The 55836-nt window shown below is 72.2% G+C and carries 55 protein-coding genes and 1 pseudogene (1 of these 56 only partly in view); 27 read left to right on the top strand and 29 right to left on the bottom strand.

What is annotated here, in order from left to right; genetic code table 11:
- From AB0M11_RS24520 to AB0M11_RS24510, 3 genes are all read right to left on the bottom strand, one after another.
- Nucleotides 1–76 carry the start of an MFS transporter gene (locus AB0M11_RS24520; RefSeq protein WP_365708894.1) on the bottom strand. It extends 1127 nt beyond the left edge of the window, so 76 of the gene's 1203 nt are visible here — the first part of the coding sequence; its start codon is at nt 74–76; the stop codon falls past the left edge of the window.
- Between the two features lie 170 nt (nt 77–246).
- Nucleotides 247–1428, bottom strand: a complete 1182-nt coding sequence (locus tag AB0M11_RS24515) for a low temperature requirement protein A (RefSeq protein ID WP_365708892.1) — start codon at nt 1426–1428, stop codon at nt 247–249.
- 131 nt (nt 1429–1559) lie between these two features.
- Nucleotides 1560–2420: a hypothetical protein gene (locus tag AB0M11_RS24510; RefSeq protein ID WP_365708890.1), complete on the bottom strand. Its 861-nt coding sequence runs from the start codon at nt 2418–2420 to the stop codon at nt 1560–1562.
- Between the two features lie 242 nt (nt 2421–2662).
- Between AB0M11_RS24510 and AB0M11_RS24505 the strand changes: the two genes are divergently transcribed.
- The 3 genes from AB0M11_RS24505 (at nt 2663) to AB0M11_RS24495 (ending at nt 6313) form a co-directional block, all read left to right on the top strand.
- Nucleotides 2663–3583 (top strand): LAETG motif-containing sortase-dependent surface protein, encoded by a 921-nt coding sequence (locus AB0M11_RS24505; protein ID WP_365708888.1) that lies wholly within the window; start codon nt 2663–2665, stop codon nt 3581–3583.
- Nucleotides 3584–3739: 156 nt separating this feature from the next.
- Nucleotides 3740–4525, top strand: a complete 786-nt coding sequence (locus tag AB0M11_RS24500) for an SDR family oxidoreductase (protein ID WP_365708886.1) — start codon at nt 3740–3742, stop codon at nt 4523–4525.
- A gap of 219 nt (nt 4526–4744) precedes the next feature.
- Nucleotides 4745–6313 carry a sodium:solute symporter family protein gene (locus AB0M11_RS24495; RefSeq protein ID WP_365708884.1) on the top strand — a complete coding sequence of 523 codons (1569 nt, stop codon included), beginning with the start codon at nt 4745–4747 and terminating at the stop codon, nt 6311–6313.
- Between the two features lie 195 nt (nt 6314–6508).
- On the opposite strand, the gene AB0M11_RS24490 is transcribed toward AB0M11_RS24495, so the two are convergent.
- From AB0M11_RS24490 to AB0M11_RS24480, 3 genes are all read right to left on the bottom strand, one after another.
- Nucleotides 6509–7621, bottom strand: a complete 1113-nt coding sequence (locus tag AB0M11_RS24490; RefSeq protein WP_365708882.1) for an ADP-ribosylglycohydrolase family protein — start codon at nt 7619–7621, stop codon at nt 6509–6511.
- 157 nt (nt 7622–7778) lie between these two features.
- Nucleotides 7779–8183 carry a hypothetical protein gene (locus AB0M11_RS24485; RefSeq protein WP_365708880.1) on the bottom strand — a complete coding sequence of 135 codons (405 nt, stop codon included), beginning with the start codon at nt 8181–8183 and terminating at the stop codon, nt 7779–7781.
- A 43-nt stretch (nt 8184–8226) separates the two neighbouring features.
- Nucleotides 8227–8667, bottom strand: coding sequence for an ATP-binding protein (locus AB0M11_RS24480; RefSeq protein WP_365708878.1), 441 nt, complete (start codon nt 8665–8667; stop codon nt 8227–8229).
- A 113-nt stretch (nt 8668–8780) separates the two neighbouring features.
- Here AB0M11_RS24480 and AB0M11_RS24475 point away from each other — a divergent pair, with 113 nt between their 5' ends.
- The 3 genes and pseudogenes from AB0M11_RS24475 to AB0M11_RS24465 all read left to right on the top strand — a co-directional run bounded on the left by AB0M11_RS24475 (nt 8781) and on the right by AB0M11_RS24465 (nt 10081).
- Nucleotides 8781–9593, top strand: coding sequence for a helix-turn-helix transcriptional regulator (locus tag AB0M11_RS24475; RefSeq protein ID WP_365708876.1), 813 nt, complete (start codon nt 8781–8783; stop codon nt 9591–9593).
- Nucleotides 9590–9778 carry a DUF397 domain-containing protein gene (locus AB0M11_RS24470; protein WP_365708875.1) on the top strand — a complete coding sequence of 63 codons (189 nt, stop codon included), beginning with the start codon at nt 9590–9592 and terminating at the stop codon, nt 9776–9778. The genes AB0M11_RS24475 and AB0M11_RS24470 overlap by 4 nt, the downstream gene beginning before the upstream one ends.
- A 34-nt stretch (nt 9779–9812) precedes the next feature.
- Nucleotides 9813–10081, top strand: a pseudogene (locus AB0M11_RS24465) (nuclear transport factor 2 family protein).
- Nucleotides 10082–10107: 26 nt separating this feature from the next.
- Here AB0M11_RS24465 and AB0M11_RS24460 read toward each other — a convergent pair.
- The gene (locus AB0M11_RS24460; RefSeq protein WP_365708910.1) at nt 10108–10776 is read right to left on the bottom strand and encodes a class I SAM-dependent methyltransferase; all 669 of its coding nucleotides are present in this window, start codon (nt 10774–10776) and stop codon (nt 10108–10110) included.
- 111 nt (nt 10777–10887) lie between these two features.
- Complete coding sequence (locus AB0M11_RS24455; protein ID WP_365708873.1) at nt 10888–11424, bottom strand: TetR/AcrR family transcriptional regulator; 537 nt, start codon at nt 11422–11424, stop codon at nt 10888–10890.
- Nucleotides 11425–11500: 76 nt separating this feature from the next.
- Between AB0M11_RS24455 and AB0M11_RS24450 the strand changes: the two genes are divergently transcribed.
- Both AB0M11_RS24450 and AB0M11_RS24445 read left to right on the top strand, forming a co-directional pair.
- The gene (locus AB0M11_RS24450) at nt 11501–12550 is read left to right on the top strand and encodes an aldo/keto reductase (protein ID WP_365708871.1); all 1050 of its coding nucleotides are present in this window, start codon (nt 11501–11503) and stop codon (nt 12548–12550) included.
- 108 nt (nt 12551–12658) lie between these two features.
- A complete protein-coding gene (locus tag AB0M11_RS24445; protein ID WP_365708868.1) occupies nt 12659–13681 on the top strand; it encodes an aldehyde reductase in 1023 nt (340 codons plus the stop codon).
- 95 nt (nt 13682–13776) lie between these two features.
- On the opposite strand, the gene AB0M11_RS24440 is transcribed toward AB0M11_RS24445, so the two are convergent.
- Nucleotides 13777–16161, bottom strand: coding sequence for a tetratricopeptide repeat protein (locus AB0M11_RS24440; protein WP_365708866.1), 2385 nt, complete (start codon nt 16159–16161; stop codon nt 13777–13779).
- Nucleotides 16162–16291: 130 nt separating this feature from the next.
- Between AB0M11_RS24440 and AB0M11_RS24435 the strand changes: the two genes are divergently transcribed.
- Nucleotides 16292–16792 (top strand): DUF2165 domain-containing protein, encoded by a 501-nt coding sequence (locus tag AB0M11_RS24435; RefSeq protein ID WP_365708864.1) that lies wholly within the window; start codon nt 16292–16294, stop codon nt 16790–16792.
- A 36-nt stretch (nt 16793–16828) separates the two neighbouring features.
- On the opposite strand, the gene AB0M11_RS24430 is transcribed toward AB0M11_RS24435, so the two are convergent.
- Both AB0M11_RS24430 and AB0M11_RS24425 read right to left on the bottom strand, forming a co-directional pair.
- Nucleotides 16829–17395, bottom strand: a complete 567-nt coding sequence (locus AB0M11_RS24430; RefSeq protein ID WP_365708862.1) for a hypothetical protein — start codon at nt 17393–17395, stop codon at nt 16829–16831.
- Nucleotides 17396–17493: 98 nt separating this feature from the next.
- Nucleotides 17494–20106: a bifunctional FO biosynthesis protein CofGH gene (locus tag AB0M11_RS24425; protein WP_365708860.1), complete on the bottom strand. Its 2613-nt coding sequence runs from the start codon at nt 20104–20106 to the stop codon at nt 17494–17496.
- 420 nt (nt 20107–20526) lie between these two features.
- Between AB0M11_RS24425 and AB0M11_RS24420 the strand changes: the two genes are divergently transcribed.
- Nucleotides 20527–22209: a peptidoglycan-binding protein gene (locus AB0M11_RS24420; protein ID WP_365708858.1), complete on the top strand. Its 1683-nt coding sequence runs from the start codon at nt 20527–20529 to the stop codon at nt 22207–22209.
- 292 nt (nt 22210–22501) lie between these two features.
- On the opposite strand, the gene AB0M11_RS24415 is transcribed toward AB0M11_RS24420, so the two are convergent.
- Nucleotides 22502–23347, bottom strand: coding sequence for an LLM class F420-dependent oxidoreductase (locus AB0M11_RS24415; RefSeq protein WP_365708856.1), 846 nt, complete (start codon nt 23345–23347; stop codon nt 22502–22504).
- A 153-nt stretch (nt 23348–23500) separates the two neighbouring features.
- Between AB0M11_RS24415 and AB0M11_RS24410 the strand changes: the two genes are divergently transcribed.
- The gene (locus tag AB0M11_RS24410; RefSeq protein WP_365708854.1) at nt 23501–25003 is read left to right on the top strand and encodes a CehA/McbA family metallohydrolase; all 1503 of its coding nucleotides are present in this window, start codon (nt 23501–23503) and stop codon (nt 25001–25003) included.
- A 3-nt stretch (nt 25004–25006) separates the two neighbouring features.
- Here AB0M11_RS24410 and AB0M11_RS24405 read toward each other — a convergent pair whose 3' ends face one another.
- Together AB0M11_RS24405 and AB0M11_RS24400 are read right to left on the bottom strand one after the other, a co-directional pair.
- Nucleotides 25007–25858 (bottom strand): helix-turn-helix transcriptional regulator, encoded by an 852-nt coding sequence (locus tag AB0M11_RS24405; RefSeq protein WP_365708852.1) that lies wholly within the window; start codon nt 25856–25858, stop codon nt 25007–25009.
- Between the two features lie 15 nt (nt 25859–25873).
- Entirely contained in the window at nt 25874–26629 is a 756-nt protein-coding gene (locus AB0M11_RS24400; protein ID WP_365708850.1) for a DUF6879 family protein, read from the bottom strand.
- 178 nt (nt 26630–26807) lie between these two features.
- On the opposite strand from AB0M11_RS24400, the gene AB0M11_RS24395 reads away from it, so the two are divergent.
- The 3 genes from AB0M11_RS24395 (at nt 26808) to AB0M11_RS24385 (ending at nt 28403) form a co-directional block, all read left to right on the top strand.
- On the top strand, nt 26808–27110 hold the full coding sequence (locus tag AB0M11_RS24395; RefSeq protein WP_365708912.1) for a hypothetical protein: 303 nt from the start codon (nt 26808–26810) through the stop codon (nt 27108–27110).
- Between the two features lie 62 nt (nt 27111–27172).
- Nucleotides 27173–27673, top strand: a complete 501-nt coding sequence (locus AB0M11_RS24390) for a hypothetical protein (RefSeq protein ID WP_365708848.1) — start codon at nt 27173–27175, stop codon at nt 27671–27673.
- Between the two features lie 73 nt (nt 27674–27746).
- Nucleotides 27747–28403: a class I SAM-dependent methyltransferase gene (locus AB0M11_RS24385; protein WP_365708846.1), complete on the top strand. Its 657-nt coding sequence runs from the start codon at nt 27747–27749 to the stop codon at nt 28401–28403.
- Between the two features lie 65 nt (nt 28404–28468).
- On the opposite strand, the gene AB0M11_RS24380 is transcribed toward AB0M11_RS24385, so the two are convergent.
- On the bottom strand, nt 28469–29095 hold the full coding sequence (locus AB0M11_RS24380; protein ID WP_365708844.1) for a hypothetical protein: 627 nt from the start codon (nt 29093–29095) through the stop codon (nt 28469–28471).
- Between the two features lie 68 nt (nt 29096–29163).
- Between AB0M11_RS24380 and AB0M11_RS24375 the strand changes: the two genes are divergently transcribed.
- Nucleotides 29164–29748, top strand: a complete 585-nt coding sequence (locus tag AB0M11_RS24375; protein WP_365708842.1) for a 3'-5' exonuclease — start codon at nt 29164–29166, stop codon at nt 29746–29748.
- Nucleotides 29749–29807: 59 nt separating this feature from the next.
- Here the strand turns inward: AB0M11_RS24375 and AB0M11_RS24370 are convergent, their stop codons facing one another.
- The 3 genes from AB0M11_RS24370 to AB0M11_RS24360 are packed head-to-tail and all read right to left on the bottom strand — an operon-like array spanning nt 29808 to nt 30852.
- Nucleotides 29808–30074, bottom strand: coding sequence for a hypothetical protein (locus tag AB0M11_RS24370; RefSeq protein WP_365708840.1), 267 nt, complete (start codon nt 30072–30074; stop codon nt 29808–29810).
- An 11-nt stretch (nt 30075–30085) separates the two neighbouring features.
- Nucleotides 30086–30361, bottom strand: a complete 276-nt coding sequence (locus tag AB0M11_RS24365; RefSeq protein ID WP_365708838.1) for a hypothetical protein — start codon at nt 30359–30361, stop codon at nt 30086–30088.
- Between the two features lie 50 nt (nt 30362–30411).
- Nucleotides 30412–30852, bottom strand: coding sequence for an ATP-binding protein (locus AB0M11_RS24360; RefSeq protein ID WP_365708836.1), 441 nt, complete (start codon nt 30850–30852; stop codon nt 30412–30414).
- 202 nt (nt 30853–31054) lie between these two features.
- On the opposite strand from AB0M11_RS24360, the gene AB0M11_RS24355 reads away from it, so the two are divergent.
- From AB0M11_RS24355 to AB0M11_RS24330, 6 genes are all read left to right on the top strand, one after another.
- Nucleotides 31055–31906 carry a helix-turn-helix transcriptional regulator gene (locus AB0M11_RS24355; RefSeq protein ID WP_365708834.1) on the top strand — a complete coding sequence of 284 codons (852 nt, stop codon included), beginning with the start codon at nt 31055–31057 and terminating at the stop codon, nt 31904–31906.
- 10 nt (nt 31907–31916) lie between these two features.
- Nucleotides 31917–32162 (top strand): DUF397 domain-containing protein, encoded by a 246-nt coding sequence (locus AB0M11_RS24350; RefSeq protein ID WP_365708832.1) that lies wholly within the window; start codon nt 31917–31919, stop codon nt 32160–32162.
- Nucleotides 32163–32367: 205 nt separating this feature from the next.
- Nucleotides 32368–33141: a hypothetical protein gene (locus AB0M11_RS24345; RefSeq protein ID WP_365708830.1), complete on the top strand. Its 774-nt coding sequence runs from the start codon at nt 32368–32370 to the stop codon at nt 33139–33141.
- A 5-nt stretch (nt 33142–33146) separates the two neighbouring features.
- Complete coding sequence (locus tag AB0M11_RS24340; RefSeq protein ID WP_365708828.1) at nt 33147–33701, top strand: hypothetical protein; 555 nt, start codon at nt 33147–33149, stop codon at nt 33699–33701.
- A gap of 53 nt (nt 33702–33754) precedes the next feature.
- Complete coding sequence (locus AB0M11_RS24335) at nt 33755–34141, top strand: nitroreductase/quinone reductase family protein (RefSeq protein WP_365708826.1); 387 nt, start codon at nt 33755–33757, stop codon at nt 34139–34141.
- 81 nt (nt 34142–34222) lie between these two features.
- Nucleotides 34223–34600: a nuclear transport factor 2 family protein gene (locus AB0M11_RS24330; protein WP_365708824.1), complete on the top strand. Its 378-nt coding sequence runs from the start codon at nt 34223–34225 to the stop codon at nt 34598–34600.
- A gap of 96 nt (nt 34601–34696) precedes the next feature.
- Here AB0M11_RS24330 and AB0M11_RS24325 read toward each other — a convergent pair whose 3' ends face one another.
- The 10 genes from AB0M11_RS24325 to AB0M11_RS24280 form a co-directional block, all read right to left on the bottom strand.
- Nucleotides 34697–35251: a DUF3455 domain-containing protein gene (locus AB0M11_RS24325; protein WP_365708822.1), complete on the bottom strand. Its 555-nt coding sequence runs from the start codon at nt 35249–35251 to the stop codon at nt 34697–34699.
- Nucleotides 35252–35449: 198 nt separating this feature from the next.
- The gene (locus AB0M11_RS24320) at nt 35450–36919 is read right to left on the bottom strand and encodes an aldehyde dehydrogenase family protein (RefSeq protein WP_365708820.1); all 1470 of its coding nucleotides are present in this window, start codon (nt 36917–36919) and stop codon (nt 35450–35452) included.
- Nucleotides 36916–38646 carry a D-aminoacylase gene (locus tag AB0M11_RS24315; RefSeq protein ID WP_365708817.1) on the bottom strand — a complete coding sequence of 577 codons (1731 nt, stop codon included), beginning with the start codon at nt 38644–38646 and terminating at the stop codon, nt 36916–36918. Before AB0M11_RS24315 ends, AB0M11_RS24320 begins: the two co-directional genes overlap by 4 nt.
- A 119-nt stretch (nt 38647–38765) precedes the next feature.
- Nucleotides 38766–39884, bottom strand: a complete 1119-nt coding sequence (locus AB0M11_RS24310; RefSeq protein WP_365708815.1) for an LLM class flavin-dependent oxidoreductase — start codon at nt 39882–39884, stop codon at nt 38766–38768.
- 88 nt (nt 39885–39972) lie between these two features.
- Entirely contained in the window at nt 39973–40743 is a 771-nt protein-coding gene (locus tag AB0M11_RS24305) for a glucose 1-dehydrogenase (RefSeq protein WP_365708813.1), read from the bottom strand.
- 9 nt (nt 40744–40752) lie between these two features.
- Nucleotides 40753–41718, bottom strand: coding sequence for an LLM class F420-dependent oxidoreductase (locus AB0M11_RS24300; RefSeq protein WP_365708811.1), 966 nt, complete (start codon nt 41716–41718; stop codon nt 40753–40755).
- Nucleotides 41719–41866: 148 nt separating this feature from the next.
- Nucleotides 41867–43336, bottom strand: coding sequence for an FG-GAP and VCBS repeat-containing protein (locus AB0M11_RS24295; protein ID WP_365708809.1), 1470 nt, complete (start codon nt 43334–43336; stop codon nt 41867–41869).
- 132 nt (nt 43337–43468) lie between these two features.
- The gene (locus AB0M11_RS24290; RefSeq protein ID WP_365708807.1) at nt 43469–44707 is read right to left on the bottom strand and encodes an amidohydrolase family protein; all 1239 of its coding nucleotides are present in this window, start codon (nt 44705–44707) and stop codon (nt 43469–43471) included.
- A 55-nt stretch (nt 44708–44762) separates the two neighbouring features.
- Entirely contained in the window at nt 44763–45260 is a 498-nt protein-coding gene (locus AB0M11_RS24285) for a thioesterase family protein (RefSeq protein WP_365708805.1), read from the bottom strand.
- Nucleotides 45257–46636, bottom strand: coding sequence for a macrolide family glycosyltransferase (locus AB0M11_RS24280; protein WP_365708803.1), 1380 nt, complete (start codon nt 46634–46636; stop codon nt 45257–45259). The genes AB0M11_RS24285 and AB0M11_RS24280 overlap by 4 nt, the downstream gene beginning before the upstream one ends.
- Nucleotides 46637–46882: 246 nt before the next feature.
- On the opposite strand from AB0M11_RS24280, the gene AB0M11_RS24275 reads away from it, so the two are divergent.
- The 3 genes from AB0M11_RS24275 to AB0M11_RS24265 all read left to right on the top strand — a co-directional run bounded on the left by AB0M11_RS24275 (nt 46883) and on the right by AB0M11_RS24265 (nt 51639).
- On the top strand, nt 46883–48133 hold the full coding sequence (locus AB0M11_RS24275) for a wax ester/triacylglycerol synthase domain-containing protein (protein WP_365708801.1): 1251 nt from the start codon (nt 46883–46885) through the stop codon (nt 48131–48133).
- Nucleotides 48134–48246: 113 nt separating this feature from the next.
- On the top strand, nt 48247–51198 hold the full coding sequence (locus AB0M11_RS24270; protein WP_365708799.1) for a BTAD domain-containing putative transcriptional regulator: 2952 nt from the start codon (nt 48247–48249) through the stop codon (nt 51196–51198).
- A 243-nt stretch (nt 51199–51441) separates the two neighbouring features.
- On the top strand, nt 51442–51639 hold the full coding sequence (locus AB0M11_RS24265; protein WP_365708797.1) for a hypothetical protein: 198 nt from the start codon (nt 51442–51444) through the stop codon (nt 51637–51639).
- Between the two features lie 106 nt (nt 51640–51745).
- On the opposite strand, the gene AB0M11_RS24260 is transcribed toward AB0M11_RS24265, so the two are convergent.
- Nucleotides 51746–53314, bottom strand: a complete 1569-nt coding sequence (locus tag AB0M11_RS24260) for a FadD3 family acyl-CoA ligase (RefSeq protein ID WP_365708795.1) — start codon at nt 53312–53314, stop codon at nt 51746–51748.
- Between the two features lie 96 nt (nt 53315–53410).
- Between AB0M11_RS24260 and AB0M11_RS24255 the strand changes: the two genes are divergently transcribed.
- Genes AB0M11_RS24255 through AB0M11_RS24245 form a run of 3 tightly spaced genes read left to right on the top strand, consistent with a single transcriptional unit; the run spans nt 53411 to nt 55759 of the window.
- Entirely contained in the window at nt 53411–54574 is a 1164-nt protein-coding gene (locus AB0M11_RS24255) for a lipid-transfer protein (RefSeq protein WP_365708793.1), read from the top strand.
- Nucleotide 54575: 1 nt separating this feature from the next.
- Complete coding sequence (locus AB0M11_RS24250) at nt 54576–54989, top strand: OB-fold domain-containing protein (protein ID WP_365708791.1); 414 nt, start codon at nt 54576–54578, stop codon at nt 54987–54989.
- Entirely contained in the window at nt 54986–55759 is a 774-nt protein-coding gene (locus AB0M11_RS24245; RefSeq protein WP_365708789.1) for an enoyl-CoA hydratase/isomerase family protein, read from the top strand. Before AB0M11_RS24250 ends, AB0M11_RS24245 begins: the two co-directional genes overlap by 4 nt.
- The last annotated feature ends 77 nt before the right edge of the window (nt 55760–55836 follow it).

Below are 55836 nucleotides of genomic sequence, written 5' to 3'. Positions count from 1 at the left end.
CCAGGGAGATCGTCCCCAGGCTGAAGTAGCCCAGTGACAGGGAGAGCAGGGCTGGTAGGGCGCTGCGGGACGGCATCACGCCACCTCCTGTTCCTCTTCGTCGTCGGTGCCGGAAAGGCGGGAGCCGGAAAGTTCCATACAGCGAACCTAGGAACGCTCCGCCTCCCGCCGTGGCCGCCTCAGGGGGGCGTCGGACACTGCCCCAGGTCCGTCGGCCTACTACGTCAGGTCGCTGTCAGGTAGCTGTCACGTCGCCGTCAGGCCGCCCGCGAAGGACCGGTTGCGCAGGATCAGCGGCACCTGGCGCCCGGAGCTGATCAGCCAGTGCTCCACGGCGTTGACCAGCAGGAGCAGCACGGTGGTGACGGCGAGGGTGGCCACGCCCGGCAGCCGCCAGACCGGCAGCGCGAGGACGACCAGGGCGAGGCCGCAGTAGAACCGGGTCGCGGACGCGGCGCCGAACATCCGGCGCCGGGTGTAGCAGAACGCCAGCATGAAGAGGGCGGCGCCGGACGGCAGCAGGGCGGCGCTCAGCCCGTCCGGGATGTGCAGGGGGGAACGGACGGTGCGGGTGGCGCCGACCGAGACCAGCAACAGGCCGACGACCAGCACCAGATGGCCGTAGCTGAGCACGTCGCGGACGACGACGGACGGGGTCGGGTGGGTGCGCAGGGCGTGCGCGACGGCGGAGGCCACCAGGTGGAAGTAGAGCCACCACAGGGCGCAGCCGACCAGGAAGGCGAGGACCAGGGCGGTCAGTTCGGACGGGGTGAGCGAGCCGTGGGCGGCGCCTGCGCCCACCGCGAAGACGTTCTCCCCGAGGGCGATCATGACGAACAGGCCGAAGCGTTCGGGCAGATGGTTGACGCCGAAGGCCAACTGGCGCAGGTGGCCACTGAGGACGACGGGCGCGGCGATCTCGGCGACGACGGCGAAGGCCCAGCAGATCTCGCGCCACGGCGCCGGCAGGGTGGCGGAGGCGAACAGGACCAGGGCGAAGGCGAGTCCGGCCCGGTAGGGGTGGATCGTGTAGAGGGCGCACTCCCTGCGGATCGCCTCCCCGATCAGCAGGCGCAGGGCGAGGTAGCTTCCGGAGTACAGCAGCGCCGCCTCCCGGTCCGCCAGGGCGAGCGGGGCGGCCACCGCCATGCCGTAGACGGTGAGCGCGGTCAGCAGCAGGAACACCCGCTGCAGGGTCGTCTCGTGCACGGCGTTCATCGCCATGACCACGTCCACCCAGGCCCACCAGAGCGGGGCCAGTACGAGCAGGCATTCGCCCAGTACCGGCCAGCTCGGGTGCACGGCCACCGGGTGGGCGACCTGGCCCACGCCGAACGCGAGGACCAGGTCGAAGAAGAGTTCCGCCCAGGTGGCGCGGTCGCGCGCCGTAACGGCGGGAACGGTCGTCGCTGCGGTTGCGTCGGTCATTTCTGTATGGGGACACGGCCCCCGCCCGCCGCCCGCGCGCGGTGGAATTCCGGCGCGTACTGCGGGAAGTACCGCCCCCGGATGTCCGAACTCGACCCCCCGAAGCGACCGGTTCAGGCCACCCGGCGGGCTCAGCGCAGCTCCGCCACGTACCGGTCGGTGCCCGGCACCGTCGGGATGAACGGCGCCACCAGCTCCACCCGGCCCAGCCCGGACCCGGCGACGTCCTCGTCCAGGCCGGTGAAGCGCGCGTCCCAGCAGTCCCTCGGGTCGGCCTCCAGGAACCACAGCAGGGTCAGCCGGGTGTCGACCCCCTCCACCTGCTTCACGTACGTCATCCGGTCGCCGGGGAGCGGGGTCGGCCGGAAGACGGTCACCATGGCGGCCGGCGAACCCGCCAGCCGCTTCGGCAGGTGCCGCCCGCGCAGCCACTCCACCAGCTCGGCCCGCTGCCCGGCCGAGTCGCTGTCGACGACCTCGACCACCAGCCCCGCGTAGGGGTGGTCGAGGGCGTGGAAGTCGCGCGGCCCGGCGGCACCGTCCCGGTACACGGTCGCCTCGTGGTCCTGGAACGCCGTGAAGACATGGGTCCGGTCCTGGTAGACCCGGGCGTCCCGGTTCAGCCGCCGGTTGATGGCGACCGTCCACCTCATGTGGTCGGCGTACCGGCCGTCGGTGATCCAGTACGTGGAGATGTAGCAGCCCGCCGTCACCGGCTGGGCGACGGCGGACTTCTCGGGATAGCGCAGGAGCTGGAGGTCGCGGGTGGCGACCCAGCGGCGTCCCGCGAACATCCAGGGCATGGCCATCGCGCCCGCGTAGTAGTGGTCGTCCTCGTACCAGCGGTTGTACGCGTACTCGTGCCCGGGGTGCGGTTCGACCATGGTGATGAGGGCGTGGCCCGGCCGGACGCCGTACGGCCCCACCGCGGCGAGTTCCGCGTACACCTGACTGCGCGTGTCGTTCTCCGTGTGCGTCGAGTCGCCTGTCATGGCTCCGGTTTAGCTGACAGCACGTCAGATTACGAGCCCATGGCGAGGTCCGTTGACGGTGTGAAGACATTGTTTAACTGGCAAGAAATTGACGGGCCTCACCAGAGCTGGCGAGAATGCGGTTCGCCTCGCCGTGACGCAAGCGAGTGCAGTGACGCGGGTGGGGGCACGTCGTCTTCCGCCGGCCTGCGCAACACCGCTCACGCACAACCACCTCCACCTAGTTTCCGCAAGGGCACATCTTGACGCGCTTCTCACGCTCCAGAACGTCGGCCACCGTCGCCGTGACGGCCTTCCTCGCCGCCGCGCCCCTCGTCGGGGCCACCACCGCGAGCGCCACCACCGCGAGCGACTGCCGGACGGCCACCGTGCAGTACCGCATCGTCGACGCCGACGGAAACCCGGTCGGCGCCGACTGGACCTCCCAGGGCGGTTTCCACCAGTGGGACTCCGCTCCCGGCACGGTCGAGGTGCGCCTGGCCCCCGGGCAGGACGTCGGCGCCGGCTGCACGTACCCGGTCTCGCTGGCCGAGTACACCACCGAGGGCTCCAACTGGTACACCTCCGGCCACCAGACGCTCGTCGACCACGCCACGGTGTACCTCACCGCCGACGACGTCGCGAGCGGTGACGACGCGAAGCGGACCTGGCAGAAGCTGGCCGTGAAGAGCCCCGACTGCTACGGGCAGATCGACCTGTACGGCGACGACGTCGTCTACGACGGCGGGACGGGAGAGGGGCACGGCCCCGCGCCCTACCAGCCCGGCAACGTCGTCACCCCGTACCACCTCATAGCCGCCTGGAACGGCGGCGACAAGCCGTGCACCCCGGACCAGCCGGAGTCCCCCACGCCGTCCGCGTCGACGCCGGCCAGCCAGCCGCCCGCCCCGGAGACCTCCGCGCCGGCCACCCCGACGCCCTCCACCCCCGCGTCCTCCACCCCGCCGCCCACCTCCTCCACGCCGCCCACCACGTCCCACGTCCCGCCGATGAAGACGCCGCCGCCCACCACCCCGGCGCCCTCCCCCAGCACCAGCACCCCGCCGCTGGCCGAGACCGGCGCCAGTTCCTCGACGCCGCTGATCGCCGGCGGCGCCGCCCTGGTGATCGCGCTCGGCGCCGGCACGCTCTTCGCCACCCGCCGGGCCCGCAAGTCCTCCTGAACCTCCCCGTGAGGCCGTGACCATCCGCAGGCTCCGCCCACCCCAGGGCGGAGCCTGCGCCGTTCGCCGGTCCGCCGCCCCGGCCCCTTCCACCCTCCGGCGCCCGCCCCTACCCTGACGGTCCGTCAGACACAGTGGGCGAACCGGAGGTCATCGATGTCGCTGCTCACGGGCAAGACCGTCGTCGTCTCGGGAGTCGGCGCCGGGCTCGGACACCAGGTCGCCGCGGCCGTCGTACGGGACGGCGGGAACGCGGTCCTCGGTGCGCGGACCGAGGCGAACCTCGCGAAGAGCGCGGCCGGGATCGATCCGGAGGGCACCCGGACCGCGTACCGGCCCACCGACATCACCGACGAGAGCCAGTGCGAGGCGCTGGCCGCGCTGGCCCGGGAGCGGTTCGGCGGGATCGACGCGGTGATCCATGTCGCCGCCTGGGACTCCTACTTCGGCGGGGTCGAGGACGCGGACTTCGCGAGCTGGGCGTCGGTGATCGACGTGAACCTGCTGGGGACGCTGCGGATGACCCGGGCCTGCCTGCCGGGGCTCAAGGAGGGGGGCGGCGCGGTCGTCTTCATCGGCACCCAGTCCGCCGTCGCCGCGCCCACGCAGGTGAAGCAGGCCGCGTACGCCGCCTCCAAGGGTGCGCTGACCAGCGCGATGTACTCGCTGGCGCGGGAGCTGGGGCCGTACCGGATCCGGGTCAACACCGTGCTGCCGGGCTGGATGTGGGGGCCGCCGGTGCAGGCGTACGTCCAGTTCACCGCGCACACCGAAGGGGTGCCGGAGGACGAGGTGCTGGGCCGGCTGACCGGGCGGATGGCGCTGCCGGACCTGGCGTCGGACGGGGACGTGGCGGACGCGGCGGTGTTCCTGGCCTCGGACCGGGCGCGCGCCATCACGGGCCAGTCGCTGCTGGTCAACGCGGGGGAGCTGATGCGCTGAGGGGCCGGTTCCAGCCACTTCTCGCGGTTCATATTCATGAACTAAGGTCAGCAAGGCGAACGATTTTACTGCCCCTTGACCTTACGCCCGCTTGTCGTGCCCTCGTAAAGGAACCCACGATGAGCGGGCACTTCGCGGCCTTCCCCGTTCCCACTCCGCTTATGCGAAGTGCCAGCCAGCTGAGCGGAGTTCAGTAGGCGGACCCTGGAAGGGGGGCGCATGAACGGGCTCGACTGGGCCGTGCTCATCGGCTACTTCGGCGTCATGGTGGCGATCGGCGTCTGGTCGCACAAACGCGTGGACAACGTCAGCGACTTCTTCACCGCGGGCGGCCGGATGCCCTGGTGGCTGTCCGGCATCTCGCACCACATGTCGGGCTACAGCGCGGTGATGTTCACCGGGTACGCGGGCATCGCCTACACCTACGGCGTGACCTCGTTCGTCACCTGGTCCTTCCCGATCGCCCTGGGCATCGCGATCGGCTCGAAACTCTTCGCCCCGCGCATCAACCGCCTCCGCTCCCGCCTGCACGTGGCGTCCCCGCTCGAATACCTGAAGAACCGCTACAACCTCTCCACCCAGCAGGCGCTGGCCTGGTCCGGCATGCTGCTGAAGATCGTGGACGTGGCCGCGAAGTGGGCCGCGATCGCCACCCTGCTCTCGGTGTTCACCGGGGTCACCCTCAACCAGGGCATCCTCATCACCGGCGCGATCACCGCCGTCTACTGCACGATCGGCGGCCTGTGGGCGGACGCGCTCACCGAGCTGGGCCAGTTCGCCATCCAGCTGCTGGCCGGTGTCTCGATGTTCGTCGCCGTCGTCCTGAAACTGAACGACAAGAACATCGGGATCTTCGACGCGTTCGACCAGCCGGCCCTGCACGGCCACGGCAAGCCGCTGGTCGGCCCCTACGGCACGGTCTTCCTGCTCGCCTTCCTCTTCATCAAGCTCTTCGAGTACAACGGCGGCATGCTCAACCAGGCCCAGCGCTACATGGCGACGGGCAGCCCGAGGGAGGCCGAGCGCAGCGCCCGCCTGTCCGCCGCCCTCTGGCTGGTCTGGCCGGTGGTGCTCTTCTTCCCCATGTGGATGTCCCCCCTGCTGGTCCACGCCCAGAAGCCGGACGGCTCCGACTCCTACGGCCTGATGACCGAACAGCTCCTGCCGCACGGGCTGCTGGGCCTGGTCATCGTCGGCTTCTTCTCGCACACCATGGCGATGTGCTCCTCCGACGCCAACGCGATCGCGGCCGTCTTCACCCGTGACGTGGCGCCGGTCCTCTCCCGGCGGGCGCGGGCGTGGAACGAGCGCTCCGGCCTGATCGCCGCCCGCATCACCACGGTCGTCTTCCTCGGCCTGTCCATGACGGTGGCCACCCAGGTCAACTCGCCCACGTTCAAGGACATCATCACCATCGTCATCAAGTGGGTGGCCGGCCTGATGGGCCCGATCGCGATCCCCATGATGCTGGGCCTGCTGCGCCCCTTCCGCCGCTCCGGCCCGACGGCCGCGCTCACCAGCTGGGCGGCCGGTCTGTTCGCCTTCTGGCTGGTCAACTACCCGATCAACTGGAACGTCGACGGCGGCGTCCCGCTTCAGTACCAGGTGTCCGTCCCGCTGGCCGTCTCCCTCCTCCTCTACGTCCTCATCGGCTACCTGAAGCCGGAGGACACCCCGGAGCGGCTGGCCGTCATCGAGACCGTGAACACGGACGGGGACGGTGCGACGGCGACGGTGCCGGTACCGGCGCAGGCTCCGGCGGGCGGCGGCGAGGTGCTGCGCGACTGACCTCTCCGCACGGCTCAGGGGCCGCATCCGCAGACCGTGCGGGTGCGGCCTCCGTCGTGTCCCGCCCCGCGTCTTCGCCGGAGACCGTCCGTGCGCTCCCCTGCCGGGATCGACAACATCGTCCACGACTTCGAACCCGGCCTGGTCAGAGCCCGTCGCGCCCTCTGAGCGGGCCGGTCCGGACGGTGCCCGGGGCTACCGCGGGTACCGCGCCAGCCATCCCGGCGCCGCGCCCGCCGGGTTGTGCAGGGCCGGCCCCTGGGTCATCTCCATCGCGAAGTCGTCGGCCAGCTCCAGGATCGTGGGACGGCCCTCCAGTTCGGCCACCCAGGCCGGCGGGAGGGCCGTCTCGCCGTGCAGGGCGCCGAGGAGGCCGCCGGTGAGCGCGCCGGCCACGGCGGAGGGGCCGGCCTGGTTGACGGCGAGACAGAGCCCGTGCCGTACGTCCGCGCCGACGAGCGCGCAGTACACCGCGGCGGCGAGCATGCCGTCCGCCGCCCCGTCCCCGGTCAGCTCCTCGACCCGCGCCGGGGAGGGCATCCCCTGCCGTACGGCCCCGAGCGCGTGCTGCAGCGCGTCCGAGACGGGCTGGTGCCCCGGCCGGGCGGCGAGCAGGGCCAGGGCCTGCTGCACCGATCCGTCCAGGGACTGACCGCGAGCCAGCCCGTGCACGATCACGGCGTACGCGCCCGCCGACAGGCAGGCGGTGGGATGCCCGTGCGTCTGCGCCGAGCACTCCACGGCGAGCTGCACGACGAGCTGCGGCTCCCAGCCCACCAGCAGCCCGAACGGCGCGGACCGGGCGACCGCCTCGGGGCCCATGTCCTCCGGGTTCTTGGGCGACTCCAGCGTCCCCATCTTCTCGTCCCCGAGCCCGAGCAGCAGCGACCGGGTCGGCTCCCGCCGCGCGTACAGCCACTCCTCACGGGCCAGCCACCCGTCCTCCTCCCGCCGCACGTCCGGCCCCCAGTCCCGCTGGGTGGCGGCCCACCGCAGATAGGCCCGGTGCAGGTCGGTGGGTGGATGCCAGGCCCCGGTGTCCCTCCTCACCTGCGCTCTTATCAGCCCGTCCACGGTGAAGAGGGTCAGCTGGGTGTGATGGGTCACCGCCCCGCGCCGCCCGTGCCCGAACCCGAGATCGACCAGCCCCTCCGGGCCGTAGGCCGCCCGGATCTCCTCCAGCGTCAGCCCGTCCACCGGGCCGCCCAGCGCGTCCCCCACGGCGGCGCCGAGGAGCGTCCCGCGCACCCGGCTCCGGAAGTCCTGCTGCTCCGCACGCCCCCAGACGGCACCCGACGTCACACTCACCACCACGACCTCCTCACGGGCACCGTCCGTAGATACGAGCGCACTGCACTGTAATCGACCAGGAGAAGCCCGTTCAGGGGACAGTTAGGTATGCGAAGTGTGGGTTGTGTGATCCCGAGTGGTCGGCTTTCGGCCAGGCCGGACGGGGAGAAGGGGGTCAGCCGTACCAGGTGACGTTGCGGACGTGGACGCACGCGTGGCGCTCCACCTCAGCCAGCACTCCGGCCTCCGCCTCAGCCGTCTCCCGGATGGCCTGGATCTCCGCGATGGCGGCCGCAGGGTCCTGCTCGCCCGCGTCCACGATCCGCTCCAGCTCCCGCAGGCGGGCGGCACGTTCCGGATGGCGTTGGATCGCCACGAACACCGCCCATGAGGGCACGAAGGCTCGCAGCGGCGCAAGGCTCTGCGTCTGCTGCGCGTTCGTCGTGGCCTCGAAGAGGTGCTGGGTGAGGGCCGGGATCCGGCTCGGGGCGATCCGCGCGACGGCGGCCCGCAGAGCATCCGGGGTGAGTTCGGGCATGGAGATCAGCGGTTCGATCGGGCCGTCGGTCTGGGCACTCACGGTGGCCTCCGATGCCCCGTCTTTGCCGTCGGGAACGCCCGGGTCACGGGCCGCCACGACCCGGTGCCCCCAGCTCCGCCCACACCACCTTGCAACCGGCCGGCGCCTCGTCCACGCCCCAACGGTCGGCGTACGCCCCGACGATCAGCAGACCTCGCCCCGACTCCGCGTCGCCGGACACCGGATCGTGGAGGCGCGGGACGCGGTCGCCCCGGGCGTCGGTCACCTCGATACGGAGCGTGCGGTCGGCGTACAGCCGCAGCCCCAGCCGGAAGTCCCGTCCCGCCACACGCCCGTGCAGCACCGCGTTGGACGCCAGCTCGGCCACGACCTGCGTCGCCGCCTCCGCGAACGATGACCTCCAGTCGTCGAGTTGGCGTTCGGTGAGCAGCCGCGCCAGTCGGGCACCTCTTCGAGTGGCGGACAGCTGAACCGTGAAGTGGCGTGTCGGGGCGATGACTTGTGGGAGGGATTTCTGGTTCATGTCACCCAGCGTGGTCGCCCGTTCCTACTCTGAACAGCAACGACCCCGGCACAGAGCGTGACTGTACGGGTGCCGGTCGGGGTCGTACGGGTCGTACGCCGGAAGGGGCGGGTGTGCAGGACGAGGAGGCCGAGGCCGTACTCAGGGCGGTCGGGCGGCAGATCAAGGTGTGGCGGGAGGCCGCGGGGCTTCGGCAGGGCGAACTCGGCTCCGCCATCGGCTACAGCGAGGAGATGGTGTCGGCGGTGGAGCGGGGGCGGCGCATCCCCAAGCCGGACTTCCTGGAGAAGGCCGACGAGGTGCTGGGGGCGGGCGGGAAGCTCGCGTTCATGAAGGAGGACGTGGAGCGGGCGCGGTATCCGAAGAAGGTCCGGGATCTGGCGCGGCTGGAGTCGGAAGCGGTCGAGTTGGGCGCGTACGCGAGTCTTCAGATCCACGGCCTGTTGCAAACACCGGAGTACACACAGGCCTTGTACGCCATGCGACGGCCGGCCTACACGGACGAGGAGGTGGAGCGCCTCGTCGCCGCGCGCATGGCACGAAAGGCGGTGTTCGAGCGAGTGCCTCGACCGGCGATCACATTCGTGCTGGAAGAGCTGACTCTGCGACGACCGCTCGGAGGGAGAACGGTCCTGCGGCAACAGCTCCAACAACTTTTGGACCTTGGCCAGTTGCGACATGTGGAGATCCAGGTAATGCCGACGGACCGCGAGGACCACGCGGGCGTGATGGGCTCGTTTCGCGTGCTGAAACTTCCGGATGGCAAGACGCTGGGGCACTCCGAGGGCCAGCTGCACGACCGGGTGATCAGCGATCCCCGAGAGGCTCAGATCTTGGAAATGCGCTATGGAATGATCCGGGCGCAGGCTCTCCCGCCACGGGAGTCCCTGGCGTTCATCGAGAAGGTTCTGGGAGAAGAGAAATGACCTCCGCACTGAACTGGTTCAAGAGCAGCTACAGCGGCAACGACGGCCCCGACTGCGTCGAGGTCGCCATATCCCCCGCGACCGCCACCACCGTCCACGTCCGCGACTCCAAGGACAAGGACGGGGCGCGGCTCACCTTCACCGACGCCTCGTGGGTCGACTTCCTGGCGTTCGCCCGGCGTTGAGCGCCGTCCGCGGAGCGGCCGGCATGACTGGTGCATGCAGGAAGAGACCGCACAGTCCGCGATCGACACGTTCATCTCCGCCTTCGACGTCTCGGACGACAGTTGTGTGACCGCGTTGCTCTCCCAGGCCCTGACCTCGGACGTGGTCTTCTGGGGGCCGCTCGGCCGCAGTGAGGGGATCGAGGCGGTCGAGCGGCTCGTGCTGGAGGCCCCCGCCTGGCCGGAACGGACGTCGTCCACCTGCGGCGGAGCCTCGTCGACCAGGTCATCGTCTTCGCGGGGGAGATCGGGTCCGCCTCCTGAGCCGGCCATGGTGAGCCGGCCCTTCCTCAGTGCCGTCGGCGTACGCGCAGTACCAGGTCGTCCGTGTGGTGGGCGCCGGCGCCGCCGTCAGGTGCCTCGCGGGGGCGCTGTTCGTGCACCTCCACCTCCCAGTCGTCGTCGAGGAGGTCGACGACCGTCGAGGGCCACACATAGTCGGCCGGGTCGAAGTCGCTGTCGTGTGCCTGCCGGGTCTCCATCCCCGCGTGGTGCACGACCAGCAGGACGCCGCCGGGCGCGACGGCGGCGAGCAGCGCTCGCTCCGCCGCGGCGTCGGGGGTGCGCAGCAGGGCCGGGTACTGCGCTGACACCAGGTCGAAGGAGGCCGGCGGGATCATCGCGTCGGTCAGCGCGGCGTGCACGAAGTCAATGACGAGGCCGGCGTCCCGCGCGTGGCCTGCCGCCCGCTCCAGTGCCACGCCGGAGACCTCAAGCGCGGTCACGTCCCAGCCGTGCCGGGCGAGCCAGACGGCGTCCGCGCCCTCGCCGCAGCCCACGTCGAGCACCCGGCCGGGGGTGAGCCCGGCGACCTCGGTCACGAGCGCACCGTTGGGCCGGCCGCTCCACAACTGCTGCCGTTCCGCGTACCGGTTGTCCCATTCCGCCCGCACCGCGGGGTCCCCGAGGTATCCGTCGGCAGGCCCGGGGATGCCGGACGCGGGTGATTCTTCTGCGATGTCGTTGTCGGTCACGGGCCCACCGTCGCCCGGCCGGGTCCTGGCCTGCCACTTCTGTTGCCGATCCGGCAAAACGGCGGCCTGTCGCGCCGCATCAGCGCGCTCACGTGTCTACCGGTGCGTGCTCAGGCCGTCGAGGATGAGCCCGAGCATGCGGGGGGCGGCGTCCTCAGGGGTGGGCGCGGCGCGCCAGAGCGCCCCGGTGAGCTGGAGGAAGTCGCCGGGGTCGGCGTCCTGGCGGATGGTGCCGTCTTTCTTTCCGGCGTCCAGGAGCTGGGTGAGGGCGGCGATGACGGGGCCGTAGCTCTCCTCGGCGATCGCCTGGTGCGCCCCGGCGCTGAGGGCGTCACCCAGGCCGTGCTTCTTGCGCATGGCTTCGACCAGGTCGGTCGTCCAGTGGCGCAGCGCTTCCAGGGGCGGCAGCTCGGCCAGCAGGTCCGGCACGGTGCCGGTGATGCGTGCCACCTCGTCCTGGTAGACGGCCAGCACCAGGGCCTCGCGGGTGGGGAAGTTGCGGTACAGCGTGCCCGCCCCGACTCCGGCGCGCTGGGCCACCTGGTTCATCGAGACGTTGCCGTCCTCGCCGATCGCCTCACGGGCGGCGGCGAGGATGCGTGCCCGGTTCTCGCGAGCGTCTGAACGGACCACTGGACCTCACCTTGCTAAGTGGAGAACTCTCCACTACGTTATTCGGAGAGCTCTCCACTTACTTTAGAGGGGCGTCATGCACTACATCAAGCTCGGCACCACAGGCCTGGACGTGTCACCGATCGCGATCGGCGCGATGACCTACGGCGAGCCCGACCGCGGGCACCCCGTCTGGTCGAAGGGCGAGCAGGACGCCCGGCCGCTCATCCGGCACGCGGTGGAGGCGGGGATCAACTTCTTCGACACCGCGAACATGTACTCCAACGGTTCCAGCGAGGAGATCCTCGGCCGCGCGCTGAAGGACTACGCCGACCGCGACGCCGTGGTCATCGCCACGAAGCTGCGCCACCCGATGCGCCTCGGGCCGAACGGACGGGGACTGTCCCGCAAAGCGGTCATGACGGAGGTCGACCACTCCCTGCGCCGCCTGGGCACGGACTACATCGACCTCTACCAGATCCACCGCAACGACCACGCCACCCCCTGGGAGGAGACGCTCGAAGCGCTCAACGACCTCGTGAAGGCCGGCAAGGTCCGCTACCTCGGTGCCTCGTCCATGCACGCATGGGAGTTCGCGAAGGCCCTGCACCTGCAGAAGCAGCACGGCTGGGCGCGCTTCGTGTCGATGCAGAACCACTACAACCTCCTCGCCCGCGAGGAGGAGCGCGAAATGATCCCGCTGTGTCTGGACGAGGGTGTCGGCACGGTCATCTGGTCGCCCCTGGCACGCGGACGCCTGGCCCGCGCGTGGGACGACGCCCGCGCCACAGCGCGCGCCGAGACGGACGGAGCGTTCGCGGACCTGCTCTACTCGCCCGAGCAGGAGGCGTCCAACAAGGCGATCGTCGACGCGGTCGGGCAGGTGGCGGACGCGCGCGGCGTCACCCGTGCGCAGGTCGCGCTCGCCTGGCTGCGACGTCAGCCGGTCGTCACCGCACCGCTGGTCGGCGCCGGCTCGATCCGGCAGATCGACGAGGCGGTGGCCTCCCTCGACGTCGAGCTCACCGACGACGAGGTGCGCGCCCTGGAGGCCCCGTACACGCCGCGGTACGACTGGCAGGGCGTCTCGGACGAAGCCGAGATGGAGGCCATCCGCCGACGCGTCCCGGGAATGGCCCTGTCATGAAGCCCATGAGGCCCATGAGGCCCATCGTCCACTCCGGCGCCGCCGCCTGGCAGGACCCGCCGTACTCACCCCTTTTCGATGCGCACGTCGCGCGCTGAGGAGACACAGATGACACAGGTACTGGTCACCGGAGGAACGGGATTCATCGGCAGCTGGTGCGTCCTGACCCTGCTCGAAGCCGGACACACCGTACGCACCACGGTCCGCGACCTGCGGCGTGAACCGGCACTGCGCTCCTGGCTCCACGCGGCCGGTCCGTTCGACGACGACCGCCTCACGGTCGTACGCGCCGACCTCGAACACCCCGAGGGCTGGGACGACGCCGTCGCCGGCTGCGACTACGTCCTGCACGTCGCCTCCCCGACCCTGCGTCACACCCCGGCGCACGACGACGACCTGGTCGTCCCGGCACGGGAGGGCGTCGTACGAGTGCTGCGCGCCGCCCGTGACGCCAAAGTCCGCCGGACCGTCCTCACCAGTGCCTTCGGCGCCATCGGGATCGGGCACCCCCCGCGCTCGGCCCCCTTCACCGAGGAGGACTGGACCGACCTCGACGGCGACATCCCGCCCTACCAGCGCTCCAAGACCCTGGCCGAGCGCGCCGCCTGGCAGTTCGTCAAAGAGGAAGGTGACGGCCTGGAGCTGACAACGGTGCATCCCGTGGGCGTCCTCGGCCCCCTGCTCGGCCCGGACGACCCGCCGTCCCTGCGTCTGGTGCGCAGAATGCTCGAAGGACGGGTTCCGGCGTGCCCGCCTTTCGGAATGGGCTACGTGGATGTGCGCGACGTCGCCGACCTGCACGTGCGCGCGATGACCGATCCGGCGGCCGCCGGCGAACGCTTCCTCGCCGTCGCCGGACACAGCCTGCGCGTCGTCGAGATAGCCCGCGTACTGCGGGACCGCCTGGGTGAGCGCGCCGCGAAGGCCCCGACCCGCGAACTGCCCGTCTGGCTCACCCGAGCGCTGGGCGCCGTGAACCCGGAACTGCGCCTGCTCAGGCACCAGGTTGGCCGCGATCTCGACGCCACCAGCGCCAAGGCCGAGCGACTCCTGGGGTGGCGGGCCCGGCCGATCGAGGACACCATCGCCGAGACCGCCGAGAGTCTCCTTGCACACGGCATCAGCCGCTGACCGGGACGGCGGCGCGCCTCCCCGGACGCACAGCGCCCTGACGGAACAGACCTGCCCGCCAAGGCCTGGACGCGACCGCCAAGAGCCGACCGGTGTCACAGGGTGATGCGGTGCCGGATCGCGGCCCGGTGTTCCAGGGCCCAGGGGTAGTCGGGCTGGAGGGCGATGGCGTGGTCCAGGTCGGCGAGGCCCTCCTCGTGGCGGCCCAGGCGGGAGAGGGACACGCCGCGGCTCGCGTAGGCGTACGCGTACCCGGGGTCGAGTGCGAGGGCGCGGTCGTAGTCGGCCACCGCCTCCTCGTCGCGGCCGGCGACGCGCAGCGCGTCGCCGCGTTCGCAGCGGCCCCAGGCCCAGTCGGGTTGCAGGGCCAGGGCGCGGTCGAGGTCGGCGAGGCGGCGGGCCTGGTCGTCGAGTCCGCGCCAGACGCGGGAGCGGCGGGCCAGCGCCCAGGCGTAGTCCGGCTTGAGGGCCAGGGCGCGGTCGAAGTCGGCGAGGGCCGCGTCGAGGTCGCCGTGGCGTTCGTGGGCGGCGCCGCGGGAGGCCCAGGCGAACTCGCTGGTGGGGTCGCGTCGGATGCCCTCGCTCAGGTCGGCGACGGCTTCGTCGTGGTGGCGGGCCAGCCGGTGGTGCTCGCCGCGCAGGATGACGTTCCAGGGGTTGTCCGGCTCCAGTTCGAGCACCCGGTCGAGGTCGGCGAGCGCGCCCTCGTAGTCGCCGGTCCCGCCGCGGGTGACGGCCCGGCCGCGGTGGGCCCGCACCAGCGACGGGTCCAGGGCGAGGGCGCGGTCGTAGTCCTCCAGGGCCCGCTCGTGGTCACCGTCCCGGGCGAGCGCGTCGGCGCGCAGCGCCCAGGCCGTCGCCCGCCACGGCTCGTCGCCCCGGGCGCGGCCGAGCAGCAGCCGGAGCAGGCCGGCGAGTCCGCCCGCGGCCAGCGCCTCGGAGAGGTCGCGGCCCCAGGTCCGTACGGCCTCGGCGTCCGCGTCCTCGCCCGCCTCGGCCAGGAGCCGGACCCAGGGCCGTACCGCGTCGTCGCCGTGGGCGCAGGCGGTCACGACGTCGGCGAGGACGGTCGGCAGCGCGGCGCGGGGCCGCGCGCACAGCAGGTGGTACGACTCGCCGAGCCGCAGCTCCCGCCACTCCTCGTCCGCCCACGGCTCCTCGGGCCGCACGTCGCCCTCGGCCTCCGCGCGCCGTCTGCCGTACGCCTCGGCGAGCCGGGTGTGCCGCTCGGTCCAGCCCCGGGGCGAGCGCAGCCGCTGCAGCCGGAGCATCGGCGCCCGGACGACGTCGTGGTAGCGCATCCGGCCGCCGCGCTCGTCGACGAACGGCATGCCCCGCAGCCAGGCGAAGAGTGCGTCGGCCTGGTCCCGGGTGCCGTCCACGACGGCGCGGAACACGTCCTCGTCGAGCTGTCGGGGCAGCGCGCCCGCCAGCGCGGCGGCCCTGCGCACCGGGTCCCGCTCCCATTTCAGGAAGCGGTCGACCGCCGTGGCGCTGGGGTCCCCCACCTCCGCGGGGCCGACGGGCCCGGACTCGGCCAGGGTGGAGACGAGCACCGGCAGCCCGCCGGTCAGCCGCAGCACCTCCGCGACCACCGGCTCGTCCCGCACGCCCTTGTCGGCGAGCAGTCCCCGGGCCTCCGCCTCCGTGAACGGGGCGAGCGGCAGGTCGGTCCGGAAGTCCGCGAAGCTGCCCCAGCGGGCGGTGTCGAAGGGACGCTGGCCGGAGGTGACCACGACGACGTTGGCGGGCAGGGCGCCGTACCGGTCGGTGGTCATCACGTCGTGCAGCCACGGGTCCAGGAACGGGCCGGTGCGCTCGTAGGTGTCGAGGAGCAGGACGATCCAGGGGGCGGAGTCGGCGGCGCCCGCCAGCTCCGTCAGCAGCACGGGGGTGAGCACCCGCTCGGGGGACAGCACCAGCTGGACGTCCTCCTGGCTGCGGAACCGGGCCCGGAGCCGGTCGGCGCCCTGGGCGAGCCGGTCGGTGTCCAGGGCGACGGCGAAGGCGCCGGCCACCGGGACCATCCCCAGCCCCACCTGCGCCGCCCGCGCCACCGCCAGACTTCCCGCCGACGGCCCCTCCCGCTCCTCCGCGCCGCCCACCACCAGGGCGGACTCGGCCTCGTGCCGCCGCTCCCGATGGACGGCCAGCAACCGCTCCAGTTCCTTGAACCTCCGCCCCTGGCCCACGAACTGACGGGCCATCACCGCCAGCGCCTCGGGCACCCCGGCCGCGCCCTCGTCGACGTACGCGGTCAGCGCCCCGGCCTCCCGGGCGATCTGCTCCAACTCCCGTACCAGCCGGGTCTTTCCGACGCCCGCCGCACCGTGCACGTGGAACAGGAACCGGTGCCGCTCGTCCTCCGGCGGCAGCGACAGGTTCCGCCGGAACGCGGCCCGCTCCTCGACCCGCCCGACGAACCCGGCCCTGCGCCGCCGCCCGATCAGCTCCTGCATCGACGGCCGTGTCGGCCCCATCCCTGCCTCCCCCGCAGCCGGTCCATGACCAGTCTGGCAGACGCACGGACGTCGGACCGGCGCGGACACCGCCCGTGGCCGGTCGCGGAACAGGGGGTGTAACCCGCCGCGCGGGGGAAAGGACGGTGACATGTCCACCTCCCACTCGCCTCGCGCGCTCTCGCTCGCCGCTGCCGTTCTCACCGGCACGGTCGCTCTCTACATCGCCCTCGTCGCCTTCGGGAACATCACCGACTTCGGCACCAACCAGGCCTTCGTCCAGCATGTCCTGGCCATGGACACCACGTTCAAGGACGACGACCTGATGTGGCGGGCCGTCACCGACAAGGGGCTGGAGAACGCCGCCTACGTCGCCATCATCGTGTGGGAGACACTGGCCGCGCTCGTGCTGATCGCCGGGACCGTGCTGTGGTTCCGGCGCGACGACGCCCGCGCGCGGCGGCTGTCCACCTACGGGCTGCTGATGCTCGTGCTGCTCTTCGGCGCCGGGTTCATAGGGATCGGCGGCGAGTGGTTCTCCATGTGGCAGTCCAAGACCTGGAACGGCCTGGACGCGGCGACCCGGGTGCTGGTGCTCACCGGGGTCGCGCTGGTCGTCGTCCAGCTGAGCCCCGCGGACCGGGACGCCTAGGGCCCGCCGCCCGGCTCGGGCCGGCTGCTTCGCCGGCTACTTCACCACCGTGACCTTGGTGTCCGGCTCCGTGCCGAACGTCCACAGGGCCGCGCCGTCCGCCGTGTGCATCCGGATGCCGCTGGTCTGCCTGCCGGCGGCGGGCGGCGGGGAGGAGCCGTCGACCGCGTTGGAGAAGGCGATCGACAGCCCCGACTTGGAGGCGAAGTAGAGGATGTGCTCGATCTGGACGCCGTCCGAACCCGTCGTGGACGCCAGGGTCCTGGAGATCGTGTAGGTGCCGGGGTCGGGAGAGACCGTCCCCGGCCAGACCGTGAACGTGCGGGTCGCCTTGTCGCTCGCGTCGACCGTCCACACCCGCCGGGCGCCGAGCGAGTAGACGATACGGCGGCCGGTGCCGGAGGCCGCCGGTACGTCGGGGGCCTTCGCCGGCGCCGGTGACGCGGAGGGGTGGGCGCCCGCCGACGCGCTCGCCGACGGGCGGACCGCCGCGGCCGTGGGGTGCGGCCCCTTGTCGGCCTGGACGGCGAGGAGGACGACGGCGACCGTCGCCCCGGCCGTGAGACCGGAGACCCAGACCCAGGAGGGCAGTCGGGCAGCCACGGGTACGCATCTCCTCCGCTGAGCGGGCACTGAGGCCCCCGCCTCTGCGCGCAGGGGTCGGATCATCGTACTGCGCGCTGCCCCGGCACCCCGACGGCTCAGTCCAGCACCGGCAGCAGCTCCGGCAGGTGCCCGTCGGACGCCTCCGCCGCCCGCTGCCGCTCCGCGGAGACCGGCCCGTACAGCGTCGTGCGCGGCTTCGCCGGCCGCCCGGCGGCCTCGGCCACGGCGACCAGGTCGCGGACCGACTTGTACGAGCCGTACGACGACCCCGCCATCCGGGAGATCGTCTCCTCCATCAGCGTGCCGCCCAGGTCGTTCGCCCCCGAGCGGAGCATCTCCGCCGCACCCTCCGTGCCCAGTTTCACCCAGCTCGTCTGGATGTTCGGGATGTACGGGTGCAGGAGGAGGCGGGCCATCGCCGTCACCGCCCGGTTGTCGCGCATCGTCGGACCCGGACGGGAGATGCCCGCCAGGTAGACGGGCGCGTTGGTGTGGATGAAGGGCAGCGTCACGAACTCCGTGAAGCCGCCGGTGCGCTGCTGGATGCCGGCCAGCGTGCGCAGGTGGCCCAGCCAGTGCCGGGGCTGGTCGACGTGGCCGTACATCATGGTGGACGAGGAGCGGATGCCCAGCTCGTGCGCGGTGGTGACCACCTCGATCCAGGTGGCCGCGGGCAGCTTGCCCTTGGTCAGCACCCACCGCACCTCGTCGTCCAGGATCTCGGCGGCCGTCCCGGGGATGGTGTCGAGGCCCGCCTCCTTCGCCGCGGTCAGCCACTCGCGGACCGACAGGCCGGTGCGGGTGGCGCCGTTGACCACCTCCATCGGCGAGAAGGCGTGCACGTGCATGCCAGGGACGCGCTCCTTGACCGCCTTCGCGAGGTCGAAGTAGGCCGTGCCCGGCAGGTCGGGGTGGATGCCGCCCTGCATGCAGACCTCGACCGCGCCGACCTCCCACGCCTGCTGCGCCCGGTCGGCGACCTGCTCCAGGGAGAGGGTGTACGCGTCCGCGTCGGTGCGGCGCTGCGCGAAGGCGCAGAACCGGCAGCCGGTGTAGCAGACGTTGGTGAAGTTGATGTTGCGGGTGACGATGTAGGTGACGTCGTCCCCGACCGCCGACTTCCGTACGTCGTCGGCGATCCGGGTCAGCGCGTCCAGCGCCGGGCCGTCCGCGTGGAAGAGGGCCAGGGCCTCCGTGTCCGTCAGCCGCGTGGGATCGTCGGCGGCGGTGGCCAGGGCCTGGCGCACGTCCGCGTCGATGCGCTCGGGCGCCATCCCGGGCGCGGCCGCCTCGCGCAGCGCGCCCCAGTCGCCGTACACCTCGTCGAAGTCGTCCCGCCGGTCGGTCGTCCGGCCCTCGGTGTCGATCGCGCTGTGCAGGTCGGTACGGCCGGAGGCGACGAAGACCTCCTCCGGCTCCTGCCAGGGGTGCCCCTCGACCACCGCGTCCGGCACCGCCAGGCCCGTGGCCGGGTCGGCCAGTGCGGCCACGTGCGGGCGCAGCCGCGGATCCAGCCAGGGCTCGCCCCGGCGGACGAACTCCGGGTAGACGCAGAGCCGTTCCCGCAGCTCGAAGCCCGCGGCCGCCGACTTCGCCGCCAGTTCCTCGATCTGCGGCCACGGACGCTCGGGGTTGACGTGGTCGATGGTGAGCGGCGACACCCCGCCCCAGTCGTCGATGCCGGCCGCGATCAGCCGCTCGTACTCGCTGTCCACCAGGTTCGGCGGCGCCTGGATGTTGCCGGCCGGCCCCATCACCAGCCGGGCCACCGCCACGGCCGCGACCAGTTCGTCCAGCTCGGCGTCCGGCATGCCGCGCATCGCCGTGTCCGGCTTGGCGCGGAAGTTCTGGATGATCAGTTCCTGGACGCCGTGGTACGACCGGGCCACGCGCCGCAGCGCGAAGAGCGACTCGGCCCGCTCCTCGTACGTCTCGCCGATGCCGATCAGGATCCCCGAGGTGAACGGCACGGAGGAACGGCCCGCGTCCTCCAGGACCCGCAGCCGTACGGCCGGCTCCTTGTCCGGGGAGCCGTGGTGGGGGCCGCCGGGCTCGGACCACAGCCGGGTCGCGGTGGTCTCCAGCATCATCCCCATGCTCGGCGCGACCGGCTTGAGCCGCTGGAAGTCCGTCCAGGACAACACACCGGGGTTGAGATGGGGCAGCAGACCGGTCTCCTCCAGGATCCGGACGGAGATGGCGCGGACGTAGGCGATCGTGTCGTCGTAACCGTGCGCGTCGAGCCACTCGCGCGCCTCCGGCCAGCGGTCCTCCGGCTTGTCACCGAGGGTGATCAGGGCTTCCTTGCAGCCGAGGGCCGCGCCCTTGCGGGCGACGTCGAGGACCTCGTCCGGCGACATGAACATCCCGTGCCCGGCCCGGCGGAGCTTGCCGGGGACGGTGACGAACGTGCAGTAGTGGCACTTGTCGCGGCACAGGCGGGTGAGGGGGATGAAGACGCTCTTCGAGTAGGTGATGACGCCGGGTCGGCCCGCCGCTTCGAGGCCCGCGTCCCGGACCCGGGCGGCGGAGGCGGCGAGGTCGGTCAGGGCCTCGCCGCGCGCCTGGAGAAGCACGGCGGCCTCGGCGACGTCGAGGGCGACGCCGTCCCGGGCGCGTTTGAGGGCGCGACGCATGGAGTTCTCGGTGGGGCCGGTACCGCCGGGGCGGTCGGTGGGGCCGGTTCCGGGAGTCGCGGAAGTCGTCATTGTTCGAGCATACGTAGGGGGTCCACGGGGTCAGGGGGGCCGGGGGTCCGGGGGGCCGGGGGCCCGGGGGCCCGGGGGGCCGGGTCAGGGGGGCCGGGTCAGGGGGGCCGGGGGTCAGGGGGTCTGCACCTCTGCGGCACCTGCCGCGGGACCGCCCCGCCCCGCGCGGCGTGGGGCGGGGCGGTAGCACCGCGGGGCGCGCCGCCCGAGCACCGCGGGGCGCGCCGCCCGAGCACCGCGGGGCGCGCCGCCCGAGCACCGCGGGGCGCGTCCCAGGAGCGTCCCAGCGGCGGCCGGGCGTCGCAGGTGGGCGCCGCGACGGCGTCCCAGTCTCCCCCGGCTGCCGATGCTCCTTCTCCGGGCGGTCCGCCGTCCGTAGCGTCCGCCTGCCGACGTGCAGAGTCGAACGAAGGGCGAGTCATGAAGCGAGTCACGGAGAACGTCACGCAGAGAGCCGGGGCGAACGGCCCGTCCGGTGTGCGCACCGCCACCGCACCCGTCCGGCATCGCGGCGCCATGACCGGGAGACCCGGCTGGAGAGCCAGAGCCGGCGTCTTCGCCGCCACCACCGCGCTCCTGTCGGCGGGCAGCCTGCTCGGTGCCGTTCCGGCGTCGGCCGCGCCCGCGGCGATCAGACTGACCTCCTCGGCCTGCCCGGCGAACATCGTGCAGGGCCAGAAGAGCGGCTGTGTCACCGAGCTGCAGAACCTGCTCAACGCCCACGGTGCCGGCCTGACGGTGGACGGCGACTTCGGGGCGAACACCCTCTACGCGGTCCGCCAGTACCAGGCCTCCGTGGCGATCGCCGTGGACGGTCAGGTGGGCCCGCAGACCAAGGCCAAGCTGTACGCGACCGGCGGCTCGGCGCCGTCGCCGATCAACCTCAACTCCGCGTCGTGCCCGGCGAACATCGTCAAGGGCGACAAGGGCGGCTGCGTCACCGAACTGCAGCGGCTGCTCCGCCACTTCGGCTACTCGATCGACGTGGACGGCGATTTCGGCTCCGCGACGGACAGCGCGGTCCGGGACTTCCAGGCCTCCAACGGCCTGTCGGTCGACGGCCAGGTCGGCACGAACACCAAGCGGGAGCTCTACGACACCGACGAGTCGCCGTCCACCGCCCTCGACCTGCGCTCGGCGTCCTGCCCCTCGAACATCGTGGAGGGGCAGAGCGGCGGTTGCGTCGCGACGCTCCAGGCGCTGCTCAACGGCAAGGGCCAGCACCTGGACGTGGACGGGCAGTTCGGCCCCCAGACGCTGGCCGCGGTGAAGTCGTTCCAGTCGTCCGCGGGCCTGTCCGTGGACGGTGAGGTAGGGCCCAACACCAAGACCGCCCTGTACTCCAACATCAGCGCGGGTGGCGGCAACGGCGCCCCGGCGCCGATCAACCTGACCTCCTCCTCCTGCCCGAGCAACATCGTGCAGGGCCAGAAGAGCGGCTGTGTCACCGAGCTGCAGAGCCTGCTCAACCACCACGGGGCCGACCTCGCCGTCGACGGCGACTTCGGGCCGCTGACGGCGAGCGCGGTGCGGGACTTCCAGGCCGAGAAGGGGCTGTCGGTCGACGGGGAGGTGGGGCCGAACACCAAGGCGGCGCTGTACGGCGCGGTCACCGGGCCGTCCTCGCCCGCTCCCGGCGGCGGGTACAGCAAGATCCTCGACGTGGCGCAGGCCGAGGTCGGCACCGTCGAGGGCAGCGCGCGGGCGAACAGCTACGGATCCGCCGTCGGCCTGTCGATGTCCACCAGCAACTACGCCTGGTGCGCGACGTTCGTGAGCTGGGTGGCCAAGCAGACCGGGGCCAGCTCCTACCGCAACACCTACGTCTCGGGCTGGGTCAAGCAGGCGCGGGCCGGCAACTACCACCTCTCGGTGACGAACGACCCGCAGCCGGGCGACATCGTGGCCTTCGACTGGAACGGGGGCAACGACTACACCGGCGGCCACGAGCACATCGGCATCGTCCGCACGGTGAGCGGCGGCGCCGGCTTCACCACCGTCGAGGGCAACACCAGCAACCCCAACGGCGGTTCGGACGGCGTCTACGTCAAGAACCGCAGCACGAACAGCGGCTACGACGTGCTGTTCATCCGGGTCCGCTGACCGGGCACCGGGCACCCCACGTCACGCCGAGCCGGTCCCCCGAGCGGGGCCGGCTCGGCGGCCGTCGGCACCGGCGGGTCACCGGCCGGGCAGCCGTCGGCTCAGCCGCCCGGCGACCCAGAGGCCGGAGGCGCGGGGGCCCAGAGGCCGGAGGCCCAGAGGCCGGAGGCCAGGGGCCCGAAGGCCCGAAGGCCCGAAGGCGCGGGGGCCGGAGGCCCGAAGGCGCGGGGGCCGGAAGCCCCCGGGGGCCCGGAAGCCGGGGGCCCGGAAGCCAGGCGGCCTGGGGGCGCGCTCAGAGGAACTGGGCGCACGCGTCCAGCGCCTCCAGCACCTCCCGCTCCCCCGCCGGCGGCAACTGCACCACGACCTCCTCGATGCCCAGTTCCGCGTAGTGCGCCAGTTTCCCCGGCGTCGGATACACGGCGTACGGCACCACCTGGAGCGCGGCCGCGTCCCGCCCCGCGTCCTCCCACACCCCCCGCAGCACCGGCAGCGACTCCGTCAGCCCGCGTCCGCCGATCGGCAGCCAGCCGTCCGCGTACTCCGCGATGTGCGCGAACAGCTTCGGTCCCGCCGCCCCGCCGACCAGCGTGCGCGGCCCGACCACCGGACCGCGCGGCTTCTGCACCGGCTTGGGGTAGGCGGACGACGCGCGCACGCTCCCGAACTCCCCCTCGTAGGCGGTCGGTTCCGCCGCCCACAGCGCCCGCATCAGGGCCATCCGGTCCCGGGTCAGCTCCCGCCGCGTCCGCCACGTCACGCCGTGGTCCGCGGCCTCCTCCACGTTCCAGCCGAAGCCGACGCCGAGGGTGAAACGGCCGCCGGAGAGGTGGTCGAGGGTGGCGATCTGCTTGGCGAGGTCGATCGGGTCGTGCTGGCCGACCAGGGTGATGCCGGTGCCGAGGCCGAGGCGCTCGGTGACGGCGGCGGCCTGGCCGAGGGCGACGAAGGGGTCGAGGGTGCGGCCGTACTCGCGGGGCAGGTCGCCGCCCGCCGGGTAGGGGGTGGTCCGCTCGACGGGGATGTGCGTGTGCTCGGGCAGGTACAGCCCGGCGAACCCGCGTGCCTCCAGCTCACGGGCGAGCCGGACGGGGGCGATGGTCTCGTCGGTGAGGAAGATCGTGACGGCTATGCGCATGCCCCATCTGTACCGGGGGCGGCTCGATCTGTCCATACCGACTGGTCGGCATCACACCTCCGTCTTTCACAGAGCCATGCACATGACCTACGGACGCCTGTGGATTCCCTGCCCTTCCAAGGGAGTTCACATCGAGAGGGGAGAGTCACCGGCATGTGTGAGGAGACGCACGGCATCGGCAGACGCGCGCTGTTCGTGACGGGCGCGGCGGCAGCCCTTACGTTGGGACGCGTGAGCTTCGCAGCGGCGGACGGTCAGGACCAGGAAACCCGGACCGTGAGCGGCACCCTGGCGCCCGGCTGCCCGGACTTCGTGTACGTACCGGTGGACGTGCCCGCCGGCGTACGCGAGATCAAGGTCGCCTACACCTACGACAGACCGAGTGTGCCGGCCGGCACCACGGGCAACGCGCTCGACATCGGCCTCTTCGACCAGCACGGCACCGAGCTGGGCGGCAAGGGCTTCCGGGGCTGGTCCGGCGGGGCCCGCACGGAGTTCTTCGTCCGCGCCGACGACGCCACCCCCGGCTACATCCCCGGCCCGGTCCGCCCCGGCACCTGGTTCGTCGCCCTCGGCCCCTACACGGTGGCCCCGCAAGGCCTGTCGTACGAGCTGACGATCACCCTCACCTACGGCGAACCCGGCACCCCCGCCCACCCGGTGTACCCGCCCTCCCGGGCCAAGGGCCGCGGCCGGGACTGGTACCGCGGCGACTGCCACCTGCACTCCTGGTACTCCGACGGCCGCCGCACTCCTGCCGAGATCGCGGCCCTGGCCCGTGCCGCCGGCCTGGACTTCATCAACTCCTCGGACCACAACACGCACTCCTCGCACCCGCACTGGGCGGACCAGGCCGGCGACGACCTGCTGATCATGCTCGGTGAGGAGATCACGACGCGCAACGGCCACGTGGTCGCCCTCGGCACCGACCCGGGCACCTTCGTCGACTGGCGCTACCGGGCCCGGGACAACCGCTTCGGCCACTTCGCCCAGCAGATCCACAAGGCCGGCGGCCTCGTCGTACCGGCGCATCCGCACGCCACGTGCGTGGGCTGCGCCTGGAAGTTCGGTTTCGGTGAGGCCGACGCCGTCGAGGTCTGGAACGGCCCGTACACCCCGGACGACGAGGTCGCCCTCGCCGCCTGGGACGCGACGCTCGTCGCCTCGGTACGGAACGACCGGCGGTGGCTGCCGGGCATGGGCAACAGCGACGCCCACCGCGACCCGGACGCCGTCGGCTCGCCCCAGACCGTCGTCCTCGCCGACGACCTGTCCCGCGAGGCGATCCAGGCGGGTCTGCGCGCGGGCCGCTCCTACATCGCCGAGTCGAAGAACGTGACGCTGAGCTTCACGGCGACGGGCGGGCGCGGCGAACGCGCGGGCATCGGCGAACGCCTCGCCGTGGCCGCCGACACCCCGGTGACCGTCCGCCTGGAGGCCTCCGGCGTCCCCCGCTGCACGGTCCGCCTCATCACCGACGAGGGCGTCCTGCTCACCACCGACCCCCTCCCGGTGACCGGCTCGGGCACGGTCGAATGGCAGACCACCCCCTCCTACGCCGCCTACGTCCGCGCCGAGATCCGCCACGAAACAGCAGCGGGCCCGGTCCCCGGCGCCCTGGCGGCCCTGACGAACCCGATCTTCCTGGGGCGGTGACCTTCAGGACGCGTTCAGGGCACGGCGGGCGGCGCTGATGAGCTTGTGGGCACCGGTGCCGTAGACGGCGGACTCGCGCAGGGTCTTCCAGGTGCGAAGGTAGAGGGCGAGGGTGTCGGAGTCGTCGAGCCAGAGTTCGGCGTGCCAGGTCTCGGTGACGACCTCACGATCGTCGTATATCCAGAAACCATGCCCCGGCGGAACCTTCAGGGGCGCCCCGAGCGGCACGATGCCCAGCTCGACGGTGTCCATACCGATCACGCCTGCCAGACGGTCGAGCTGGGCCGCGAGGACCGAGGGCGAACAGATCAGGGAGCGCAGCACGGGCTCCCAGAGCAGGATGTGATAGCTCCGGCCCCCGGCGTACAGCAGTTCCTGCCGCTTGACGCGCGAACGTACGGCGGCCTCGATGTCGCGCGGGGACTGGTGGAGATCGGCGAAGCGGGTGAGGACGGCACGGGCGTAGTCGGGGGTCTGCAGAATGCCGACGATCCACGAGGACTCCCAGGCCCGCAGCACCTTCGAGCCGGCCTGCGCCTCGTTGTGGGCGTCCTGTACGGGCTTGTGTCCGGCGACCAGCTGCCGCCGCCACGAACGGATGTGTGACTCGAATCCCGCCAGCCGGGCGCGCAGTTCCTCGTACGCGGCGGGCCGACCGCAAGCCTCGGCCCACTGCTTGAGGTCCTCGGGAGTGGCGGTCTGCCTGCCCAGCTCCAGCTTGGAGACCTTGGAGCCCGGCCAGCCGAGCTTTCCGGCCAGGGCGGTCCCGGTGAGACGGCCGTCAGCAGCCGAGAACCGCAGCTCCCTCAGGCGTGCCCCAAGGGCTTCGCGGGCCTTCTGGTAGTCCGTGCTCACCGGGCCACACCTGCTCTACGCCTCCTTCGCGGCCAGGTCCGCCGCGAACTGCTTGTACGGGACCGCGTAGTGCCACGCGATGTCCCGCAGTCGGTTGTACTGGTTCACGGCCGCCGGTTCCGTGATCAGCTCTGCGCCCGTGAGGTGGTCATCTTCATCGAAGACGAGGAGGGCGACGAGGTGCGCGTCGAAGATCCAGAAATCCTCGTCGGGCAGGTGGACCCGCTGGGCGTCCTCCCGCCACATGGTGCGCACGTCCTCCCCCAACGCCGCGTTCTTGTCGCCGTGGGCGAGCAGATACAGCTGACCGGTGGTCGGCGGACTGTCGACGATCCGGACCCGCCCCACGTAGGCACCGTCATCGGTCTTCGCACGGATCGTGCGGCTCCATTCGGTGTCGAGGTCCCAGGTGGGGGTCTCGCCCCGGACGAACTGAGCGTACGTGTCGGTGAATTCGTCGGAAGCGTAGCGCTTCCGCATCTCCAGGTGCCACGCACTGTGCTGGAACCTCTCGAAGAGCTTGCCGAACTGGTCCAGACCGATGATCCGCGGCCTCGGGTCACGCTCCTTCGGGCCGAAGTCGACCAGGGTGTTGCGCGGGACCACGATCGGGATCTCATCCGTACCCAGGTGCTGGAGCCGTGCGATGGCCTCGGGATCGGTGAGGCGTGGCCCGTGCACGATGATCTCGCCCGAGTCGAGGTCTTCGTGCACAGCAGGGCAGCCGCCCTCGCCGCTTCCTGTGCCGTTGAAGCGCAGTCGTCGGGTCATGACCTGCGTCCCTTCCGTGGTGACCTGACCGATCACCACAGCATCGCCGGGCCCGGGGGCCGGGACCATAGAGTCCAGCCGCCTTTGCGAGAAAACCCGAGCCAAACAATCAACAAGGTGAGAAAAAGCGAGAAAACCGCGTAGTGCCGACGAACTGCCCAGCTCTAGCGTCCGTTTCATGGCACCGAAGAACGTGCAGGACGCCACCGACACTGAGGCGGCGGTCGATGCGCTCAAAACCGCCCTGAACAGAGAAGAGCCAACCGCCGGCTCCCTGGTCGTCGACACCGCCCGCGACCTGCTCGGCTACGTGATGGGCCATGAAGGCCCCTACGTCCAGCTGCGCCCGGTGGCCGGTGGTCGGGAATGGGACGCCGATCCCGCTCAGGTCCGGCGGGCCACAGACGAAGAGCGACTGAGAGCAGTGACCGACCGCACCCGCGCCATGAACTCGTTCAGCAGCGGCGGCATCTTCCGGTGACCGGGCCGACCGAGGATGACCGCCAGGCACGACCCCTCTCCGAAGGATCGAAGGAGTAGTCGATGACCGTCACGCTCGACCGATCTGCCAGCACCCGCACCCGGGACCCGAAAGAACTCCTCAACGCCGCCCAGCCCCACATCAAGCACCTGACGATCAACGTGCTGACCGGCGGCATGACCCTCTGGGATCGTGAGGTCTCCCTGCTGCTCCGCGATCACACGATGGTCCGCGACATGGCCGAGCGCATTCTCGGCAATGCCGTCATGTACACCATCGGCTGCATGGAGCACCCGGAGGTCCACCTCGGTGTGGGCAAGCTCGTCGACATCGGCGTCCACCAGCTCATCCTCGACACACCGGTGTGGTGGGCCCTCTGTGACGTGTACAACGAGGGCCGCTTCAAGCATCACGCCCCGTTCATCGAGCGCCGACGCGACGGCCTGTGCCTGCGCACGGCGGACTTCCTGAAGTCCATCGGCTTCGAGGTCGACGACGAGCTGTGGGCGATCGACGGCACGGACTGCTCACCGTGCGACAACAAGGTTCCCGACAGCCACTGAACGGTTCTACGCTGGGCCCCTGTCCTCGGTCTCCGGCGGACACGGGCCCAGCCTTTTCGACGAAGGACCTGCATTGCCCGCACAACACGACATCGCCGCCGAGACGGAGCTGTGGGACACCTTCGCCGCTTCCGCTTTCAAGGACGACGCGGAGCCGGGCTTCTGCTGGACCCAGTACGCCGGTCACGGGCCCGGCCCCGAACTGCTCGGCAACCCGCGTGCCGTCCTGGAGATCGGGTGCGGCACCGGCCGGGCCCTCGCCCACCTCGCCCAGCGTGGGATCTCCGCTCGCGGTGTCGACCTGTCTCCCGTCATGGTCGAGAAGATCACCACCAAGTGGGGCCGTACAGGGGCGGAGTTCGTGTGTTCCGAGGTGCTGGAGTACCTGAGCGCACACGAGGACACGTACGACGCCGTCTACTCGATCTTCGGAGCGGCCTGGTTCACCGATCCGGGTCGCCTCTTCCCGCTCGTCCGCCGGCGGCTCAACCCGGGTGGCGTCTTCGTCTTCTCACAGCCTCCGGCCATCCCTGGGGCGTACGGGCCGCAGGGCATGTACAAGGGGGGCTTCGCAGGCAGAGCGATGTTCACCTACCGCTACAGCTACCGTCCGGCCGTCTGGGAGCGCCTGCTCACCCGGGCCGGATTCGCCACGGCCCACGCAGAGGTCCTTGACGCGCCTCACTCTGGCCACATCGGGACCCTTTTGGTCCGCGCTGTCGCGAGGTGAACCATGGTCGCCCCCAGGGACTGTCGCGCGAGCCGACGGCAGCGACACTTCCCGCCGCGAAGCGCTCAGCGGCGGCCGCCGCCCTGTCCGCGCTCGGTGCGCCGCAACTCGCGCCGCAGCTCGCGCCGCCGCTTCCCCGGCAGGGTGGCGGCCAACTCCCCCACCGGCGCGACGTCGTGACTGACGCCGTCCCGGCCGCCCCGGCACCACCACACCGGCGGCCCGCCCGCGTCCGTCGCGCCCGGGTACCAGTCACCGGAGGTCCCCGCGGGACGTGCGTGCATGCCGAGCTTGTGCTCCCCGCAGAGCGGCCAGACCTGCCAGAGCAGCTCCACCACGGTCTCCTGTGCCGCGTCCGCGACCACGGTCAGCACCGTCGCCTCGTCGTCCGGCTCCAGCGGGTCCCCCTCCTGGGGGTCGTACGCGTTCACCTGGTTGCCCTGCCAGCGGCCGTCCGGCATCGCCACGTGGACCCGCCCCCGGTCGACCTCGCCCGGCGCAGGGGTCTGCCAGGGCGGGTCGACCATCAGGATCAGCGGCTCCTGCCCCGGCACCGTCGCCGTCAGATCACGGTTGACCACCGCGAGCGCGGCCTCCAGCTTCGGCCACTCACCGGGCTCGGCCGGCCTGGGCTGCGGACGCCGCGGCCGGTCGTTGCCAGGACCGATGCGGTAATAATAAAAGTAGCTCACCGGGGCATCGTGTCATCCGCGCGGAAACTCAGGTGCCTGGGCCTCCGCACCTCCTTACCCTTCCCTTCATGGACAGCACCGGGCCCGCGGGGCTCGTCAACGTCGTGGACGTCGAGGCGACCTGCTGGGCCGGTTCCCCGCCGCCCGGCGAGGTCAGCGAGATCATCGAGGTCGGGCTGACCGTCGTCGACCTGGCGGCCGGTGAGCGGCTGGCCCGGCACCGGATCCTGGTGCGGCCCGCCCGGTCCGCGGTCAGCGCGTTCTGCACGGAGCTGACCGGCCTCACCCAGCACGAGGTCGACAGGGGAGTCAGCTTCGCCGAGGCGTGCCGGCTGCTGGCGGCCGAGCACCACGCGGGCGCCCGCCCCTGGGCCAGCTGGGGCGACTACGACCGCCACCAGTTCACCCGGCAGTGCCAGGCGACCCGGACGCCCTATCCCTTCAACCGCCGCCACACCAACGCCAAGGCCGCCTTCACCGAGGCGTACGGCCTGCGCAAGCGCCCCGGCATGGCCCAGGCCCTGGAGATCGCCGGGCTGCCCCTCGAAGGCCGCCACCACCGGGGCGAGGACGACGCCTGGAACATCGCGTCCCTGGTCCTTCTCCTCTCCGCACGCGGCCACTGGCCGACTCCGGTAGAACATCTCGCCTGACAGAAGGCCCGGCCAGGAGTTCGCCCCTGGCCGTTGAACGACAAGCTGAGAGAAAGGGCTCAGTCCACGACTTGCGGATCACGGAAGTAGTACACGACGGTCACGCCCATGCCCGGAGTGTGCGTGTACACGACCGTGATCGCCTCTGCGGAGTCGCGGGCCAGCGGAGTGGTGTACGTGTACTCCACGGACGGAGGCCGCCACCCGGGGATCTCGCGGCCTACCGCCGGATCCAGGGCGATGGCGGCGAGCGCCTCGCGGACCACTTCCCGCTCCCCCTCCGTCAGGTCACCGAACGCCTTCCTCGCGGGCTCGGCCTCTTCCAAAGGGACTTCCTTCACCCGCCGCCGCCTTCGGCTCGCGCGTCTTCCAGGGCCGTCATGATCTCGGCCGAGTTCCTGATCAGCACCCTGTGCCGATAGGCCCGCACCACCGCCGCGGCACCGGCGAAGTCGTTGGTCGGAGAAGCTCCTACGGCAGTGGCCAGCTCCACTTCGAAGCGCTCGCGATCGCCCGGGAAGCCGTAGCGGCTGAGCGCGCTGCGCAGGTCGTCCACGGTCCGGATCTCCGGGAGGGGCATCGCTCCCCAGCCGTGCTCGGGCTGTGCGCTCATGATCAGCTCCTGAGGGACGGACATCGCTCCAGCTCCCAGTATGGCCCTGGTCACCACGCCGCCGCCCCGGCTCCGCACTCCGCCCACAGCAGCTTGCCGCCCTTCGACGTGCCCAGTTCACGGAGTACCGACGCGCCCCACCTGTCCGCGCAGGCCCGTACCAGGGGCAGGCCGCGGCCGTGCTCGGCGTCGGGCGGGGGCGGCGGGGCGGGGGCGGTCGAGAAGCCGGGCGGGAGATGGGGGTCCGTGTCCCATACGGTCACGCGGAGGCGGCCGTGGTCGGCCGCGCGGAGCCGGAGGGCGTACGGCCCCTTCGTGTGGCAGTGCGCGTTGGCCAGCAGTTCCGCCGCCACGAGCTCCGCGGTGGGGGTCAGCTCGGGCATCCCGTGCCCGGCGAGGATCAGTCTCAGGGCGCCCCGGGCGATACGCGGTGCGCGCGGATCGTGCGGAAGGTGCAGGGTGTACGCCCAGGACGGGGATACGGTGGCCAAGGGGAAGTCTCCGGTCCGTGAGGGGAGTTCGACGGGTGCCTGGTGTCTGTGCCGCGGCGTCCCACGGTGCGCTTCCAGGCGTGGCGCCTGAGACCGACGATAGGGCTCCGCAAATGACATTTGCGGGTCATGGGGATACTTCGCCCCGCTTTCCCTCGCGTGAGTGATCCGCCACCGGAACAGACGTTCAGGAGAAGCACACATGCCCGCAAGACCGCCGCTCACGTCCCGCCGTGTCCGCGTCGCCGTCGAGCTGCGCAAGATGCGCGAACGCGCGGGTATGACGGCCACCGAGGCGGCTCGGGCGCTCGGCATGGGCCAGGGCCAGCTCAGCAACGTGGAGTCGGGCCGGTTCGGGGTGAGCGCCGAGCGCATCCGGGCCCTGGCTGGCATCTACTCGTGCCCGGACCAGGCGTTCGTCGAAGCCCTCGTCGACCTGGCCACCGACAGGACGCTCGGCTGGTGGGAGACCTACCGCGAGGTACTGCCGTCAGGGTTCCTCGACCTTGCGGAGCTGGAGCACCACGCCATCGCCGTACGGACCGCGTACACCTCCCACATGCCGGGCCTGCTCCAGACCGCCGAACACGCGCGTGAGATCTTCCAGCACGTCATCCCCGCACCCACCCCGCCCGAGGTCGAGCACCGCGTCTCGCACCGCGTCAAACGGCAGGGGGTGCTGTACGGCGCCGACCCCACGCCGTACCGCACGACCGTGCACGAGGCCGCCCTGCACATGCGCGTCGGCGGCCGGAACGTGGCCCGCGCCCAGTTGCAGCATCTGCTCGACATGAGCGAGCTGGAGCACATCACCATCCGCGTGCTCCCGTTCGACGTCGGCGCGTTCCCCGGCTCGGGCCAGTCCATCAACTACCTGTACGGCCCGGTCCCGCAGCTCGACACCGCACAGCTCGACCAGTTCCACGGCCCGGTCCTGCTCGATGCCGAGGCCCTGCTGGACAAGTACCGGAACCTGCTCGACGTGGTCGAGGACATCGCCCTCAGCACCACGAAGTCCCGGGATCTGATCCACTCGATCGCCAAGTCCCTGTGAAGGAGCCGACATGACCTCGCACCGCTGGCAGAAGTCGTCCTACTGCCAGGAAGGCGACGCCTGCGTCCACATATCCACCGCCCCCGGCTCCCCCGCCCTCGTCCGCATAGCCGACGCCGATCCGCCCCGGAGCGTCCTCACCGTCGGCGCCACGGCGTTCACCGCGCTGCTCGACCTGGTCAAGTCCGCGATGCGCAGTGAGCCGGCGGGCTCCTCACATGCACGACCGACCGTTCAAGGTGTCGAGCTGCCATAGCAAGGGAATCGTACGGGCGCGCAACGGTTCACCCTGGTCGCACGAGGTCGGTTAGGAGCCCTGTGACGTGATGTCGGCGAGACCGAGACCCGCAGGCAGTACGACCAACCGCTCCTTGCGTCGGCGGCGCTCGACGGCCCAGCGCTCGGGGGGCACCACGCGTCCCCGGGCAAGTCGGTTACGGGTCTGGGGCACCGCCACCGTGGTGTCGGCCCTGGCGGGCGCCGTCGGTGCCGTCGTCAGCGACCTGGCCACCACAGCCGAGCACGGAGCCACCGACGCCATCTACCGCAGTGTGTACGGGAACAGCGGGGATTCGGCGGCGAAGATCGGTCCCGAGCTCGCACTGGGCTACGACCAGGGCATGGGCTGTGACGGAGAGGGATGGGTTTTCCCGTTCCCCGCTTCCCGGGCCACGGTCCACCCGCAGCAGGGAACGCGCCACGACGGGCACACCTGGGACGAGGATCCGGCGGCGTTCGGGGCGGTGACGGCGGACCCGGTCGTGCTCAACGTCTGGGCGACGGGGCAAGTCGACCACGCGGTGCTGCTGACTGCTCTGAAGTTCCATGTGAAGAGCCGAAGACCACCGCTCAAGGGCGTGGTGCAGAACTATTTCTCGGGATGCGGGGGCGGGGGCACCTACCGGTACGGCGAGGTCGACCTCGGCTCGGCGGCGCCCTACTGGGTTCCAAGCGCCCGGTTGCCGAAGGACGTCCGGGCCGACGCGATCGAGTTTCCCTACAAGGTGACGGCGGACGACCCCGAGCCCCTGATGATCACGGTGCTGACGACCGGATGCGACTGCACCTGGTACGCGGAACTGGACTGGGTGGACGGCACGCACACCGGTCATACCCTGATCAAAGACCACGGCAGGGACTTCCGCACGACCTCATCTGCGGGGCTGACCAGCCTCAACTGGCCGAACACGACAAGCAGCCCAGGTGTCTCCCACGTTCCTACGGCGTCAAGGTGACGTCGATGACGATCACCTCCGACCGCGGCTCACGCCCCTGGCTCCTCGCCCTGTTCTGCGTGTCGGTGACCGCGGCCGTCTTCGTCGGCATGCGCCTGCTGTTGTCCGCGCCGAATCCGCCGACCGCGTCCCCTGCCCCCTCCTCGTTGTCACCTGCTCCGACGTCGGCTTCTCCGACATCACCCGCTCCGGCCGTACGGCGACACTTCAGATTCGTCGGGACCTGGGAACGACACACCGCCTCGCTCGACATCAGACCCGACCACAGCTTCACCATCACAACGGAGGACTACCACCAGTGCTCGTCGAGCTCCACCGCCTGCCCCGCGAAAACACCCGGCGCGACCGTGACCGGCACGCTGACCCGTATCTCCGGCACCAGCGCGACCGGGCGCATCACGCGCACCAACAACCCGAAACGAATCCCGGTGGGCACCGTCTCGATGCGGTATGACAAGGCTCATGATGCGATCGTCGTAGACGGCATCGGCGACTACTACGGCCCCGCCGAACCCTTCTGCGGTGAGTACGTCAACCCGCCGGGCTGGTGCGGGGCGTAGGCATCCGCCGCAGAAAGCAGTAGCCGAGCAGAGCAGACAGGCCGAGGAGCAGCATGTCCGACCGCAGATTCCGGATCACCACCGCCTTTCAGCGGCACGTCGCGAACCCGTTGACCCGGCTCATGCCCTTCCAGACGCTGCTGGAGACCACCGGGCGGGTCTCCGGGCAGGCCCGGCGGACGCCGTTGGGCGGGCGGCGGGTCGGGGACTCGTTCTGGCTGGTGTCGGAGTTCGGGACGAAGTCCCAGTACGTGCGGAACATCCAGGCCGATCCGCGGGTGCGGGTGCGGATCGGCGGGCGGTGGCACCACGGCACCGCCCACCTGCTCCCCGACGACGACCCGGTCGCCCGCCTGCGCACCCTGCCCAAGGGCAACAGCGCCGCGGTGAAGGCGCTGGGCACACAGCTGCTGACGGTCCGGGTCGATCTCACGGACTAGGGCCGTGGCCGGGACGGTGCACCGTGACCGGAAGGCGGATCGTGGGACGAGCGCACGCGAAACGGCTGGTATTACTGGGGCATGCAGGAAGAGACCGCACGCTCCGCGATCGACACGTTCATCGCCGCGTTCAACGCCTCGGACGACAGCTATGTGACTGCCCTGCTCTCCCAGGCCCTCACCTCCGACGTGGTCTTCTGGGGGCCGCTCGGCCGCAGCGAGGGAATCGCGGCGGTCGAGCGGTTCGTGCTGGACATCCGGCGCCACCCGGCGGGGACCGGCAGGATGGTGCGCTGCTCAGGGGTGGACATGCCGGACGAGTGGGCCCGGTACCAGTGGGTCTTCACCACGCCTGACGGAGGCCCCCGGCTGACCGGAACGGACGTCGTCCACCTGCGGCGGAGCCTCATCGACCAGATCATCGTCTTCGCGGGGGAGATCGAGCCGTCCGCCTCCTGAGCCATCTCCACCGGGCGGCTCACCCGGCGCGCGCACCGGAGGAGTTTCTTCGAACTCGCCCGGTGCGCGGCGGTCACCCTGCTGCCGTGAGGACGTTCAGCTGGCGGCCTTGTAGAACGCGTACGTCGCCGCGTACGGCACCGAGATCTGGTCCGTGCCGGTGCAGGCGGCGGACGGGGCCACGCCGCCCTCCGTGTCCAGGCGCTGGACGTAGGTGACGCCCTCGAACGTGCCGGCGCCGCGGGTGGCCGTGGCCTTCAGGAGGAGTTCGGGGACGGCGCCGTCCTTGGGCGAGCTGGCGATCGCCGAGGCGTTGACCGCGCTGCCGTCGACGGTGGACACCCAGACCGGGCCACGGGAGTGCAGGGCGACCGGGCGGTGGGCGCGGTCCCGCTTGTCGGAGAGGGTGGCGGCCGGCTCCAGGAGCTTCCAGGCACCGTCGGTGCAGGTGTAGGTCTGCACGCCGTGCGCGGCGTACACGCCGGTCAGCCTGTTGCCGTCGGGCACCGCGAGCGCGGCGGGAGCGTGCACGGCGGGGAGGTGGGCGGGCTTCGCGGAGTAGGCCTGGACGGCGGTCGTGCCCAGCACCGTGGCGGCCGCGGTGGCGGCGACGGCCGTGGTGGTCAGGGCGATCTTCTTGGCGAGCTTCATGGAGTGGGCTCCAAGGATGTCGTGCGTGTTCCGGGAAGGGAGCGCGGCCGGACGTCGAGGACTCGGAAACCGGCCGTCTCCCTTGTCGAGTCCGGACGTTACGGTTCCGCCACCCGCTCCGGGGCCGGTTTCACGATCTCTGCCCGCACGGGACACCTCGCCGCCCCAAGGGGCAGGCGGAAGGCCCCTGTTGTCACCTCAGCCGGGCCAGACGATCGCCTGCACCTCGCTGTAGGCGTGCAGGGCGTAGGAGCCCACGTCCCGGCCGACCCCGCTCTTCTTGAAGCCCCCGAACGGCGCCTCCATGTTCCGGCCCACCGTGTTGATCCCGACGCCGCCCGCCCGCAGCCGCCGGGCCACCCGGAAGGCACGGGCCACGTCCCCGGACCAGACGTAGTCGATGAGGCCGAATTCGGAGTCGTTGGCGAGGGCGACGCCCTCCTCCTCGTCGTCGAAGGGGACGACGGAGACGACGGGGCCGAAGATCTCCTCCCGCGCCACCCGCATGTCGTTCGTGCAGTCGGCGAGAAGGGTGGGGGCGACGTAGAACCCCCGTTCCAGAGGCGGGCGTTCGCCGCCGGTCACCACCGTCGCCCCTTCCTTGCGGCCGAGTTCGACGTACGACTCGACGCGCGAGCGGTGTGCGGCGCTGATCACCGGGCCGACCACCGTGCCGGGGGCGGCCGGGTCGCCGACCGTCAACCGGCCCGCGTAGGCGGCGAGTTCGGTGACCAGGCGGTCGTAGAGGCCGCGCTGCACCAGCACCCGTGTGGGCGCGGTGCAGATCTGCCCGCTGTAGAAGGAGAAGGTGGTGCCGATGCCCGCCACCGCCGAGCCGACGTCCGCGTCCTCGAAGACGACCGCCGCGCCCTTGCCGCCCAGCTCCATCAACTGCCGTTTCATGTCGCGCCCGCACACCTCGGCGATGCGCTGCCCGACGGCCGTGGACCCGGTGAAGCTCACCATGTCGACGTCGGGAGAGGCCACGGCCGCCTCACCGACACCGGTCGACCGGCCGGAGACGACGTTCACCACCCCGGCCGGCGCCCCCGCCGCCTCCAGGGCCTCCGCCATCCGGTACACGGAGAGCGGGTCCTGTGGCGCGGGTTTCACCACCACGGTGTTGCCCATCGCCAGGGCGGGCGCGATCTTGCCCGCCGGGTTGGCCCAGGGGTTGTTGTACGAGGTGATGCAGCTGACCACGCCGACCGGCTGGCGCACGGCGAGCGCGCCCATCACCCCGGCCCTCCCCATCGGCCCGGCCTCGTTGATCTGCGGCGGGATCGCCCACTCGGCCGGTTCCACGGTGGCGTACCGGCGGAACCGGGCCGCGGCCACCCCGACCTGCATCGCGCGGGCGGTGCCGGTGGTCGCGCCGGTCTCGGCGCGGGCGAGGTCCGCGTACGCGCCGAGCCGCCCGCGGATGAGGTCGGCGGCCCGGCCGAGCACCGCCGCCCGCTCCCCCGCCGGCGTCCGCGACCAGCCGTCCAGGGCCTCCCGGGCGGCCGCGCAGGCGGCCAGCACCTGGTCGCGGGAGGCCTCGGGGGCCCGGCCCACGGTCTCCTCGGTCGCCGGGTCGACGACCTCGTAGTACCCCTCGTCGGGCACCACCCACCGGCCCCCGACGAACAGCCGCTGCCCGGCCGCCGCGTCGCCCGCCTCGCTCACCGGGTGCTCACCGTCCTGGTGTCCCGCCCGGACCGCAGCACCTTCCCCGGTACGGCCCCGCTCACCACGTCGTCGCGGATGGCCTCGACGCCGTTGACCCAGACCGCCCGCACGCCGATCGCCTTCGCGTCCAGGCGCGGGCTGTCTCCCGGCAGGTCGTGCACCAGGGTGGCCTGGCCGGCGGCGATCCGCTCCGGGTCGAAGAGCACCAGGTCGGCATGGAAGCCCTCCGCGATCCGCCCCCGTTCCCGCAGCCCGAAGAGCCGGGCGGGGTCGTCGGTGAGCATCTTCACGGCCTGTTCCAGGCCGACCAGCTTGCGGCCGCGCAGGCAGTCCCCGATGAAGCGGGTGGTGTACGGCGCCCCGCACATCCGGTCCAGGTGCGCCCCCGCGTCGGACCCGCCGAGCAGGACGTCCTCGTGCTGCCAGGTCTCGGCGCGCAGCGCCCAGGAGGCCGGGTCGTTGTCGGTGGGCATGGGCCACAGGACGGTGCGGAGGTCGTCGGCGGCGCAGATCTCGACCAGGGTGTGGAAGGGGTCCTGACCCCGCTCCTGTGCTATGTCACGCACCACCCGGCCGGACAGTCCGGCGTTCGCCTCGCTGTACGTGTCCCCGATCACGTACCGCCCGAAGTTCGCGAGCCGCCGGAAGACCCCGGCCTCCTTGGACCGGGCGCGCGCCAGCATCTCGGCCCGTACGTCCGGATCGCGCAGCTTCTCGATCCGCTCCGGTACCGGCAGCCCGAGGATCGGCCCCCACCCGGGGATCAGGTTCAGCGCGCAGAAGGTCCCCAGCGACATGTTCATGGGCGTGAGGATGGGCATGGTCAGCGCCACGACCCTGCCGCCCGCCTTCCGGGCCCGCTCACTGGCCTGCAGCTGCCGGGGCACCCGCTCGGGCACGGCGGCGTCCACGGTCAGCACGTTCCAGTTCAGGGGGCGTCCGGCCACCGCGCTCATCTCGGCGAACAGCTCGATCTCGGCGTCGCTGAACTGGTCGAGGCACCCGGCCACGATCGCCTCGATCTGCGTCCCCTCGTGCTCCCCCACGGCCCGCGACAGGGCCAGCAGCTCGGCGGGGAGCGCGTGCCGGGACGCGACCGGCCGCCCGTCCCCGTCGGAGTGCGTGCTGGACTGGGTGGTGGAGAACCCCCACGCCCCCGCGTCCATGGCCTCGTGCAGCAGCCGCACGATCTCCGTGAGCTGCGCCTCGCTCGGCTGCCCGCCGACCGCGTCCGGCCCCATCACGTACCGGCGCAGCGCGCAGTGCCCCACCATGAACCCGGCGTTGACGGCGATCCGTCCTTCGAGCGCGTCCAGGTACTCCCCGAACGAGCTCCAGTTCCAGGGCGCCCCCTCCTCCAGGGCGACCAGGGACATGCCCTCGACCTTGGACATCATGCGCCGCGTGTAGTCGGCGTCCTCGGGACGCCCCGGGTGCAGCGGCGCGAGCGTGAACCCGCAGTTGCCGGCGGCGACCGTCGTCACCCCGTGGTTGAGGGAGGGGGTGGCGTACGGGTCCCAGAAGAGCTGCGCGTCGTAGTGCGTGTGCGGATCGACGAACCCGGGGGCGAGCACGAGCCCGCCGGCGTCCTCGCTGGTACGGGATTCCTCGGTGACGGTGCCGATGACGGCGATCCGGCCGTCGCGTATCCCGACGTCGGCGGTGCAGGCGGGCGCGCCGGTCCCGTCGACGACGGTCGCGCCCTTGATGACATGATCAAGCATGGGGCTCCCTTTCAGCTGAGGGGACTCGTCCCACCCAAAGGGGCGCGGGGCGGTAACAATGTGCGGCTCCGCCGCGTGGGCGCGACCAGCCCCCACACACCCGCAGCCGCCGTACGGCCTCAGGCGGCTTCCCGGAACCGCGTCGTCCGGTGAACGGGATCCGTGTCGATCTTCGGAATCACGTGCTCCCCGATCAGCCTGATCGTCTGCAGCGTCTCCTCCTTCGGCACCCCCACCGGCAGTCCGAAGCTCAACTGGTCCGCCCCGGCCTGCTCCCACCGCTTGCACTGCCGCAGCACCTCGTCGGGGTCGCCGCAGATCAGCAGCTCCTCCTCGACCAGCAGCTCCACGAACTCCGGCGTGTACTCGGGCAGCGTCTCCGGCCACTCCGGGAACCCCTCGGGCCGCGGGAACGTGTCGTGGTACCGGAACACCAGCGAGGGCAGGTAGTGCAGCCCGCCGGACGCCGCGATGCGGATCGCCTCGTCGTGCGTGGGCGCGCAGATCGCGGTCGTGGTCACCATCACGTTGTCGTTGACGAAGTCCCCGACCGGCTCGGCGTTCACTATCGCCGTCTTGTACTGCTCCAGGACCCACTCCATGTCGGAGACCTTCTGGATGCTGAAGCCCAGGACGCCCAGCCCCTTCCGCGCCGCCATGGCGTACGACGGCGGGGACCCGGCCGCGTACCACATCGCGGGGTGCGACTTGCCGTACGGCTTCGGCAGCACCTTGCGCGGCGGCAGCTGCCAGTGCTTGCCCTGGAAGCCGACGTACTCGTCCTGGAGCCACATCTTGGGGAACTCGGCGATGGTCTCCTCCCAGATCTCCTTGGTGTAGTTCATGTCGGTCACACCAGGGATGAACCCGAGGATCTCGTGGGAGCCTGCGCCGCGCCCGCTGCCGAACTCGAAGCGGTTGCCGGTGAGATGGTCGAGCATGGCGACCTTCTCGGCCACCTTGACGGGGTGGTTGACCTGGGCGAGGGGGTTGAAGATCCCGGAGCCGAGGTGGATCCGCTCGGTGGCGTGGGCCAGGTACCCCAGGTACACGTCGTTCGCGGACAGGTGCGAGTACTCCTCCAGGAAGTGGTGCTCGGAGGCCCAGGCGTACTTGAAGCCGGACCGGTCCGCCTCGATGACGTACTCGGTCTCCTCCATCAGCGCCTTGTGCTCGGCGAGGGGGTCGGTCTCGGCGCGCTTGCCCACGTATCCCTGTACGAAGAGCCCGAATTCCAAGGCGGTTCACCGTCCCAAGTCAGGGTGGTCCCTATGAGTCCTACGACTTTCTGACGTAGTGTCAGAAAGGTCAATAGCTGACGCTCCGTCAGATGACGCTGACCCCCGCCAGCCATCCTCCGTCGATCACGAACGGCTGCCCGGTGATGTACGACGAGTCGTCCGAGGTCAGGAAGAGCGCCAGCCTGGCCACCTCCTCCGCCCGCCCGATCCGGCCCAGCGGCACGAGCTTGCGGTACAGCTCGTCCAGCGCGCGGCTCATCTCGGCGGGGTCGGCGGCCGGGTCCAGCCGGGCCGGGTTGGACATCGCGGTGTCGATGGCGCCGGGGCAGATCGCGTTGACGCGGATCCGCCGGGCGGCCAGCTCCAGCGCGGCGACCCGGGTCAGCCCGAGCACCGCGTGCTTGGTGGCGGCGTAGGTGCCGACCGCCGCCATCCCGGTCAGCGCGGTGTAGGAGGCGGTGTTGACGATGGTCCCGCCGTCGTCCAGCTCGGGCGCCACCGTCTTCATGCCCAGGAAGCAGCCGACCTGGTTGACCTGCACGACCTGCATGAACTCGTCGAGAGGCGTGTCCACGAGCGCGTTGAAGCGCAGGATGCCGGCGTTGTTCACCAGACCGTCCAGGCGCCCGTACGCCCGCTTCGCGGCGGCCACCGCGGCCTGCCACTCTGCCTCCACCCCCACGTCCAGGTGGACGTAGGCCGCCCCGATCTCCTTGGCGAGGGCCTCGCCCTGGTCGTCCAGCACATCGGCGACGACGACCCGCGCGCCCTCCGCGACGAAGAGCCGCGCCTCCTGCTCGCCCTGTCCGCGCGCCGCCCCGGTGACGATGACGACCCGCCCGTCCAGCTTGCCCATGCCACTCCCTCAGGTGAGAAGGGGCGCGACGTCCGCCCCGAACGCCTCGATCTGGTCGATGAGTTCGGCCCGGCTCCGGCTGCGGAACCGCACCTGGATCTGGTGCACGCCCATCGCGCCGTACTCCCGCAGCGACTCGGCGAGGTACTCGGGGCTCCCAGTGAGCGTGCGGCGGCCCACCGCCCAGTCCGGCGTGCCGACGTACAGCGGTTCGGTGATCGCGCCGATGGTGATCGGCGCTTCGCCGCATCCAAGAGCGGCTCCGCCGCGGGCGGCCTCCTCGCGCAGCCGTCGCAGCCGGGCGATCTGGTCCGGGAGCCGGTCCCTGGGGTCGCCCTGCGGCAGCCAGCCGTCGCCCTTGAGCGCGGCCCGCCGTACCGCGGCCGGCGACGACCCGCCGACCCACACCGGTACCCGTTCCTGCGCGGGCCGGGGCCGCTGCCCGAGCCCCTCGAAGTCGTAGAACTTCCCGTGATGGGACGGGAACTCGTCCGCCCCCAGCGCCGCCCGCAACGCGTCGATCGTCTCGTCCAGCACCGCTCCGCGCTGCCCGAAGTCCACCCCCAGCGCCTCGAACTCCTCCCGTACGTGGCCGGCCCCGACGCCGAGGACCAGGCGGCCGCCCGACAGATGGTCGAGGGTGGCGTACTGCTTGGCGGTCAGCAGCGGATGCCGAAGCCCGACGACGGCCACGTGGCTGAGCAGCCGTACGCGCTCGGTGACGGCGGCGAGGTGGGCGAGGGTGGCGACCGGGTCGTACCAGACGGTGCTCATGGCGTCCGCCAGCCGACGCGGAATGGCCACGTGGTCGCACGCGGCGACGTACGCGAACCCGGCGCGGTCGGCTGCGCGGGCGATCGCGACGAGGTCGGCGGGAGAGGCGGCGGCCTCCCAGACCTCGGCGTAGATGGTGCTCTGGGACTGGACGGGGAGCTGGATGCCGTAGGCGAGGCTTTCCCCGGGCGGGACGGGCACGACGACCCCCTCAGCAATGACTGACGGTACGTCAGATGACGACCGCTGGGGCACATCGTCGTAGCTGACGCTTCGTCAGACAAGAGGCGGCCCCGGCGGAAATCTGTCCGCCGGGGCCGCCCGAGTCGCCCGGGTCGCGCGTCGGGTGTCAGCGGGCGAAGTCGTCGCCGAAGTTGGCGTCGGTGACGGGCGCGCCGAGGGTGACGGGCCCGAACGCGACCGCACCCGAGGCCGTCGGGCCGGCGGTGGTGGACCGGAACGCCCAGACGGCGCCGTCGAAGGCGTTCTCGCCGGGGGCGCCGACGTACAGGTCGGCGCGGCCGTCGTTGTCGGTGTCGACGAGCGCGGTGTGACTGCCGAAGAAGTCGTTCCGCTCGGCGGTACCGGGGACACCTGCGGTGTTCTGGTTGAAGGACACGGCACCGGCGCCGGTCAGCCCGCGCTTGCCACCGCGCAGCACGGTCACCGCGCCCGCCGAGGCGGCCTTGCCGATGCCCTCGTTCGGGGAGCCGACGGCGACGTCCGCGTAGCCGTCGCCGTTGACGTCGGCGACGGAGATGCCCCAGCCGAAGCCGTCACCGCGCTCGGAGGTGCCGGGCACGCCGGCCGTGTTCTGGTCGATGATCGTCGTACGGGAGGTGTCGGGCCCGGCCGCCGAGCCGTACAGGACGCCGACCTGGCCACCGATGCGATCCGAGCCGGCCCGGGTCTCCCCGGAGCCGTCGAGGGGACGCCCGATGACGAGGTCCGCGTAGCCGTCCTTGTTCACGTCGCCGATGCCGAGGCTGGAGCCGCCGGGGACCCGGCCGCCGCCGCCCTTCTTCAGGATGACCGGGGCGTCGAAACCCTGCCTGGTGCCGTGCAGGTAGGACACGCTGTAGAGCTCGGGCTCCCCGTCCTCGCCGAAGTAGTGGACGAGTCCGACCAGGTCGGTGATGCCGTCGTGGTCGACGTCTCCGGCGGCGACGTCGTCGGTGGCGTAGTCCAGGTCGAAGGAGAGACCACCGGAGTGCGCGGCACCGGTGGTGCGGGTGAACGGCCCCTTCAGCAGCCGGGTCGTCATGGCCACGTCGAGGTGACCGTCACCGTCGAAGTCGCCCACGGCGGGGTGCGAAGGGTCGACCCGGTCACCCTCGGCACCGGTCGCCACGACCTCGCCGCCGGACAGCCCTCTCTTCCCGCCCCAGACGACGGTCAGCGTGCCCGCGTTCTGCACGGTACCGACGTCCTCGCCGCCCGCGCCGACGACCAGGTCCGTGTAGCCGTCGCCGTCCAGGTCGCCGAGGGCGAGGCCGGAGCCGAAGTAGTCCTGGGCCTCGGCGGTGCCGGGTATGCCCGCCGTGTTCTGGCTGATGAGCTGCCGGTGCGTGGTGTCCAGCCCCTTCGGGGAGCCGTACACGACGCTCACGTACCCGGCGCGGGCGTGCCCGCCGACCTTGCCCCAGGAGGCGGCGACGGCGAGGTCCGCGTAGCCGTCACCGTTGAAGTCGGCGCGCACGCTCTGGGCGCCGGCCGACTGCGTACCGGCCGCGTGCGCGCTCACGGGTCCGACGACCGCCCCGGCGACGGCCAGGGCGGCCACGAGACCGAGGCGGGAACCAAACCTGTGCTTGCCCATGTGTGACCCAACTTCCGCTGACGAGAAAACGGTGGACCAACGGAAGGAGTCAGAATCCTCGCGCCGTCTCCCGGTACGACTGTCCCGACCGCGCCGGGGTTGCCCTGGAAGCGGCTCGGAATTTCCCGCCCGTTAACCGGCGGCTCCGGGCCACAGGCCGTCCTCCGTCAGCCCCAGCAGGTCGATCGCGTTGCCGCGGACGATCCGCTCCACCACGTCCGGCGCCAGATGCCCCATCTGCGCCTCGCCGACCTCCCTCGACTTGGGCCAGGTGGAGTCGGAGTGCGGGTAGTCGGTCTCGTACAGGACGTTGCCGAGGCCGATGGCGTCGAGGCTGCGCAGGCCGAAGGCGTCGTCGAAGAAGCAGCCGTGGACGTGCTCGGCGAAGAGTTCGGAGGGCGGGCGGGTGACCTTGTCGGCGACGCCGCCCCAGGCGCGGTTCTCCTCCCAGACGACGTCGGCGCGCTCCAGGATGTAGGGGATCCAGCCGATCTGGCCCTCCGCGTACATCACCTTCAGGTTCGGGAAGCGCTCGAACTTGCCGCTCATCAGCCAGTCGACCATCGAGAAGCAGCAGTTGGCGAAGGTGATGGTGGAGCCGACGGCGGGCGGGGCGTCGGCGGAGGTGGAGGGCATCCGGCTGCTGGAGCCGATGTGCATGGCGACGACCGTGCCGGTCTCGTCGCAGGCGGCGAGGAAGGGGTCCCAGTCGTCGGTGTGGACGGAGGGCAGCCCCAGGTGCGGGGGTATCTCGGAGAAGGCGACGGCGCGCACGCCGCGGGCCGCGTTGCGGCGGACCTCGGCGGCGGCCAGAGCGGCGTCCCAGAGGGGGATGAGGGTGAGGGGTATCAGGCGGCCCCGGGCGAGCGGGCCGCACCACTCCTCCACCATCCAGTCGTTGTAGGCCTGGACACAGAGCAGCGCCAGCTCGCGGTCCTGGGCCTCGGTGAAGGTCTGCCCGCAGAAGCGGGGGAAGGTCGGGAAGCAGAGTGCGGACTGGACGTGGTTGACGTCCATGTCGGCGAGCCGCTGCGGGACGTCGTACGACCCCGCCCGCATCTGCTCGTACGTGATCACTTCGAGCTTGATCTCGTCGCGGGAGTAGCCGACGGCCGTGTCGAGGCGGGTGAGGGGGCGGTGCAGGTCCTCGTAGACCCACCAGTCGCCGATGGGGCCGTCCTCGCCCGGCTCGCCCATGACGGGCTTGAATCGGCCGCCGAGGAAGCTCATCTCCCGCAGCGGGGCCCGGACTATGCGCGGGCCGGCGTCCAGGTACTTCTTCGGGAGGCGGGACTGCCAGACGTCCGGCGGCTCCACGGTGTGGTCGTCGACGGAGATGATCATCGGGAAGGTGCCGTCCTGGGTGTCCATGGCGCTCACGGTAGCGCCGATCTGACGAACCGTCAGCTAGTGGAATGACGGTTCGTCAGGCGGACGTGCGGCAGTCGCAGGTCGCGTGCCTCGCCAGGACGGCCAGCTCGTCGTCCTCCAGCCTGCGGGTGCGGCGGGCGGCCGGGTCGTAGGCGACGCAGGTGCTCACGCAGGTGCAGAACACCTGGTCGCCGCGGGTGATCCGGCTGGTCAGCCGGAAGGAGGAGCGGCGGACCGCGCTCACGGTGGTGCTGATGACCGCCGGTTCCGGGCGGAGGTCGAGGGCCTCGGTGTAGTCGAGTTCGTGGCGGGCGTAGATGACCCGGACGCGGACGGCCTGACCGGAGTGGCCGTGCTGGAGGTAGAAGAGGTCCACGTGGGCGTCCTGGATCATCTCCAGGAGGCGGACGTTGTTCACGTGGTTCATCGGGTCCAGATCGCTCATCCGGACCGGACGGCTGTAGAGGTGCGGGCCGTGGGGGTGCGGGCCGTGGGGGTGCGCAGGGGCGGCGGCCGCGAGGCTCTCCACAGCCGCCAGGGTCGCGTGGCTCATCGAGCGGCTCCGTACTCCACGGCATCGAGCCGGACGGCCGCGCGCTGCCCGGCTTCCAGCCCGGCGACCCCGGACTGCCCGGCATCCTGCCCGGCGGCCCCGGGGTGTCCGGTGTCGGGACGGGCGGCTTTCCGAGGTGCGGGGCCGGGCTGTCCGGTGGTCGGCTGTTGCGTTTCCAGGGTGTCCTCGACGAGGTCCGCGGCGGCCGGGGCGCCGCCGGAACGGGCGAGTTCCGTGCGCAGGGCGGTGAGGCCGGCGCGTACGGCCGGGTCCTGCGCCACCCGCAGCACGGCCTCCCGCAGCGCCCCCACGGTGACCTGCTCGCGCGGCAGGTGCACGCCCAGACCGAGGTCCTCGATCCGGCCGGCGTTGACGCGCTGCTCGGCCATCTGCGGGATCGCCACCATCGGCACCCCGTGCTGGACCGCCTCCATGGTGCCGCCCATCCCGGCGTGGGTGACGAAGACGGACGCGTGGGCGAGCACGGCCAGCTGCGGCACGTGCGCGTGCACCTCGACGTGGTCCGGGAGCGGGCCGAGCAGGTCCGGGGTGACGTCCGGGCCGACGGCCATCACGACGTGCGCCCGGAGGTCCCCGAAGGCCTCGACACAGGCCCGGTAGAACTCGGGCCGCCGGGTGAACTGCGAGCCGAGGGAGACCAGGTACACCGGCCGGTCGGGGCGGGGCGGCCGCCAGGACCCCTGGTAGGAGCGGTCGCCGAGGGCGGGGCCGACATAGGCGACGCGGCCGGCGGCGACCGTGTCCGCGCGGCGCTGGAAGGGGCGGGGCAGGAAGGCGACGGCCCGCCCGGGGCGCTCGACCTCGTGGATGCGGGCGGGGTCGAGGCCACGCTCGGCGAAGGCGGCGGCGAGGGCGTCGTACCCGGGGAGTTCGGCGAGGCCGCCGGCGCCGTCGAAGAACTCGGGGAACAGGCCGTCGTAGACCATGTGCGTGGGCGAGCACAGCACGGTCGGCACCCCCCACTGGGCGCCGAGCAGCAGGCCCGCGAAGCCGTAGACGTCGTAGAGGACCAGGTCGGGGCGGTCCTGTGCGTACGCCCGGGTCAGGGCGGGGAGCGAGCCGAGCGAGGCGTGGACGGCTCGGGCGAAGCCCTCGGCGAGGCGCTCGGGGGCGTCCGAGCCGTCGCTCCGCACCGGGTAGACGACGGGTTCGGCGCCGGCCGCCTTCACCGCCTGCGTGAACTCCTCGGTGATGGCGTAGGTGACCCGGTGGCCCCGGCGCACCAGCTCCGCCACCACTCCCAGGGTCGGGTTCACATGCCCCTGCATCGGCAGGTTGACCACGGCGATGTGCGCCGGGCGCACCCGGCGGCGCGCGGGCGCGGAGGAGAGGGCGGTGGGGCTGGTGCCAGGCACGATGGGCGTTTCCTGTTCCTGAACGGCGTCGGGGCGCTCGTCGGTTCGCGGGGACCGTGGGTGTGGGGAGACGGGCGTCGGTACAACGACGCCGACCCGCCGCACGCGACTGGCGACGGGCCGGAAACAACCCCTTCGTGGTGACGTGCCGGGCGCCGGGTTGACCGGGCGGGCGTGACCGGGGGTCGCGGGCGGGCGTTGGGCGGCAGGGGGAAACGCCCGCCCGTCACGCACAGGAGCCGCCTCATGCCCGGACCGCAGCTGCCCTTCCTGGAGGAGGGGATGGCCCGCTGGCCGTTCGGCCCGCCCCACGCCGGGATCGCGCTGGACTTCACCGGACCGCCGCCCCGTCTCGCCGAGCTGCGGGCACGGGTGCGGGAGCGGTGGGCCGGTCTGCCCCGGCTGGCCGGGCAGTTGGTGCGGGACGAGCGGCGGCCGCTGTCGGGATGGTCGCGCCGGCACCGCTGGGAGACCCCGGCCGCCGGCCACGACCCCGCCGGGCAGGTCGTCGGCACGGACGGCCCGGTGACGCTCCAGGACGCCGTGCGGGACTGGTTCCACCGCCCGTTCCCCTGCGGTGCGCCGCCCTGGAACCTGCACCTGCTCAAGGGCCCCGGGGACGGCGAGTTCACCCTCCTGTTCCGCATGCACCACAGCCTGCTCGACGGCCGGTCCGTGACCGGTCTGCTGCGTGCCCTCCTGGACGGCTGCGGTCCGCTGGACGCCGGTGCCGCGGCGGCCGGTCCCGGCGAGCTGCGCCGGACGGCCGCGCCCGGCGGCCAACCCGGGCCGCTCACCGCGGGCCTGGCGGTGCCGCTGCCCCGCAAGGGCGAACGGCGGGCCGCGTACGCGGTGCTGCGCCTGCCGCCGGACCTCGTCCGGGCCGCGGGCCGGCACCCCGGCGCGACCACCAACACCGTCTTCCTGGCCGCCGTTTCCGGTGTGCTGCGCTCCTGCCTGCTCACCGCTTCCACTTCGGCGCCCGGCGCCGCACCGGTCTGGCTGTCCGTCCCGGTGGACCAACGCCCCGCCGACCGGGGCGACTTCCTCGGCAACGCGTTCTGCAACGTCCGGCTGGCCGCGCCGGTGGACCGGTCGGCGCCCACGGACCGGCTGGCCGCCTGCGCCGGACTGCTGACCACCGTCGTCCGCGCCCCGAGCCGGGTGGAGAAACTGTTCGAGGCGGCCGTCACCGCCCTCCCCGGCCCGGCCCAGGCGCTCGCCCGCGCCCGTCTGTTCGCCCCCGCCTACGCGCCCGCCGCCTGTACCTACGTCCACCTGCGCGAGACCGGCCGCACCCTGGCCGGCCGCCCGCTGCGACGGATCACCCTGGTTCCCATGATCCCGCCGGACGACACGGTCACCTTCGCGCTGGGCGGCTGCGCCCGCGGCCACACCCTGAGCGTGTTCACCAACTCCGGTGCCGAGGACGCCGACCTGCTCGCGGAGTCGTTCCGCCACGAACTCGCCCTGCTCGCGGCGGACCGCGCGCCGTGAAGACCGTGTGGATCACCGCGTGCCGGCCTGTGATCGGTGTCTCCCCCGGCTGACGCGACCCGCCCGGACAAGGCAGACTGACGGGGTGAGGCGGGATGTCTAGGGGGACGGGCATGGACGGTGGACCGCGGGTGCCGGAGCAGCGGCGCGCCTCCTCCTCGGCGGAGGCGGCGAGGCTGCGCTTCAGTGTGCTCGGTCCGGTGCGCGCCTGGCGCGAGCAGGAGCCGCTCAACACCGGCTCGCCACAGCAACGCGCCCTGCTGGCCGCCCTGTTGCTCCGCGAGGGCCGGACCGCGACCGCGGCCGAGCTGATCGACGCGCTGTGGGGTCCCGAGCCGCCGTCGCAGGCGCTGGCGGCGGTGCGCACGTACGCGTCCCGGCTGCGCAAGGTCCTGGACCCCGGGGTCCTGGTCAGCGAGTCCGGCGGGTACGCGGTGCGCGGACTCGGCGAGGGCGCCCTGGACGTGGCGGCGGCCCAGGACCTGGTGGCGGTGGCCGACAAGGCGCGTGGCGCCGGTGACCTGGGACAGGCCCGGGAGGCGCTGAACCGGGCGCTCGCCCTGTGGGACGGCGAACCGCTGGCCGGGGTGCCGGGCCCGTACGCCGACGCCCAGCGCACCCGGCTGGAGGAGTGGCGGCTGCAACTCCTGGAATCCCGCCTGGACATGGACCTGGAGCAGGGCTGCCATGCGGAGGCGGTGTCGGAGCTGACCGCCCTCACCGCGGCCCACCCGCTGCGCGAGCGCCTGCGCGAACTCCTCATGCTCGCCCTGTACCGCAGCGGCCGTCAGGCGGAGGCCCTCGCGGTGTACGCCGACACCCGCCGGCTGCTCGCCGAGGAGCTCGGCGTCGACCCGCGGTCCGGCCTGCGCGACCTGCAGCAGCGCATCCTCCAGGCAGACCCGGCCCTGGCCGAGCCCTCCTCCCCCGCGCCGGAAACCCCGCCCGCCCCCGTCCGCCCCGCACAACTTCCCGCGACGGTGCCCGACTTCACCGGCCGGTCGGCCTTCGTCAAGGAGCTGAGCGAGGTGCTGGCCTCGGCGGAGGGCCGGGTGATGGCCGTATCGGCGCTGGCGGGCATCGGCGGCGTCGGCAAGACGACCCTCGCCGTCCACGTGGCCCATCAGGCCCGGTCCGCCTTCCCGGACGGGCAGTTGTACGTGGACCTCCAGGGCGCGGGCACCCGGGCCGCCGAACCGGAGACGGTGCTCGGCGCCTTCCTGCGGGCCCTGGGCACGGCCGACTCCGCGATCCCGGACTCGCTTCAGGAGCGGGCGGCGCTGTACCGGTCGGTGCTGGACGGGCGCCGGGTGCTGGTCCTGCTGGACAACGCGCGGGACGCGGCGCAGGTACGGCCGCTGCTGCCGGGCACGGAGGGCTGCGCGGCGCTGGTGACCTCCCGGGTGCGGATGGTCGACCTGGCGGGCGCCCACCTGGTGGACCTGGACGTGATGTCCCCGGACGAGGCGTTGCAGCTGTTCACGAAGATCGTCGGCGCGGAGCGGGTGGCCGCCGAGCGCGATGCCGCCCTGGACGTGGTCGCGGCCTGCGGCTTCCTCCCCCTCGCCATCCGCATCGCGGCCTCCCGGCTGGCGGGCCGCCGCACCTGGACGGTCTCCGTGCTCGCGGCCAAGCTCGCCGACGAACGGCGCCGGCTGGACGAGCTGCAGGCCGGCGACCTGGCGGTGAAGGCGACCTTCGAACTGGGCTACGGCGCCCTGGACCCGGCCCAGGCGCGGGCGTTCCGCCTCCTCGGCCTGGCCGACGGCCCGGACATCTCCCTGGCCGCGGCCGCCGCGATGCTGGACCTCTCCCAGGAGGCCGCCGAGGACCTCCTGGAGGCCCTCGTCGACACCTCGCTGCTGGAGTCCGCGGCCCCCGGCCGCTACCGCTACCACGATCTCGTCCGCCTCTACGCGCGTGCGTGCGCGGAGCGGGACGAGTGGCCGCCCAGCGAACGGGGCGCGGCGCTCTCCCGGCTGCTGGACTTCTACCTGGCGACGGCCGCCGGCGTCTACGCCCTGGAACGGCCCGGCGACCGGCTGGTGGACCACCTGGCCACCCCCGAGCGCCCCGGGCTGGTCTTCGCGGACCGGCACCGCGCGCAGGACTGGCTGTACGCGGAGGCGGTGTCGCTGCTGGCCTGCGTGCGGCAGTCGGCGGACTCGGGGCTCCTCGCGCGCGCCGTCGACGTGCTGTGGGCCGCCGTGGACCTGGCCGAGTCCGGCACCAACTCCAAGGAGTACGCCGGGGTCGCGGCCACCCTGTGCGCGGCGGCGCGCCGGGCCGAGGACCCGCGCGCCGAGGCCCGTGCCCTGATCACGCTGGCCTACGCGCACAGCGTCACCGGCCGGTTCGACCTGGCCGACGAGGAGGCCGGCCGGGCCCGCGAGCTGACCACCGCCTCCGTCGACCCGCTGGCGAGCTGCTGGTCGTCCAACATCCTCGGGGTGATCGCGCTCTACCAGAGCCGCAACGACGACGGCGAGGCCCATCTCAACCAGGCGATCGAGAGCTTCCGTGCCTGCGACGACCGCCCCGGCGAGGCGAGCGCCCTGTGCAACCTCTCCCGGATCCACCTGGCCACCGGGCGGACGGAGAGCGCGGTGACGCTGGCCCGGCAGGGCACGCAGATGTACGACGCCATGGGGCACGCCCTGAAGGGCGCCAACGGCCGCTACGCCCTCGGCCTCGCCCTGACCAAGCACGGGGCGCTCACCGAGGCGACGGCCCGGCTGCGGGAGGCCCTGGAGGTGTTCCGGGACAGCCGCCAGCGCCTGTGGGAGGGCATGTCGCTGTTCCGGCTCGCCGAGGCCGACCTGGCCGCCGCGCATCCGGGGCAGGCCGCGTCCAACGCCGAGGCCGCGCTGACCGTGCTGCGCGGCATCGGCGGCGACTGGCGGCGGGCCAACGTGCTGGTCGTCCTCGGACAGGCGCTGAGCGGCATCGCGCAGCCCGGCCGGGCCCAGGTCTGCTGGCGGGAGGCGCTGGACCTGTTCGAGGCGCTCGGCGCCCCGGAGGCGGACCAGGTCCGTGCCCTCCTGCAGCCGCTCGCGATGGCGTAGCCGGGACGGGCACGGCGGCCGGCCCCACGGCCGGACGGGCAGACATCGGCGCGCGGACGTTCATCGTTCGTTTATCGCCGTCCGTCACTCTCATGGTGGTCGTTCCGCCGCGTCGGGGGGCAGACGGGACGACCTGGACCGTTGCACTACGGTGAGCGGTCACGACGCCGGTCCGGCGGACCTCGGGGGAGCCGCCGGACCGGTGGGTATGCCAGGCACCGACTGTCAGGGGAGGCAGTGAAGATGAGCGACACCAACAGCACCGACAACATCCACGCGACGGGCACCAAGCCCGGGACGACCGTCGGCACCGAGAACATCCACGCGACGAGCGAGCCGCTGGCGACGGGAAACCCGTTCGCGGCGGACGAGGAGACGGCGGAGGCCGGCACGGACACCGTCCACGCCGACAACATCCACGCCACGGGCGAGACCGCCTGACAGGACCACACCCGACGGGGATCGGCCGCGGCGGCGCGGAGGGGGAGCCGTCGCGGCCGTGGTGTGTCCGGGGGCGGCCGTGGTGTGTCCGGGGGCGGCCGCCCGGCTAACCGGCCCGCAGCCTGCCCTTCACCACCTTCCCGCTCGCGTTGCGCGGCAGTTCCGCCACGAACTCCACGGTGCGCGGCACCTTGTAGTTCGCCATCTCGCGGCGGGCCCAGGCGATCAGGTCGTCGGCGGTGAGCACCGCTCGCGGCCGCCGCACCACGAACGCCTTGCCGACCTCGCCGAGGCGGGCGTCGGGGACGCCGACGACGGCGACGTCCGCCACGTCCGGGTGCAGGCCCAGCAGTTGCTCTATCTCCGCCGGATAGGCGTTGAAGCCGCCGACGATGAACATGTCCTTGAGGCGGTCGGTGATGCGGAGGTTGCCCGCCGGGTCCAGGACGCCGACGTCGCCGGTGCGCAGCCAGCCGTCCGCCGTCAGGGTCTCGGCCGTCGCCGCCGGGTCCTCGTAGTAGCCGCGCATCACGTTGAAGCCGCGGACCAGCACCTCCCCGGACCCGTCCACCCGCACCTCGGTGCCGGGTATCGCGCGCCCCGACGTCGACGCGATCACCGTCGGGTCGTCGCCCCGGCGGCACATCGTCACGATCCCGCTCGCCTCGGAGAGGCCGTAGGCGGTCAGCACCGTCCCGACGCCGAGTTCGCCGCGCAGCCGCTCGACGAGCAGCAGCGGTACGACGGCCGCGCCCGTCACCACCAGCCGCAGGGCGGAGAGGTCGTGGGCGTCCCTGGCCGGGTGGTCCAGGATCGACTGGTGGAGGGTGGGCGGGCCGGGCAGCACCGACACCCGCTCCGCGGCGACGTTCGCCAGGACCGTCTCCACGTCGAACACCGGCTGCGGGATCATCGTCGCCCCGCGCATCAGGCACGCGATCACCCCGGCCTTGTAACCGAAGGTGTGGAAGAAGGGGTTGACGATCAGGTAGCGGTCGCCGGTGCGCAGGCCCGCCAGGTCCGCCCAGATCTCGTACGCCCTCAGGGTCTGCGCGTGACTGATCATCGCGCCCTTGGGGCGGCCCGTCGTCCCGGACGTGAAGACGATGTCGGAGAGGCAGCCGCCGTCCAGCTCGGCGGCGCGGGCGGCGGTCTCACCGGCCCCGACCCCGTCCCCGGCCGCCAGGAACTCCTTCCAGGTGCGGAAGTCGGCCGGCGCGTCCTCCGCCAGCACCACCACGTCCCGCAGCGCGGGCAGCCCCGGCAGGGGGCCGGCCGCGTCCCCGTCACCGGCCGCCCTGCGCAGCGACGCGACGTACGAGGTGCCCAGGAACGTCCCGGTCACGAAGAGCAGCCGGGCCCCGCTGCGGCGCAGCACGTCCGCCGCCTCGGTGCCCTTGAACCGGGTGTTCAGCGGGACCAGCACCCCGCCCGCCGACACCGCGCCCAGCGCCGCGACGATCCAGTCCAGGGAGTTCGGCGCCCAGATGCCCACCCGGTCGCCCGTCTCGACACCGGCGGCCAGGCAGGCGGCCGCCGCCCGCTCCACCCGGGCGCCGAGTTCGGCGTACGAGATCCGGGTGCGGCCGTCCACCACCGCCTCGACGTCCGCGAACAGCTCCGCCGCCGCCCGCACCAGCCCCGGAACGGTCCCCCACGCCCTGTCACCGCGCACAACCGGCCTCCCCGGACGCATAGCTGACTGCCCGTCAGATTAGCGGTAGCCTGACGGCCTGTCAGCCAGTGGCGAGAGCCGTGGAGGTGCGGGCACATGGCCGGTCTCAGGGGCGTCAAGGACGCCACCGCCATCGTCGGGATCGGGCAGACCGCCTTCGCCAGACGGCTCGACGAGGACGAGAAGACCCTGGCCTGCCGGGCCGTCCTCGCCGCCCTGGACGACGCCGGCATCGCCCCCGGCGAGGTCGACGCGCTGGCCTCCTTCACCATGGAGGAGACGGACGAGGTGGAGCTGGCCAAGGCGGTCGGCCTCGGTGACCTGACCTTCTTCAGCAAGGTGGGCTACGGGGGCGGCGGCTCCTGCGCCACGGTCGCGCACCTCGCCGCCGCGATAGCGAGCGGGCAGGCCACGGTCGGCGTCGCCTGGCGGTCCCGCAAGCGCGGATCGGGCCCCCGCCCGTGGACCAACACCACCGTCCAGCTCCCCACCCCCGCCCAGTGGACCCGCCCGTTCGGGCTGCTCCGGCCCGCCGACGAGATCGCCATGCTCACCCGCCGCTACATGCACGAGTACGGCGCCACCCGCGACCACCTCTTCAACGTCGCCCTCGCCTGCCGCAACCGAGCCAACCAGAACCCCGCCGCCGTCATGTACGACCGCCCCCTCACCCGCGAGATGTACATGACCTCGCGGTGGATCAGCGAGCCGCTCTGCCTCTTCGACAACTGCCTGGAGACGGACGGGGCACTGGCCTGCGTGGTGGTGAGCAGCGAACGGGCCAGGGACTGCCGGCGCACACCCGTCTACGTCCACTCGGCCGCCCAGGGCCTGCCCGCCCAGCACCACGGCATGGTCAACTACTGGAACGACGACCCCCTCACCGGCCCCGCCTGGACCGCCGCCCGCCACCTGTGGAAGCACGCCGACCTCACCCCGCAGGACGTCGACGTCGCCCAGATCTACGACGCGTTCACCGCGCTGATCCCGCTCTCCCTGGAGGGCTACGGCTTCTGCGGGCGCGGGGAGGGCGGGGCCTTCACCGAGCAGGGCGCCCTGGAGATCGGCGGGCGGCTGCCCATCAACACCGGGGGCGGCGGCCTCAGCGAGGCCTACGTCCACGGATTCAACCTCATCACCGAGGGTGTCAAGCAGTTGCGCGGCACCAGTACCGCCCAGGTGCCGGGCGCCGCCACCTGTCTGGTCACGGCCGGCGAGGGCGTCCCGACCTCCGCCCTCCTCCTCACCAACCGGAGCTGACATGCTGCGACCGGCCACCGACACCGACGGCGCCCCCTTCTGGGAGTACGCGGCCCACGGCGAACTGCGCGTGCAGGCCTGCGGCGACTGCGGCGAACCCCGCTTCCCTCCCCGGCCCTGCTGCCCGCACTGCCAGTCCTTCGCGAGCGAGTGGCGGCCGACCAGCGGACGGGGGCGGATCTGGTCGTACGTCGTCCCGCACCCGCCGCTGCTGCCGGACTACGCCGCGCAGGCGCCGTACAACGTCGTCGTGGTGGAGCTGGACGACGCGCCGCGGGTGCGGATGGTCGGGAACGTGGTGCGCGAGGCGGGGGCGCCCCTCGACTCCCTTCCCCCGGACCGGATCCGGATCGGCGCCCGGGTGCAGGCGGTGTTCGCGGACGGTCTGCCGCAGTGGGTCCTGGAGCGGCCGTGAGTCTGCGCGTCGCGACCGACAACGACACCGGCGTCGCCGTCGTCACCCTGGACCGCCCCGGCAGGCTCAACGCCATCGACCTGCCGACGGCCGCCGAACTCTCCTCGCTCTGGCGGGCCTTGCGTTTCGACGACGCGGTCCGGGCGGTCGTGCTCACCGGGGCGGGCGGGCGGGCCTTCAGCACCGGTCTGGACCGGGACGCGGTGGTGCCGCAGCCGTCGTCGCCGTACAGCCAGGACGATCCGCTGATCGCCGTCGGACCGAAGTCGAACGACCTGTGGAAGCCGGTGCTGGCCGCGGTCGCCGGGATGGCCTGCGGGGGCGCGTTCTACCTGCTGGGCGAGTGCGACTTCGTGATCGCCGACGAGACCGCGACCTTCTTCGACCCGCACACGTCCTACGGCATGGTCAGCGCGTACGAGTCGGTGCTGATGGCGCAGCGGATGCCGTACGGGGAGGTGGCCCGGATGGTGCTGATGGGCAACGCCGAGCGGCTGGGGGCGCGCAGGGCGTACGAGGTGGGGCTGGTGTCCGAAGTGACGCCCGCGGGGGAGGCGTTGGCGGCGGCCGTGCGGTGCGCGACGGTCGTCGCGCGGTATCCCACGGAGGGGGTGCAGGGCAGCGTGCGGGCGCTGTGGGCGGCGAAGGAGGCGGCCCGCGAACGGGGCTGGGCCCAGGCGCCGCACCTGATCACCCTGGGCAACCTGCCCGACGACCGCCAGGCGGAACTGTTCGCCGACCGGGAGCGCGGCGCCCCGCACATCCGGTGAGCGGGGGCCGCCGAAGGAGGAGCGGCGCCGCGCCGTCGGGCGGCTGCGGCCGAGTGGGTGCCGTTCGCGCAGTTCCC

Source organism: Streptomyces sp. NPDC051987 (assembly GCF_040680735.1).
Lineage (GTDB): Bacteria > Actinomycetota > Actinomycetes > Streptomycetales > Streptomycetaceae > Streptomyces.
This window is presented reverse-complemented; position numbering and strand designations above follow the sequence as displayed.

Coding starts and splice junctions, on each gene's coding strand:
- AB0M11_RS24355 (WP_365708834.1), top strand. CDS start 31,055: ATGCCCGCAAGACCGCCGCTCACGTCCCGCCGTGTCCGCGTCGCCGTC.
- AB0M11_RS24375 (WP_365708842.1), top strand. CDS start 29,164: ATGGACAGCACCGGGCCCGCGGGGCTCGTCAACGTCGTGGACGTCGAG.
- AB0M11_RS24395 (WP_365708912.1), top strand. CDS start 26,808: ATGGCACCGAAGAACGTGCAGGACGCCACCGACACTGAGGCGGCGGTC.
- AB0M11_RS24445 (WP_365708868.1), top strand. CDS start 12,659: ATGACACAGGTACTGGTCACCGGAGGAACGGGATTCATCGGCAGCTGG.
- AB0M11_RS24335 (WP_365708826.1), top strand. CDS start 33,755: ATGTCCGACCGCAGATTCCGGATCACCACCGCCTTTCAGCGGCACGTC.
- AB0M11_RS24315 (WP_365708817.1), bottom strand. CDS start 38,646: ATGCTTGATCATGTCATCAAGGGCGCGACCGTCGTCGACGGGACCGGC.
- AB0M11_RS24510 (WP_365708890.1), bottom strand. CDS start 2,420: ATGACAGGCGACTCGACGCACACGGAGAACGACACGCGCAGTCAGGTG.
- AB0M11_RS24365 (WP_365708838.1), bottom strand. CDS start 30,361: ATGAGCGCACAGCCCGAGCACGGCTGGGGAGCGATGCCCCTCCCGGAG.
- AB0M11_RS24250 (WP_365708791.1), top strand. CDS start 54,576: ATGCTGCGACCGGCCACCGACACCGACGGCGCCCCCTTCTGGGAGTAC.
- AB0M11_RS24420 (WP_365708858.1), top strand. CDS start 20,527: ATGAAGCGAGTCACGGAGAACGTCACGCAGAGAGCCGGGGCGAACGGC.
- AB0M11_RS24515 (WP_365708892.1), bottom strand. CDS start 1,428: ATGACCGACGCAACCGCAGCGACGACCGTTCCCGCCGTTACGGCGCGC.
- AB0M11_RS24340 (WP_365708828.1), top strand. CDS start 33,147: ATGACGATCACCTCCGACCGCGGCTCACGCCCCTGGCTCCTCGCCCTG.
- AB0M11_RS24400 (WP_365708850.1), bottom strand. CDS start 26,629: ATGACCCGACGACTGCGCTTCAACGGCACAGGAAGCGGCGAGGGCGGC.
- AB0M11_RS24415 (WP_365708856.1), bottom strand. CDS start 23,347: ATGCGCATAGCCGTCACGATCTTCCTCACCGACGAGACCATCGCCCCC.
- AB0M11_RS24305 (WP_365708813.1), bottom strand. CDS start 40,743: ATGGGCAAGCTGGACGGGCGGGTCGTCATCGTCACCGGGGCGGCGCGC.
- AB0M11_RS24470 (WP_365708875.1), top strand. CDS start 9,590: ATGACCTCCGCACTGAACTGGTTCAAGAGCAGCTACAGCGGCAACGAC.
- AB0M11_RS24295 (WP_365708809.1), bottom strand. CDS start 43,336: ATGGGCAAGCACAGGTTTGGTTCCCGCCTCGGTCTCGTGGCCGCCCTG.
- AB0M11_RS24255 (WP_365708793.1), top strand. CDS start 53,411: ATGGCCGGTCTCAGGGGCGTCAAGGACGCCACCGCCATCGTCGGGATC.
- AB0M11_RS24480 (WP_365708878.1), bottom strand. CDS start 8,667: ATGAACCAGAAATCCCTCCCACAAGTCATCGCCCCGACACGCCACTTC.
- AB0M11_RS24325 (WP_365708822.1), bottom strand. CDS start 35,251: ATGAAGCTCGCCAAGAAGATCGCCCTGACCACCACGGCCGTCGCCGCC.
- AB0M11_RS24265 (WP_365708797.1), top strand. CDS start 51,442: ATGAGCGACACCAACAGCACCGACAACATCCACGCGACGGGCACCAAG.
- AB0M11_RS24450 (WP_365708871.1), top strand. CDS start 11,501: ATGCACTACATCAAGCTCGGCACCACAGGCCTGGACGTGTCACCGATC.
- AB0M11_RS24495 (WP_365708884.1), top strand. CDS start 4,745: ATGAACGGGCTCGACTGGGCCGTGCTCATCGGCTACTTCGGCGTCATG.
- AB0M11_RS24410 (WP_365708854.1), top strand. CDS start 23,501: ATGTGTGAGGAGACGCACGGCATCGGCAGACGCGCGCTGTTCGTGACG.
- AB0M11_RS24290 (WP_365708807.1), bottom strand. CDS start 44,707: ATGGACACCCAGGACGGCACCTTCCCGATGATCATCTCCGTCGACGAC.
- AB0M11_RS24425 (WP_365708860.1), bottom strand. CDS start 20,106: ATGACGACTTCCGCGACTCCCGGAACCGGCCCCACCGACCGCCCCGGC.
- AB0M11_RS24270 (WP_365708799.1), top strand. CDS start 48,247: ATGGACGGTGGACCGCGGGTGCCGGAGCAGCGGCGCGCCTCCTCCTCG.
- AB0M11_RS24330 (WP_365708824.1), top strand. CDS start 34,223: ATGCAGGAAGAGACCGCACGCTCCGCGATCGACACGTTCATCGCCGCG.
- AB0M11_RS24275 (WP_365708801.1), top strand. CDS start 46,883: ATGCCCGGACCGCAGCTGCCCTTCCTGGAGGAGGGGATGGCCCGCTGG.
- AB0M11_RS24440 (WP_365708866.1), bottom strand. CDS start 16,161: ATGGGGCCGACACGGCCGTCGATGCAGGAGCTGATCGGGCGGCGGCGC.
- AB0M11_RS24350 (WP_365708832.1), top strand. CDS start 31,917: ATGACCTCGCACCGCTGGCAGAAGTCGTCCTACTGCCAGGAAGGCGAC.
- AB0M11_RS24435 (WP_365708864.1), top strand. CDS start 16,292: ATGTCCACCTCCCACTCGCCTCGCGCGCTCTCGCTCGCCGCTGCCGTT.
- AB0M11_RS24285 (WP_365708805.1), bottom strand. CDS start 45,260: ATGAGCCACGCGACCCTGGCGGCTGTGGAGAGCCTCGCGGCCGCCGCC.
- AB0M11_RS24390 (WP_365708848.1), top strand. CDS start 27,173: ATGACCGTCACGCTCGACCGATCTGCCAGCACCCGCACCCGGGACCCG.
- AB0M11_RS24500 (WP_365708886.1), top strand. CDS start 3,740: ATGTCGCTGCTCACGGGCAAGACCGTCGTCGTCTCGGGAGTCGGCGCC.